The 56,626-nt window shown below is 39.3% G+C and carries 68 protein-coding genes and 2 tRNA genes (1 of these 70 cut by a window edge); 13 read left to right on the top strand and 57 right to left on the bottom strand.

Features of this window, described 5'->3' with window-relative positions; all coding sequences use genetic code 11:
- Positions 1-295, bottom strand: the beginning of a protein-coding gene (locus B4Z47_RS21360; RefSeq protein WP_115048521.1) for a hypothetical protein. The gene continues 605 nt to the left of window position 1, outside the view; 295 of the gene's 900 nt are visible here — the first part of the coding sequence; it begins with the start codon at positions 293-295; the stop codon falls past the left edge of the window.
- Positions 296-334: 39 nt separating this feature from the next.
- Here B4Z47_RS21360 and B4Z47_RS21355 point away from each other — a divergent pair, with 39 nt between their 5' ends.
- Positions 335-1,228, top strand: a complete 894-nt coding sequence (locus B4Z47_RS21355) for a DUF4377 domain-containing protein (protein ID WP_115048519.1) — start codon at positions 335-337, stop codon at positions 1,226-1,228.
- Positions 1,229-1,481: 253 nt separating this feature from the next.
- A complete protein-coding gene (locus B4Z47_RS21350) occupies positions 1,482-2,435 on the top strand; it encodes a glycoside hydrolase family 43 protein (RefSeq protein WP_115048517.1) in 954 nt (317 codons plus the stop codon).
- A gap of 82 nt (positions 2,436-2,517) precedes the next feature.
- Here the strand turns inward: B4Z47_RS21350 and B4Z47_RS21345 are convergent, their stop codons facing one another.
- Entirely contained in the window at positions 2,518-4,737 is a 2,220-nt protein-coding gene (locus B4Z47_RS21345; RefSeq protein WP_115048515.1) for an NADP-dependent isocitrate dehydrogenase, read from the bottom strand.
- A 273-nt stretch (positions 4,738-5,010) separates the two neighbouring features.
- On the opposite strand from B4Z47_RS21345, the gene B4Z47_RS21340 reads away from it, so the two are divergent.
- The 4 genes from B4Z47_RS21340 (at position 5,011) to B4Z47_RS21325 (ending at position 9,042) form a co-directional block, all read left to right on the top strand.
- Positions 5,011-5,850: an aldo/keto reductase gene (locus B4Z47_RS21340; protein WP_115048514.1), complete on the top strand. Its 840-nt coding sequence runs from the start codon at positions 5,011-5,013 to the stop codon at positions 5,848-5,850.
- A gap of 175 nt (positions 5,851-6,025) precedes the next feature.
- A complete protein-coding gene (locus B4Z47_RS21335; protein ID WP_115048512.1) occupies positions 6,026-6,874 on the top strand; it encodes a helix-turn-helix domain-containing protein in 849 nt (282 codons plus the stop codon).
- Positions 6,875-6,958: 84 nt separating this feature from the next.
- Positions 6,959-8,299, top strand: a complete 1,341-nt coding sequence (locus B4Z47_RS21330) for a TolC family protein (RefSeq protein ID WP_112374681.1) — start codon at positions 6,959-6,961, stop codon at positions 8,297-8,299.
- A gap of 107 nt (positions 8,300-8,406) precedes the next feature.
- Complete coding sequence (locus B4Z47_RS21325) at positions 8,407-9,042, top strand: HdeD family acid-resistance protein (RefSeq protein ID WP_286727895.1); 636 nt, start codon at positions 8,407-8,409, stop codon at positions 9,040-9,042.
- A gap of 51 nt (positions 9,043-9,093) precedes the next feature.
- Here B4Z47_RS21325 and B4Z47_RS21320 read toward each other — a convergent pair whose 3' ends face one another.
- A complete protein-coding gene (locus B4Z47_RS21320; protein WP_115048508.1) occupies positions 9,094-9,735 on the bottom strand; it encodes a peptidylprolyl isomerase in 642 nt (213 codons plus the stop codon).
- Between the two features lie 219 nt (positions 9,736-9,954).
- Here B4Z47_RS21320 and mgrA point away from each other — a divergent pair, with 219 nt between their 5' ends.
- The gene (gene mgrA, locus B4Z47_RS21315; RefSeq protein WP_115048506.1) at positions 9,955-10,986 is read left to right on the top strand and encodes an L-glyceraldehyde 3-phosphate reductase; all 1,032 of its coding nucleotides are present in this window, start codon (positions 9,955-9,957) and stop codon (positions 10,984-10,986) included.
- A 101-nt stretch (positions 10,987-11,087) separates the two neighbouring features.
- On the opposite strand, the gene B4Z47_RS21310 is transcribed toward mgrA, so the two are convergent.
- The 6 genes from B4Z47_RS21310 to B4Z47_RS21285 all read right to left on the bottom strand — a co-directional run bounded on the left by B4Z47_RS21310 (position 11,088) and on the right by B4Z47_RS21285 (position 14,555).
- Positions 11,088-11,615 carry a DUF1697 domain-containing protein gene (locus B4Z47_RS21310; RefSeq protein WP_115048504.1) on the bottom strand — a complete coding sequence of 176 codons (528 nt, stop codon included), beginning with the start codon at positions 11,613-11,615 and terminating at the stop codon, positions 11,088-11,090.
- Between the two features lie 9 nt (positions 11,616-11,624).
- Entirely contained in the window at positions 11,625-11,927 is a 303-nt protein-coding gene (locus tag B4Z47_RS21305) for an MGMT family protein (protein WP_115048502.1), read from the bottom strand.
- 134 nt (positions 11,928-12,061) lie between these two features.
- On the bottom strand, positions 12,062-12,607 hold the full coding sequence (locus tag B4Z47_RS21300) for a hypothetical protein (protein WP_115048500.1): 546 nt from the start codon (positions 12,605-12,607) through the stop codon (positions 12,062-12,064).
- A 772-nt stretch (positions 12,608-13,379) separates the two neighbouring features.
- On the bottom strand, positions 13,380-13,715 hold the full coding sequence (locus B4Z47_RS21295) for a hypothetical protein (protein ID WP_115048498.1): 336 nt from the start codon (positions 13,713-13,715) through the stop codon (positions 13,380-13,382).
- Positions 13,716-13,893: 178 nt separating this feature from the next.
- Positions 13,894-13,981, bottom strand: a tRNA-Ser gene (locus B4Z47_RS21290).
- 55 nt (positions 13,982-14,036) lie between these two features.
- Entirely contained in the window at positions 14,037-14,555 is a 519-nt protein-coding gene (locus B4Z47_RS21285) for a YceI family protein (RefSeq protein ID WP_115048496.1), read from the bottom strand.
- A 185-nt stretch (positions 14,556-14,740) separates the two neighbouring features.
- On the opposite strand from B4Z47_RS21285, the gene B4Z47_RS21280 reads away from it, so the two are divergent.
- Together B4Z47_RS21280 and B4Z47_RS21275 are read left to right on the top strand one after the other, a co-directional pair.
- A tRNA-Arg gene (locus B4Z47_RS21280) sits at positions 14,741-14,817 on the top strand.
- A 144-nt stretch (positions 14,818-14,961) separates the two neighbouring features.
- Complete coding sequence (locus B4Z47_RS21275) at positions 14,962-16,161, top strand: tyrosine-type recombinase/integrase (protein ID WP_286727894.1); 1,200 nt, start codon at positions 14,962-14,964, stop codon at positions 16,159-16,161.
- 98 nt (positions 16,162-16,259) lie between these two features.
- On the opposite strand, the gene B4Z47_RS21270 is transcribed toward B4Z47_RS21275, so the two are convergent.
- The 48 genes from B4Z47_RS21270 to B4Z47_RS21040 all read right to left on the bottom strand — a co-directional run bounded on the left by B4Z47_RS21270 (position 16,260) and on the right by B4Z47_RS21040 (position 54,676).
- Positions 16,260-16,676, bottom strand: coding sequence for a hypothetical protein (locus tag B4Z47_RS21270; RefSeq protein WP_286727893.1), 417 nt, complete (start codon positions 16,674-16,676; stop codon positions 16,260-16,262).
- 2 nt (positions 16,677-16,678) lie between these two features.
- Positions 16,679-20,110, bottom strand: coding sequence for a phage tail tape measure protein (locus B4Z47_RS21265; protein WP_286727892.1), 3,432 nt, complete (start codon positions 20,108-20,110; stop codon positions 16,679-16,681).
- 82 nt (positions 20,111-20,192) lie between these two features.
- On the bottom strand, positions 20,193-22,256 hold the full coding sequence (locus tag B4Z47_RS21260) for a hypothetical protein (protein ID WP_286727891.1): 2,064 nt from the start codon (positions 22,254-22,256) through the stop codon (positions 20,193-20,195).
- A 1-nt stretch (position 22,257) separates the two neighbouring features.
- A complete protein-coding gene (locus B4Z47_RS21255) occupies positions 22,258-22,746 on the bottom strand; it encodes an N-acetylmuramoyl-L-alanine amidase (RefSeq protein WP_286727890.1) in 489 nt (162 codons plus the stop codon).
- Between the two features lie 2 nt (positions 22,747-22,748).
- Positions 22,749-25,049, bottom strand: coding sequence for an SGNH/GDSL hydrolase family protein (locus B4Z47_RS21250; protein WP_286727889.1), 2,301 nt, complete (start codon positions 25,047-25,049; stop codon positions 22,749-22,751).
- Positions 25,050-25,051: 2 nt separating this feature from the next.
- The gene (locus B4Z47_RS21245) at positions 25,052-25,420 is read right to left on the bottom strand and encodes a hypothetical protein (protein ID WP_286727888.1); all 369 of its coding nucleotides are present in this window, start codon (positions 25,418-25,420) and stop codon (positions 25,052-25,054) included.
- 15 nt (positions 25,421-25,435) lie between these two features.
- Positions 25,436-27,013 (bottom strand): hypothetical protein, encoded by a 1,578-nt coding sequence (locus tag B4Z47_RS21240; protein WP_286727887.1) that lies wholly within the window; start codon positions 27,011-27,013, stop codon positions 25,436-25,438.
- Positions 27,014-27,072: 59 nt separating this feature from the next.
- Entirely contained in the window at positions 27,073-27,564 is a 492-nt protein-coding gene (locus B4Z47_RS21235) for a hypothetical protein (RefSeq protein WP_286727886.1), read from the bottom strand.
- A 90-nt stretch (positions 27,565-27,654) separates the two neighbouring features.
- On the bottom strand, positions 27,655-28,125 hold the full coding sequence (locus B4Z47_RS21230; RefSeq protein ID WP_286727885.1) for a hypothetical protein: 471 nt from the start codon (positions 28,123-28,125) through the stop codon (positions 27,655-27,657).
- Positions 28,122-28,952, bottom strand: coding sequence for a hypothetical protein (locus tag B4Z47_RS21225; protein WP_286727884.1), 831 nt, complete (start codon positions 28,950-28,952; stop codon positions 28,122-28,124). Before B4Z47_RS21225 ends, B4Z47_RS21230 begins: the two co-directional genes overlap by 4 nt.
- Positions 28,924-29,454, bottom strand: coding sequence for a hypothetical protein (locus B4Z47_RS21220; RefSeq protein ID WP_286727883.1), 531 nt, complete (start codon positions 29,452-29,454; stop codon positions 28,924-28,926). Before B4Z47_RS21220 ends, B4Z47_RS21225 begins: the two co-directional genes overlap by 29 nt.
- Positions 29,444-30,166: a hypothetical protein gene (locus tag B4Z47_RS21215; protein WP_286727882.1), complete on the bottom strand. Its 723-nt coding sequence runs from the start codon at positions 30,164-30,166 to the stop codon at positions 29,444-29,446. Before B4Z47_RS21215 ends, B4Z47_RS21220 begins: the two co-directional genes overlap by 11 nt.
- A gap of 132 nt (positions 30,167-30,298) precedes the next feature.
- Positions 30,299-30,820, bottom strand: coding sequence for a hypothetical protein (locus B4Z47_RS21210; protein WP_286727881.1), 522 nt, complete (start codon positions 30,818-30,820; stop codon positions 30,299-30,301).
- A gap of 150 nt (positions 30,821-30,970) precedes the next feature.
- The gene (locus B4Z47_RS21205) at positions 30,971-31,432 is read right to left on the bottom strand and encodes a lysozyme (protein WP_286727880.1); all 462 of its coding nucleotides are present in this window, start codon (positions 31,430-31,432) and stop codon (positions 30,971-30,973) included.
- Entirely contained in the window at positions 31,389-31,799 is a 411-nt protein-coding gene (locus B4Z47_RS21200; RefSeq protein ID WP_286727879.1) for a hypothetical protein, read from the bottom strand. The genes B4Z47_RS21205 and B4Z47_RS21200 overlap by 44 nt, the downstream gene beginning before the upstream one ends.
- Before the next feature lies 1 nt (position 31,800).
- Positions 31,801-32,844 (bottom strand): DUF6712 family protein, encoded by a 1,044-nt coding sequence (locus B4Z47_RS21195; RefSeq protein WP_286727878.1) that lies wholly within the window; start codon positions 32,842-32,844, stop codon positions 31,801-31,803.
- A gap of 12 nt (positions 32,845-32,856) precedes the next feature.
- Complete coding sequence (locus B4Z47_RS21190) at positions 32,857-34,221, bottom strand: hypothetical protein (RefSeq protein ID WP_286727877.1); 1,365 nt, start codon at positions 34,219-34,221, stop codon at positions 32,857-32,859.
- Positions 34,218-34,493: a hypothetical protein gene (locus tag B4Z47_RS21185; RefSeq protein WP_286727876.1), complete on the bottom strand. Its 276-nt coding sequence runs from the start codon at positions 34,491-34,493 to the stop codon at positions 34,218-34,220. The genes B4Z47_RS21190 and B4Z47_RS21185 overlap by 4 nt, the downstream gene beginning before the upstream one ends.
- A gap of 283 nt (positions 34,494-34,776) precedes the next feature.
- The gene (locus tag B4Z47_RS21180) at positions 34,777-35,610 is read right to left on the bottom strand and encodes a DNA adenine methylase (protein ID WP_286727875.1); all 834 of its coding nucleotides are present in this window, start codon (positions 35,608-35,610) and stop codon (positions 34,777-34,779) included.
- Between the two features lie 150 nt (positions 35,611-35,760).
- Positions 35,761-37,275, bottom strand: a complete 1,515-nt coding sequence (locus B4Z47_RS21175; RefSeq protein WP_286727874.1) for a hypothetical protein — start codon at positions 37,273-37,275, stop codon at positions 35,761-35,763.
- Positions 37,268-37,852 carry a hypothetical protein gene (locus tag B4Z47_RS21170; protein ID WP_286727873.1) on the bottom strand — a complete coding sequence of 195 codons (585 nt, stop codon included), beginning with the start codon at positions 37,850-37,852 and terminating at the stop codon, positions 37,268-37,270. Before B4Z47_RS21170 ends, B4Z47_RS21175 begins: the two co-directional genes overlap by 8 nt.
- A complete protein-coding gene (locus B4Z47_RS21165; RefSeq protein WP_286727872.1) occupies positions 37,845-38,552 on the bottom strand; it encodes a hypothetical protein in 708 nt (235 codons plus the stop codon). Before B4Z47_RS21165 ends, B4Z47_RS21170 begins: the two co-directional genes overlap by 8 nt.
- A 28-nt stretch (positions 38,553-38,580) precedes the next feature.
- Positions 38,581-38,829 (bottom strand): hypothetical protein, encoded by a 249-nt coding sequence (locus tag B4Z47_RS21160; RefSeq protein WP_286727871.1) that lies wholly within the window; start codon positions 38,827-38,829, stop codon positions 38,581-38,583.
- 69 nt (positions 38,830-38,898) lie between these two features.
- A complete protein-coding gene (locus tag B4Z47_RS21155; RefSeq protein ID WP_286727870.1) occupies positions 38,899-39,465 on the bottom strand; it encodes a hypothetical protein in 567 nt (188 codons plus the stop codon).
- Between the two features lie 3 nt (positions 39,466-39,468).
- Positions 39,469-39,957 (bottom strand): hypothetical protein, encoded by a 489-nt coding sequence (locus B4Z47_RS21150; RefSeq protein WP_286727869.1) that lies wholly within the window; start codon positions 39,955-39,957, stop codon positions 39,469-39,471.
- Positions 39,958-40,041: 84 nt separating this feature from the next.
- Positions 40,042-41,010: a hypothetical protein gene (locus B4Z47_RS21145; RefSeq protein WP_286727868.1), complete on the bottom strand. Its 969-nt coding sequence runs from the start codon at positions 41,008-41,010 to the stop codon at positions 40,042-40,044.
- 34 nt (positions 41,011-41,044) lie between these two features.
- The gene (locus tag B4Z47_RS21140; RefSeq protein WP_286727867.1) at positions 41,045-42,328 is read right to left on the bottom strand and encodes a S49 family peptidase; all 1,284 of its coding nucleotides are present in this window, start codon (positions 42,326-42,328) and stop codon (positions 41,045-41,047) included.
- Between the two features lie 60 nt (positions 42,329-42,388).
- Positions 42,389-42,865 (bottom strand): hypothetical protein, encoded by a 477-nt coding sequence (locus tag B4Z47_RS21135; RefSeq protein WP_286727866.1) that lies wholly within the window; start codon positions 42,863-42,865, stop codon positions 42,389-42,391.
- Positions 42,866-42,972: 107 nt separating this feature from the next.
- Positions 42,973-43,299, bottom strand: a complete 327-nt coding sequence (locus B4Z47_RS21130; RefSeq protein WP_286727865.1) for a hypothetical protein — start codon at positions 43,297-43,299, stop codon at positions 42,973-42,975.
- 594 nt (positions 43,300-43,893) lie between these two features.
- Positions 43,894-44,469 (bottom strand): hypothetical protein, encoded by a 576-nt coding sequence (locus B4Z47_RS21125; protein WP_286727864.1) that lies wholly within the window; start codon positions 44,467-44,469, stop codon positions 43,894-43,896.
- A 5-nt stretch (positions 44,470-44,474) separates the two neighbouring features.
- Positions 44,475-44,870 carry a hypothetical protein gene (locus tag B4Z47_RS21120; RefSeq protein ID WP_286727863.1) on the bottom strand — a complete coding sequence of 132 codons (396 nt, stop codon included), beginning with the start codon at positions 44,868-44,870 and terminating at the stop codon, positions 44,475-44,477.
- On the bottom strand, positions 44,867-45,364 hold the full coding sequence (locus tag B4Z47_RS21115) for an RNA polymerase sigma factor (protein WP_286727862.1): 498 nt from the start codon (positions 45,362-45,364) through the stop codon (positions 44,867-44,869). The genes B4Z47_RS21120 and B4Z47_RS21115 overlap by 4 nt, the downstream gene beginning before the upstream one ends.
- Positions 45,357-45,536, bottom strand: a complete 180-nt coding sequence (locus B4Z47_RS24770; protein ID WP_376782387.1) for a hypothetical protein — start codon at positions 45,534-45,536, stop codon at positions 45,357-45,359. The genes B4Z47_RS21115 and B4Z47_RS24770 overlap by 8 nt, the downstream gene beginning before the upstream one ends.
- Before the next feature lie 10 nt (positions 45,537-45,546).
- A complete protein-coding gene (locus B4Z47_RS21110; protein WP_286727861.1) occupies positions 45,547-45,762 on the bottom strand; it encodes a hypothetical protein in 216 nt (71 codons plus the stop codon).
- A gap of 7 nt (positions 45,763-45,769) precedes the next feature.
- Positions 45,770-49,336, bottom strand: coding sequence for a DNA primase (gene dnaG / locus B4Z47_RS21105; RefSeq protein ID WP_286727860.1), 3,567 nt, complete (start codon positions 49,334-49,336; stop codon positions 45,770-45,772).
- 73 nt (positions 49,337-49,409) lie between these two features.
- Entirely contained in the window at positions 49,410-49,598 is a 189-nt protein-coding gene (locus B4Z47_RS21100; RefSeq protein WP_286727859.1) for a hypothetical protein, read from the bottom strand.
- Between the two features lie 4 nt (positions 49,599-49,602).
- Entirely contained in the window at positions 49,603-50,481 is an 879-nt protein-coding gene (locus tag B4Z47_RS21095; RefSeq protein WP_286727858.1) for a hypothetical protein, read from the bottom strand.
- Between the two features lie 15 nt (positions 50,482-50,496).
- Positions 50,497-50,925, bottom strand: a complete 429-nt coding sequence (locus B4Z47_RS21090) for a hypothetical protein (RefSeq protein ID WP_286727857.1) — start codon at positions 50,923-50,925, stop codon at positions 50,497-50,499.
- A complete protein-coding gene (locus B4Z47_RS21085; protein WP_286727856.1) occupies positions 50,925-51,149 on the bottom strand; it encodes a hypothetical protein in 225 nt (74 codons plus the stop codon). The genes B4Z47_RS21090 and B4Z47_RS21085 overlap by 1 nt, the downstream gene beginning before the upstream one ends.
- Before the next feature lie 11 nt (positions 51,150-51,160).
- Positions 51,161-51,538, bottom strand: coding sequence for a hypothetical protein (locus tag B4Z47_RS21080; RefSeq protein WP_286727855.1), 378 nt, complete (start codon positions 51,536-51,538; stop codon positions 51,161-51,163).
- 104 nt (positions 51,539-51,642) lie between these two features.
- Entirely contained in the window at positions 51,643-51,990 is a 348-nt protein-coding gene (locus B4Z47_RS21075) for a hypothetical protein (RefSeq protein WP_286727854.1), read from the bottom strand.
- A gap of 2 nt (positions 51,991-51,992) precedes the next feature.
- On the bottom strand, positions 51,993-52,334 hold the full coding sequence (locus tag B4Z47_RS21070) for a hypothetical protein (RefSeq protein ID WP_286709551.1): 342 nt from the start codon (positions 52,332-52,334) through the stop codon (positions 51,993-51,995).
- Entirely contained in the window at positions 52,331-52,663 is a 333-nt protein-coding gene (locus tag B4Z47_RS21065; RefSeq protein ID WP_286727853.1) for a hypothetical protein, read from the bottom strand. Before B4Z47_RS21065 ends, B4Z47_RS21070 begins: the two co-directional genes overlap by 4 nt.
- A 106-nt stretch (positions 52,664-52,769) precedes the next feature.
- On the bottom strand, positions 52,770-53,051 hold the full coding sequence (locus B4Z47_RS21060) for a hypothetical protein (protein WP_286727852.1): 282 nt from the start codon (positions 53,049-53,051) through the stop codon (positions 52,770-52,772).
- Between the two features lie 11 nt (positions 53,052-53,062).
- A complete protein-coding gene (locus B4Z47_RS21055; protein WP_286727851.1) occupies positions 53,063-53,479 on the bottom strand; it encodes a hypothetical protein in 417 nt (138 codons plus the stop codon).
- Positions 53,480-53,497: 18 nt separating this feature from the next.
- A complete protein-coding gene (locus B4Z47_RS21050) occupies positions 53,498-53,824 on the bottom strand; it encodes a hypothetical protein (protein WP_286727850.1) in 327 nt (108 codons plus the stop codon).
- A gap of 6 nt (positions 53,825-53,830) precedes the next feature.
- Positions 53,831-54,412 carry a response regulator transcription factor gene (locus B4Z47_RS21045; protein ID WP_286727849.1) on the bottom strand — a complete coding sequence of 194 codons (582 nt, stop codon included), beginning with the start codon at positions 54,410-54,412 and terminating at the stop codon, positions 53,831-53,833.
- An 18-nt stretch (positions 54,413-54,430) separates the two neighbouring features.
- On the bottom strand, positions 54,431-54,676 hold the full coding sequence (locus B4Z47_RS21040) for a hypothetical protein (protein ID WP_286727848.1): 246 nt from the start codon (positions 54,674-54,676) through the stop codon (positions 54,431-54,433).
- 139 nt (positions 54,677-54,815) lie between these two features.
- Here B4Z47_RS21040 and B4Z47_RS21035 point away from each other — a divergent pair, with 139 nt between their 5' ends.
- The 4 genes from B4Z47_RS21035 to B4Z47_RS21020 are packed head-to-tail and all read left to right on the top strand — an operon-like array spanning position 54,816 to position 56,412.
- Positions 54,816-55,238: a hypothetical protein gene (locus B4Z47_RS21035; protein ID WP_286727847.1), complete on the top strand. Its 423-nt coding sequence runs from the start codon at positions 54,816-54,818 to the stop codon at positions 55,236-55,238.
- A gap of 2 nt (positions 55,239-55,240) precedes the next feature.
- Positions 55,241-55,651 carry a hypothetical protein gene (locus tag B4Z47_RS21030; RefSeq protein ID WP_286727846.1) on the top strand — a complete coding sequence of 137 codons (411 nt, stop codon included), beginning with the start codon at positions 55,241-55,243 and terminating at the stop codon, positions 55,649-55,651.
- Between the two features lie 10 nt (positions 55,652-55,661).
- Complete coding sequence (locus B4Z47_RS21025; protein WP_286727845.1) at positions 55,662-56,237, top strand: hypothetical protein; 576 nt, start codon at positions 55,662-55,664, stop codon at positions 56,235-56,237.
- A gap of 1 nt (position 56,238) precedes the next feature.
- Positions 56,239-56,412 (top strand): hypothetical protein, encoded by a 174-nt coding sequence (locus B4Z47_RS21020; protein WP_286727844.1) that lies wholly within the window; start codon positions 56,239-56,241, stop codon positions 56,410-56,412.
- Positions 56,413-56,626: the final 214 nt, after the last annotated feature.

The raw sequence follows: 56,626 nt of genomic DNA, 5'->3' as shown, positions 1-56,626 counted from the left end.
GATCGATATCCTCACAGTCGACGACAGAGACTCCTTCAAGTGAAAATTTTTTCAGTAGTTTGGCCTGACGATCAATTAAATAAATAGTTGCACCGTCACCACTATCATTGTGTACCCAAAAATTACCCTCCTGATATGCCGGTGTAATACCCGACACTTCCTTCAATTGTGGATCAGTCAGTTCCCCAAGAGCAATTTGCGTTTTAAAATAATCCTTCCTATTTTGGCTGTACACCTGCAAACTTAACAGAGAAAATGTAAACAGCAGGCACAGATTCAATCGTGCAATATTCATGTTTAAAGATACGTTTTTATTGATATTTACTTTCTAATTATGAAGAAGCCTTCCACATACAGTTCATTACTCCTTTTTTTAACACTCTTATTCCCCTGTCACAGCCTACTCGCGCAGAATTCTTCATTTCGTGTAAAAGTAAAATCCGGTCTTCGCCAAACACCACCTTATCTTGTCAAGTACTACAACAGTAAAGATTGGGAGAAATTCAATACCGAGATACGCCAATTTGATTATGATCCCAAATTTGAATATGACATCAAGATCCTCAAACGTCAAAACGGTTCACGTCCAACATACAGCTTAGCCAAAACGATCACAAAATCATTATCGGAAGAGACGGCTGTGGACACATGGGAAGTTGGAGAAAACTACGTAAATGCTCAGAACCTTGGTAAATTGAAGTGTCTGCAGATAAAATCTGATAAAAAAAATAAATGGGAATACCTCGCTGCAACCATTCAAGGTTTCGATTACCAAGAGGGCTACCGTTACCGCATTCGGGTAAAACAAACGAAACAAAAAGATACAGACACCATCAGATACAGCTTAATTGAAGTTGTCTCAAAAGAACGTACAAATGAACTGCCCAGTGTGGCCGCATTTCTGGCTCGTTTTAAATGGAATTTACTTCAGTTAAATGGAAAGGATGTCACCGACAGCAAAGCAAGCATCGGGTTCGATGCCCGAAATGGCACGATTACCGGAACAACGGGATGCAACAATTTTTGGGGAAATTTCACTATTAAAGGGGACAAAATCAGCTTTATACACCTAGCAAGCACCATGCGTGCCTGCAATGGCCAAAATATCGAAAATGACTTTTTCCAAATTTTTGAACAAAAACAAATTCAATTTGACATAGCCGAACAAACCTTAAATTTATACAACGACAGAAAACTAGTCATGATTTTTGGGTTAGAGCGGGAATAAAAAACACCCAAAGTCTGGGAGACTTTGGGTATCTTAGCCATATTATTAACCTATTTTATGAAAAGTATTTATGCCATTTGGAAATGACATAAACAAATATGTGAAATAAATCGGAAACAATCGAAAGCACAATATTATTTTAACAAAATTTTAACATTTCAAAAAATAATGAGATAAATGAGCATAAAAATGATTCATTTTGACTCATCCCGATCCATATTTATCCTGTATCTTACAGGTTTAAACCGATACAATGATTAAAACATTTTTAACATCAACAGCCTTACTTTTAACCGCGACACTTTTTGCCCAGAAGAACCCTGTCATCAAGGGAAACTATGCCGATCCTGAAGGTATTATCTATGGCAATAAATACTGGATATTCCCGACCTATTCGGCACCTTATGAAGAGCAGATATTCTTCGACGCGTTTTCATCTTCCGACTTGGCCAACTGGACAAAACACAGCCGCATCTTGGAAAACAGCAATGTCAAATGGGCGAAAAAAGCTATGTGGGCACCAGCGGTATTGGAAAACAAAGGCAAATATTACCTATTTTTCGGAGCCAATGATGTACATCAAGGCGAGATCGGAGGCATCGGGGTGGCTGTGGCCGACAAGCCAGAAGGTCCCTATAGCGACCTATTGGGCAAACCCTTAATCAACGATATTATCAATGGCGCTCAACCGATAGATCAGTTTGTTTTTAAAGATAAAGACGGAACTTTCTATATGTATTACGGCGGTTGGAAGCATTGCAATATGGTGAAGCTCAAGCCAGATTTCACCGGCTTGCTCCCTTTTGATGATGGTAGCTTTTACAAAGAAATCACCCCTAAAGATTACGTTGAAGGACCATTTATGTTTATAAAAGATGGAAAATATTACTTCATGTGGTCGGAAGGCGGTTGGACAGGCCCCGACTACAAAGTCGCTTATGCCATCGCCGATTCGCCATTTGGGCCTTTTGAGCGCATCGGGACAATATTAGAACGAGATCCCGAAGTCGCTGTTGGCGCCGGACATCATTCAGTCATCAAAGTACCCAACAAAGACAAGTATTTTATCGTCTACCACCGTAGACCGCTTGGCAAAGATGGGGCCAATGAGCGCGTCACCTGTATCGAGGAAATGAAATTTGACAAAAATGGACATATCATACCTGTTAAGATGACCTTTACAGGTGTCAAGTATCCATTAAAATAGCAAAAATACTCGTTTTTGCAAACAACAAAAGAAGCCCAGATCAATCGAAATGGGCTTCTTTTTTTATGAAAACAATTACCGCTTAAATGCTAGAAATTGCATTATTTAATGTTTCAGAAGGACGCATTGCCTTAGCAGCCAATTCATCATTCGGGAAATAGTAACCGCCGATGTTTTGTGCATGCCCCTGTGCAGCGATCAGTTCTTCATTGATTTTCGCTTCATTATCTGTCAACACCGTTGCAACAGTTGCAAATTTCTCTGCCAATTCAGCATCTTTTGTCTGTGCCGCCAAAGCCTGAGTCCAGTATAGTGTCAAATAGAAATGTGATCCGCGATTATCAATCTGACCAACTCGACGTGCCGGAGATTTATCGTTCGCTAAGAATTTTTCTGTTGCTTCATCCAAGGTCTCCGCCAATACAAGCGCTTTTGGATTATTCTGTGTTTGAGACAAGTGTTCCAAAGAAGCACCAAGCGCCAAAAATTCACCCAATGAATCCCAACGCAAGTAACCCTCTTGAAGGAATTGTTCTACGTGTTTCGGAGCCGAACCACCAGCACCTGTTTCAAATAAACCACCACCATTCATCAATGGAACAATAGACAACATTTTAGCTGATGTACCCACTTCTAAGATCGGGAATAAATCCGTCAAATAATCACGCAACACGTTACCAGTTACTGAAATGGTATCCTCGCCCTTACGAATACGTTCCAAAGAGAATTTCGTCGCATCAATCGGAGATAAAATACGAATATCCAAACCAGTTGTATCAAAGTTTGGCAGGTATTTTTCTACTTTTTTGATGATTTCTCTATCATGTGCACGGTTTTCATCTAACCAGAATATAGCTGGAGTTTCAGATAAACGAGCACGATTCACAGCCAATTTCACCCAGTCTTGAATTGGTGCATCTTTCGTTTGACACATACGGAAGATATCACCTGTCTCCACTTTTTGCTCCATGAAAACATTTCCTTCAGCATCCACCACGCGAATAACGCCGTTTCCTGCAGCTTGAAAAGTTTTATCATGAGATCCGTATTCCTCAGCTTTTTGCGCCATCAAACCTACGTTTGGCACAGAACCCATTGTTTTAGGATCTAAGGCACCATGCTCCTTACAGTCTTCAATTGTAGCTTCGTAAACGCCAGCGTAACAACGATCAGGAACCATCGCAATAGTATCTTCTTCTTGACCGTCTTTATTCCACATTTTACCACCAATACGGATCATTGCTGGCATAGAAGCGTCAATAATAACATCAGAAGGCACGTGGAAATTTGTAATGCCTTTATCCGAATTTACCATCGCTAAAGCAGGGCCGTTTGCGATAGCAGCGTCGATAGCAGCTTTCACTTCAGCCTCTTTTGCATGGCCCGCGATTTTAGCATAAACCTCACCTAAGCCGTTATTTTTATTGATACCCAGCTCTTTGAATAAATCGCCATATTGCGCAAAAACATCTGCAAAATAAGTTTCAACAACAGCACCAAAGATAATCGGATCAGAAACTTTCATCATTGTTGCCTTTAAATGTGCAGACAACAATACCCCTGCCGCTTTCGCTTCAGCGATAGCATCTGCTACAAAAGCTTTCAATGCTGTTAAACTCAACGTTGAAGAATCAATAACTTCACCCTCTTTCAATGGCGAAAGTCCTTTTAATTCTGTTACTGCACCTTGCTCATCAACAAACTCAATTTTAAATTGGCCTTCATTTTCTACGGTTACAGACTGCTCTGAGCCATAGAAATCACCTGAAGTCATTGACGCAACCTTTGTTTTAGAATCTTTCGCCCAAGCACCCATTTTATGTGGGTTTGCTTTTGCATAGTTCTTCACCGCTTTAGGCGCACGGCGATCTGAGTTTCCTTCACGTAATACAGGATTTACCGCAGAACCCAATACTTTGGCATATTTCGCTTTAGCTGACTTTTCCTCTTCTGTTGTCGCTTCATCAGGATAGTTTGGAACAGCGTAGCCTGCTTGCTGTAATTCAGCGATAGCACCTTTTAACTGCGGAATCGAGGCGGAGATATTCGGTAATTTAATGATGTTTGCTTCAGGAGTTGTTGCCAACTGACCCAACTCAGCCAATGCATCAGCAATTTTTTGATCTTCTTTTAAAAATTCTGGAAAGCTAGCAAGAATACGGCCTGCTAAAGAGATATCTCTCAATTCAACATCGATATCAGCTGTAGCTGTAATCGCTTGAACGATAGGCAAAAACGAATAAGTCGCTAATAAAGGAGCTTCATCTGTTTTTGTCCAAACAATTTTTGATTTGTTTGACATAGTAATCTATTAGAAATATGTTTAATTTTTAATGCTATGTGAAATCATTGAAAAATCTGAATTTCTCAAAAATTCGCCTAAAGATAAGAATAAATGCCATAATTAACGAGGAATTGCACCCCTTTTGACAATAAAATTGTGAAAATAAATATATTTTGGCAATACAGAATAAGTCGCCCCTCCTCTACCCAAAAGTATTTCCTCTTGACATTTCAGTGACCAGATACTACAGGCGAAATCCTATTTTAGCTCAACATAAAAACACGACTTACAATGAAAACATTCAAATTGAACAATGGAATTGAAATTCCGGCAATTGGATTTGGAACCTGGCAAATTCCTGAGGGCGACGAAGCTTATCAGGCAGTTAAAGAAGCACTTGCCGCTGGATATACACATATTGATACTGCGGCCATATATGGCAACGAAAAGAGTGTTGGAAAAGCGATAAAAGACAGTGGTATCGATCGTAATTCGCTGTTTATTACAACAAAACTCTGGAATACCGAGCGTGGATACGATAAGACTATTGCTGCATTCGAAAAATCGCTCAGCGATCTACAATTGGATTACCTCGATCTTTACCTGATTCATTGGCCTGCCAACGAAACGCAATTTGCAAACTGGTCTGACATCAACGCCGATACCTGGCGGGCTTTTGAGCAGCTGTACAAAGAGGGGAAAGTTAGAGCGATCGGCGTGAGTAATTTCCCCAAAGACTACCTCGCCAAATTATTGGAGTCAGCGACAATCATCCCTGCAGTGAACCAAATTGAATTTCATCCGGGTTACCTTCAGCAAGATACTGTGGCACTCTGCCAATCCAATGACATCCTTGTTCAGGCTTGGTCACCCCTGGGTTCGGGCAGAATATTACAGGATGAAACACTCGTTGCTTTGGCTAAGGAAAAGAATACTAGTGTTGGACAACTCTGTATCAAATTTGCTTTATCTCAGGGTATCTTGCCGCTGCCAAAATCAACCAATCCCGATAATATTAAAAGAAATTTAGTGATCGACGATTTTGAGCTGACAGCAAGCGATATCAAAACTATACTCGATTTACCTGAAATGGGGTTTTCCGGATCGGACCCTAAAAAAGTCGCTTTTTAAAGGTGATAATATAGGATTGATGGAGTCGCTCTTGGGCTGCTCCTCCAATCTTATATTGTTGAGCTTCCAGTACCAAAGAAACTGATTGTCCCTTTTTCCTAAACAGGATATAACAATTTTTTGCTATTATAGCGGTAAAGTTGCCTACACTATTCCTTACTTTTTTATTGAAAAAATGAATGAAATAGAACTTATAGATCAATCGGAACTTCCTGCGAAGGGAGAAGACTACTACTATCACCCCTTATGGACGACTTGTATACTGCTGTATAGAGGCTCTATCCAGGTCAATAGCAATGGTACGCTTACCGATCTCCAAGCTGGCAGTATCCTCTTTATCGGATACAATAAGTACTACAGCTTTACAACAATTAGTACCGATGCTATATTTAAAATCCTTCATTATGACCGGAATTTTTCCAACCGAATACGCTTGTCGATCAGTCGATATGATGCGTATCGGTTAATCAATGCCAATCGTTCCACACCTTTTACTCCCGCCCCCAACGATTTTGAAGCTATCTGGACATTGTTATGCACTTTGCATAGCAATCGTAAAAAACCGATCGACCCGAAGAAGGATTTTCTCCAAAAAGCCAACATCAATATTTTTATGGCTATTATCTACCTTTTGGCCGATGTGATCTATACTGCTGGTGAAAGCTCCGGAAAGACACGCAACAAGAGAAAGGAAGAAATTACCGTACATTTTTTACAGCTTATAGCTGATCACTACAAAGCGCAGCGCGATCTCGCATTCTACGCCGACCGCCTCCATATTTCAATCAAATACCTGTCGATCAGCGTCAAGGAGATTACACAAGAATCGCCCTCGGAAATTATCAGTAACTGGCTAGTCACAGAAGCTAGAGCGCAGCTCACCATTTCTACCAAAACAATCAACCAGATCTCACAAGAGTTTAATTTTTCAGATCAATATGCTTTTAGTAAGTTTTTCAAAAAACATGTCGGCATAACACCTAAGCTATTTCGTGAACAACAGGTAAATCTTGTTACCAATTGAACATCATAAAGCAGTAATCAAACATTTCTTGTCACCCCAGGGCATGCTAACTTTGTAGCACATATATAAACAAAGTTAAATACCATGAATACAAAGTCAAGAGCCCGAAAAATAGGTTTTTACTTGACGTTATGCTTCTTTACATTCTTTTGCAATCAAACATACGGTCAAGACAGCATAAACAGCCGAAAAATATCAATTGAAAAACTGTTCGAACTTGCTATCCATAACCACCCAAATCTTATTGTTTCGGCGTCGGCCGTAAGTATCGCCCAACAAAAAACGGAAGTTGCAAAATTAAGAAGGCTTCCCGAAATCAGTGCTTCAGCATCGGCTTTTTACCTCGGCAACGCTGCGTTGATCGACAAAGACCTTTCGGGGTCGGAAAAAGTCCCTTTACCCCATTTCGGTAACAACTATGCATTGGAAGCGAAAGAACTTATCTGGAAGGGCGGTGTCGTAAAAAATAGCATCAAAGCATCCTCGCTGGGCGAAGAACTGGCTGAATTGGACCATAAGAATGAAGAACAGAACATTAAAATTTTGGTTTTAGGCTATTACCTTGATCTATTTAAACTGAAAAATCAAGAAGCTGTCTACAATCAAAATATTGAGCTTGCGCACAAGAGACTGGACCTGACGGAAAAATTATATAAACAGGGCATGATCACCAAAAATGATGTTATCCGCAACCAATTGCAAATATCCGAGTTGGAGTTAGCCAAAGAGGTGATTCAGAATAATCGGAAAATCCTGAATGACGAGCTTATAGTCGCATTAGGGCTACCGGAGGGCACAGTAATTGAGCCGGATGACAAACTATTAAACAGCAGCTTTCAGCTGGCAGACCTCGCGAGCTTAAAACAAGACGCTTACGTTTCCAGTCCCGGTCTACAGCTTGCGGCCAAGGAAACCGAACTTTTACTGACAGAAAAGGCTATTACAAAATCAGAGCGATCCCCTGCCCTCAGCCTATTCGCGGGAAACAGTCTTGTGAAACCTATCACCAATGTGATGCCGGTGATCGACAAGTATATGAATACCTGGAATACCGGTATCTCCCTGAATTATACGATTTCTTCCATCTACACGACAGGAAAAAAGCTTAAACTAAATGATCTACAAATTGAAAAGAACGAAAAATACACAAGTGCTCTGAAACAAAAAACCAGCGTCGCTGTTAATACTGCATACATTAAATACAATGAGGCCTACTCACAACGCAAGACGCTGGAGTACAATAAAGCTCTTGCAGATGAGAACTATCGTATTATTGAGAAAAAGTACTTGAACCAATTGGCGTTGATCGTCGATATCATGGATGCTTCAAACTCAAAACTTGAAGCGGAATTGAAATACACAAATGCTGAAATCAATATTGTGTATGCATATTACAAACTTTTAAAAGAGACTGGAAAGATCTAGTACATTTTCCCTTTGCCTAATTTAATCAGTTTTATATATGTAAGGCCTCATTAAGTAATTAATGGGGCTTTTTTATCGACAATACTGCATCATCTTAACTCATTATTATGGCAAATTCATTTTTTAAAACAATCAGATCATCCATCAAGCACTGGTATATTCCATTGATTATCGGCATTCTATTAATTCTTTTGGGGTTCTATACCATTTCCACACCTGTTGCCGCATTTCTCACATTAGCGATTCTATTTTCATGGTCATTTATTATTTCCGGTATTTTGGAAATTATCTTTGCCGTGCAGAACAAAGATGAAGTGGACGGTTGGGGTTGGTACCTCACCGGAGGGATTCTTTATACCCTATTCGGCATATTACTGATTGCCAACCCGTTGCTTTCAGCCAACACGTTGGCGTTTATTGTAGGCTTTTATGCGCTCTTTAAATCCTTTCAGTTGCTATCCTTTTCTTTTGACCTCAAAAATTACGGCAGTAAATCTTGGGGCTGGAATTTATTATTTGCCATTTTAGGCATTATTTTCAGCTTTATCTTACTTTGGAATCCACTATTTGCCGGTTTCTCACTGGTGATCTGGACAGGAATGGCTATTAGTACGGTTGGTTTCGCAGCCTGTGTCTTTGCATTTCAGCTGAAAAGTCTCAAAGACATCCCTAGCAAGCTGCCAGACGGGTGGAAAGAGCGTTATCAGAAGCTTAAAGAAGAATTTGATCAACACCGCAAATAGAAAAAGGGCTTAATTGCCCTTTTTTTATCAATATTGCTCCGACTGTTAAGTTTATTTACTTATTTCGACAATCTTAAAAGGCACATTATGAAGTGGAAAATCTTGTTTATCCGTCTTTACCCGACTGATTTTCATGATCACCTCTAATCCCTCATAAATCTCGCCAAAAACGGTAAAATCGTGATCAAGTCTTGGCTGTCCGCCACGAGCCAAGTACTCCTGACGTTGTGCTGCAGTATATTTTATCCCTTTCTTCAATTCCAGACTATCCAGTTCTGCTGCCGTGATTTTCTTTCCGACCACGAAATAGATCTGATTCAAAAAAGATGCTTTTGCGGGGTTTCCATCCCGTCCTGCACCCAAGGCACCTATTTTATGATACGCCCGGTCATCGAACTCTGCCGCCAATCGCGGTTTTCTATGAAGAGGATCTGCCGCCTCACGTTTTTCAATATCGATATCATGCTCTCCGCCCTGCACAACAAAATTTTCGATAATGCGATTAAACAATGCTCCTTGATAGACCGTATCCCGAATAGATCGCAACATCAAATCGCGATGATTGGGGGTATAATCATAAAGTACAACTTTAAAATCGCCAAAATCAGTCTTGAAAAGTAAATGTTTTGATTGGGCATAACAATTCCCCAATACAATAAAAACAAAGCTTAGGATGGTTAGAATTTTCCTCATCGTATGAATTAATCGTTTTCTTAGATTTCATATAAAAATACATTAAATTTCGATTTTTGAGAGACATTGAGCGGCAGTTTTCCAAATGCTCTCGAAGAATATCTGTACAGGATACTTTCAAAACTTTTCCTGCACTAAAAAATTACAGCCATCGTATGGAATTAAAACTTGCAAATAAGCGTAAATTTATCTTAGTTTGGATTAAAACTATTCAAGACTATGCAGTATACAGCAAATCCAGACCGATATCAAGATATGATCTATAATCGTTGTGGTCAATCCGGTCTTCTATTGCCTGCCATCTCATTGGGAATGTGGCATAATTTCGGTGACGACACAGCCCATCAAACGAAAGTTGATATTTGCACAACAGCGTTTGACCTGGGAATTACCCATTTCGATCTCGCAAACAATTATGGTCCGCCTGCTGGAAGTGCCGAAAAGGCCTTCGGACAAATATTAAAAGAACAATTTTGCGGATTACGCGATGAGATGATTATTTCATCAAAAGCGGGATATCATATGTGGGACGGGCCTTACGGAGAATGGGGAAGCCGTAAATATGTGATATCAAGCTGTGAGCAATCACTTAAACGCCTGGGTATCGATTACGTCGATATTTTCTATTCACATCGTTTCGACCCCAATACCCCCTTGGAGGAGACCATGCTGGCGCTAGATCAGCTTGTCCGTAGCGGAAAAGCGCTTTATGTCGGTATTTCATCCTATAATTCGCAACGCACAAAAGAAGCCCATGCAATCCTGAAATCATTGGGCACACCTTTTATTATTCATCAGCCTAGCTATTCTATGCTAAACAGATGGGTAGAAACCGATGGTTTGCTCGATACCTTGGATGACATAGGCATTGGTTCTATCGTCTTTTCCCCTTTGGCACAGGGCATGCTCACCGATAAATATTTACAGCATATCCCCGAGAATAGCCGTGCGGCGCAATCCAAATCACTTCAGACAAAATTTCTGAATGAAGAAAATCAAAAGAACATCCAGGCCTTACATGCAATTGCACAGCGTAGAGGGCAATCACTGGCACAAATGGCTATAGCATGGGTTTTACGCCAGAAGCAAGTTACATCGGCGCTAATTGGCGCCTCAAGACCACAACAGGTCATTGATTGCGTGGGTGCGCTGAAGAATCTGACGTTTAGCCCGGAAGAAATTCACGAAATTGATCTTTATGCAAAAGACGGCCATATTAACATCTGGGCTAAATCGGCTGAGATTGATTAAGATCAATGCCATAAAAGTTTTCATCCAAGTAACTACTTCACGCATGGCTGAATTCCATAAACTAAAAATGAGCCTGGATAATACCGGGCTCATTCCGTTAATTAACCCATTTTTTTCAATATCTTTTCAAAGGTGTTGATATTCCGGCTTGTCATCTTATCTTTCAGATTCTTTTTCCCCAACACCTTTCCGAAGCTGGAATCCAAGGTATTGCCCTTGGGTACGCACCAATAAAAGACCGTATCCACAATTTCTCCCTTCTCTCCCGGCACATGTGTCGAATTGCTGAATTCATCCATCAATATTGTTTCGACACCTGTTGTCCCTACAAAAGCATAGACATGGAAGTCTGTATGTATTTCAAAAGGAATATTTGCCTGCAGCAATTCCACTTCTTCCTGTGATCGGATGAACAAAAAAGCTTCATAAGAAAAATATTCCGACATGGACTCCTCTAGTAACTGCTTAAGCGAGGCGGGAGCTTTGTCCGACGAAAAAACAATATTTCCGGAAGCCAGTACCGAAGTAACGTCCGTTACACCGGCGTCCTTAAAAACCTGACAGACATCTGACATCTTCATATTGGTTCCCTTCACATTGACGCCGCGTAGAAAAGCACAGTATTTCATAGTATTACATTAATCGATTATTTCGTCCATCGGATCCCAAAACAGCTTTCTAAAGTCCTTGATCCGTAAATTATTGACAACAAGCCCCTCGGCTTCAAGCCGTTCTTGAAATTCAGGCACTGCAAGCGTGCCGCCACTGGATACAACACGGTGGGCGGGTACATCGCTGGGACATCCTCCCATCGCTTTCCCGACGTGCCTTGAGTGGTTAGGAAAACCTAAAGCTTTTGCTATGGCTCCATAAGTCGTTACTCGACCTTTGGGAATCAGCTTTGCAACCTCATATACTTGTTGTTTGAATTGCTCATCCATGTTAATTTATATTTTATTTGCGCTGTTTAGCATGTCAAAAAATCTTCTTTCCTATTTCCGCGGCGAAAAATGAAGAGCAACCTAAGTTACGAAAAGCTCTTGTAAGCAATACAGTCTTTAATTGATTCACTTGTCTAATTTTCGTTTCCATATGATTTTGGGGGAAACGATTCCTCCAATTGTCTATATACGCGATTCCAGCTAGGGCTATCGTAAGCATTCAGTTTTACATATTGCCCTTTTTTTGTTGCAATGCTTATTTTTATATCTATTCCGTCGTATGGCTGACGCGACTCCTCCTCTTTAGCGGCAATAAATTTCTCCAAATCAATTTTATCCAATAGGAAGTTCCATTTGTCTTCCGTATTGCCATATGATTTTAGGGTACTCTGGGCTGTATCAATTGCAGAAAACAGACAATAAACACTATCTCTTGTTATCTTAATCGTATAACCTTTTGAAGGTGTTGCTGTAAATCCGCCAACCGTAGAAAATGACACTGCTGTAATCTCAGTTTTAGTATTTTCTACCTTCACCCGATGTGAGTTATGGGTACAGCTTTCTCCTAAGAATAGCTGTCCAACCAAAAGTGAGAACTTTAGGATCAATTTTCCGCCCATATCTTGTTCCTTTAGACGCTGGTAAATAATCAAACGAAAAAAAGCGTTGTCTGTTGTCAACAGACAACGTCTTTTGCTGCTTTCCTAATTTACAAAAGTTATTCAGATTTCGTGACCCCAATCTCTGTATTCGTTACATATCAAACCGATCAGTTGCCTTGGATCAGCTCGAAAACTGTTCCTCGTAACACCATACTCACTCGTGACTGGAAATTTTATTCCCTAACAAAAAGTTGTTCATTCTGTTTCCTATCAAAACACATTGATACAGGGCAAAAAAACAAGTGTTTTTCTATAACTATAGGTTAATATTCACTTTCCTTTTAGTGCCTTTTCGAAGGAAAAAAACGGAATCTTCACAGCCCCAGTAGGGATAAAGCACATGCTAAGCACAGATAAAGCACTGTTCATGTATAAAGCAAAATGCGCTTTAAAAGTACTACAAGCATGCGTGAAGGCTTCACAAAGCGACCAAAAATGAGGGCAAGTAGAGCTAGATTTAGTTAATTAATAACTATTTAAATTCATTCGATGAATATACGTAAATGCTCGTTGTTTTATCATTTAATCACTTGAAAATAAAATAGAAATAGGTGTTAATATAAATAATAGGAGTCCACGATTTTGTTTATTATGGTTGTTTTTCATGAATAGATTAAATAAAAAAAGAACTAGTAAGGTGCTTGCTATTCTTTCTGATTTTTCAGAAAAAATTTGAGCGGAGCTAACATGCTATAACTCTGCCCGCTTTTCATATTTTACAATTATGTATATTAAAAAGAACATTTCCTACCCATTACAGCATTAAGAAAGGAAAACCATTATTCAACAGTTATGTTCTATGACTATTAATCTTTGTTCTAAATGAATCTAAAAAGAAATTCAGTTCCTTAGCATCCTCTTTGGTGCCAATAGCCCTTTCTTCCTTTTGATTCCATCTAGTAACATCCCAATGTCTTTTTTTTGAGCATTCTTTTAAAATTCCATCTACCGTAATTCGAACATAGACAATGCGCATAGTTCGGCTTTTTCTCTTGAGCTCTTTAGAAAGAAGTTTAGCCCATAACTTTGTTCTAACATAATCAATCACTTTAAGGGTTATAAATTTCGAACCTAAGCTTAAACTAATCAAGACGTTAAAATATTTTACAAACTGAATATCAACCACTTATAGATCATTTTGTGGCACCTTCAAAAAAATCCCAAAAGTGCCACATATGTGCCACAAACTTTTGGAGTATTTTTGAAGATTTTGCGAATCGTCCTAAACAAAAAAATCCTGCAAATCAATGACTTGCAGGACTTCTACATTTTTTAGTGCTTTTTAAAAACTTTAAAGTTGCACCTGGCGGAGAGTGAGGGATTCGAACCCCCGAACCTGTGACAGTTAACGGTTTTCAAGACCGCCGCATTCGACCACTCTGCCAACTCTCCGCGACAAAAGTACGAATTTTCACTATCCTACCAAATTTTATTTTATATATTATGCTTATTGAGCTTTTATAAACTGAATATCAGCACTAAATTTTACATCGTCGCTCACCATTACCCCTCCTGTTTCCAATGCAGCATTCCAATTAAGGCCAAATTCTGAACGTTTGATTTTGCCCTCTACAATAAAACCAGCTTTGGTATTTCCCCAAGGGTCTTTTTGGATACCTGCAAATTCTAAATCAAAAACGACCGGTCTAGTGACATCACGAATAGTCAAATTTCCCTTAATTTGTTCATTTTCTAAACTCGTTGCCTCAAAAGTAATGGTGGGATATTTTTCCACATCAAAAAAGTCTGGACTTTTTAGATGTCCATCCCGTTGTTCATTACGCGTATTGATGGACGCAGTGTCAATAACAACTTTCGCTAGGGCATTTTTAAAATCTTCGCCTTCGGCATCAACATCTATTTTAAAACCGTCAAAGTTTCCTTTAACGTTCGTAATCATCATGTGTTTTACTTTGAATTCTATCTCGCTATGTGCAGCGTCTAGTTCCCATTTTCCTTGTGCCATAATTTTATGTTTTTTCTATTTGTTTAACAACACAAAGGTAACAGCAGTTTTATTCATTTTGTTTGACCTAGATCAATAAAATAATCTTGTTGAAAAGCAATCAGTTATTGAAAAACCACAAAAAAAAGTTGGCGATATTTTGGAAATATAACACAAATGTCTACTTTTGCATTACCGAAAGCGACGCGCCAATAGCTCAGCTGGATAGAGCATCGGTTTTCTAAACCGACGGTCTCAGGTTCGAATCCTGATTGGCGTACCAAAAGTGTTAAAAATCGGCCTTAATGATATCATTAAGGCCGATTTTTCATTTTACTAGTTTTCTAACTAGTCATGTCGAGGCCCGTGTTAACGATTTAAAGGCATTTTCTGCCAAACCCAAAAACAAATTTAAAACGCGTTTAACATGAGAACCACCAACCAAAAAGTTAAAATTTCTATTAGACAGAGAACCCAAGGTAAAAATCCAGCAAGAGGATCTGTCCACATACACGTATCTATCGACGGTGTTACCGACATGATCCCACTTAAGATTTCGTGGCCAGTGGACAAGTTTGACAATGGAGTACTCCTCCCCCGTGACGGTTTTGAAGATGACACTCTTTGCACACAAAACAATTTCCGGATACAAAATGAGCGATCGCGTGTCGATGCACTTGTTTTTAGATACTATGCACTTGACCGAGCCATTACCCACGAGCTGATCAGACGCGAAGTGTCACTCAAGATATCCAAGGATGATATCGTTGCATTTATAAAAGGTGAAGGCCGGCAATTGCTGCGCGAGCATCTGATCGAGCACGGAACCTATAAGCATTACGTGACTGTGATCGCCCGGACAGAGAAATACTTTAAAGAGACCGGATCTTACTGGAAATTTAATACGATCGATGATCATGAGCTCCGGATTCACCAGCGGTGGCTTTTGGACAATTTCACGCACAATACAACCGCTGGCCACATGCGCGTGATCAAGAAGTTTCTGACTATGGCCGTATCAAAAGGACTCATTCCGGAAAGTCCTGCAGATAAATTGAAAACTTTGAAATATCAGGATGGAATCCGTGAAGTATTGACAAAAGACGAGATCAATAAATTGTATAATTTCTATATCGAGGATGGTATGGAACTACTGACAGAACTGGAGCACACAGCACTGCGCCGTTATCTTGTTGCCTGCTTTACTGGACTGAGGAAATCAGATATCGAACAGCTTGATCCCCGGCTTCATATCCGGAATAACAATATACTTCGGTTGAGTATGTTCAAAACACGCAAATATGGGAAAGTGATCGAGTTTACCTTACCAAAAATTGCTGTAGAGCTGATCGGGAAAAAGCGAGGGATCATATTTCCAACGATTGAATCCTATTCACTGGGTAAAGCTTTACGTAGAGCTCTTGTCAAAGCAGGGATTGACAAATACATGAAGTTCCACTCCAGCCGGGATACTTTTGCCACCACATTCATTTTATTAGGCGGTAATCCTGTCGATCTCATGGAAATCTTAGGACACTCCGATCTAAAAACAACTATGATCTATGTAAAGATGGCCAGCGATTCAAAAAGTAAAACAATGCAGTTCTTTGACGAATTGGTTAAATAACTGCAAAAATGTTCCAACTGTTCCAATTGCCCTTTTCAATAGTGAAAAGGGCTTTTTTATGGCAATTGCCTTTTTGGAACACTTGGAACAGACTTTAATTATTGAAGCTGCAGCGCTTTCATTGCTCCATCCCACTTCTCCTCGAGCAACTGATCAGCAAGTTTTGGCACCGCGCGATCCAGTTGAGGATTTAACCATTCTTTTGCTTTTCGTTTCCCGGTACCCAGCTTGCCCAATGATTTTGGGTTGGTGCTTTTTTTCTGTCCGGACTTTGTTGTCCAGGTCGAACCTTTTGATCCGGCCACACCTTTTCCGGCACCTTTGTGCAAAAATGCCAGGTAACGATGAAATTTGAATGTTATTGTTTCAATCTGACCATAATCTTGTTTGTACCGTATTTTGATCGAGTTTTCACCTTCTCCTGTTTGCTGAGTACTTGTCACCATGGCTGCATAGGTTCCTTTGATCGACGTTATTGTTTCGCCTCCCCAGGCTTTTATTCGATTATTCCACATAGTTATGAATTTACAGTGTTTTCAATTTTAACTTTTGTATCCCGCGCATTTTCAAATTCAGAATAGAGCATAATCACTTTTTTATCAGCCACGGACTTCATCGCCTCATAAAGCAGATCCATCTTATGTTCCAGGACTGAAGTATCAGAATTATTCTGAACAATCACTGGAGACTGAGCTGTAAGATTTCCAACTTGATTTATTCTGCCTGCCTCCATCATATCGACGAAATTAGCAATCCGCGGATCACGCAATTGTTCCGAAGAAACCACGTATTCCGGCATATGGTTTTCGCCTGCAGTAAATTGGTTCCCCAATGAATTTGTAAATAAAGTCGGCTCATTTACCCAGCCCTCAGCTTTCTTTCCAGGAGTAAAACCACCATGGAAAAATTGCGGAGGTTTGGTAGCTGCGATAACAGCAATTTGTGCAGCTCCGGCAGCAGCTGCTGCAGCTGCAAGAAATATATTTGGCAATGCCTTTGTTACCGCCAAAGCCGTATTGATCCCGGCCTGAAGCAATGAAGCGTTTTTATCAGCTTTCCACGCTTTCAGTTTTTCAGCACGAGCTTGCTTATCATACTTATCGTTTATAGCCTTTTTTTGAGCTTCCGATAGGTTTTTATTAGACAATTCCTTTTCACGCTGCTTTTCTATATTGGATAGAGCTGCATCGAGTTCAGCCTGCCTGTTATTTGCTCCGATCTGGAACAGTGCGCCTGAAAGATCCTCTGCAGCTTGGATGGCAGCGTCCTTAATCTTCTTCGCGCGCTCCTTATCTGCCTTACCATTTTCCTCATCCTTTTTTTGCTGGTATTTGGCATCAAGCGCAGCCATTGCTTGCTTGAAGAGCTCCGTTTCTTGAATCTCAAGCGAGTACTTTTCTTTAAGTTTTTCTAGCTCGAGATCGTGCTGAGCTTCAATATCGGCAATTCTTCGTTGGTGCTCATCCTTAACAAAACCAGTGGTACCAGTTTCGAGAACTTTGATCTCTTTTTCTACGCGTTCGCGCTCCCTAACTTTAGATTGAGCAATCTCACTTTCCCAAGCCTCCTGAATTTGTGCTTTTTGGGCTTCATTGGTACCAGCATCTTTTAGCAGCTTTTGATAATGCTCATTGATCCGGATCTGCTCCCGATCTAGCTCTGTAAGCATCTTTTGCCCCATATCGGAGCGGATTTTGGTTATAGCTTCAGAGATTTCTTTCTCCTGCTTTTCGCGCAATTGAGCGATTGCAGATTCTCTGTCCGCCTGAAGGAAAAGAACACGGCCCTCAGCTTCCAAACGCTCTTGCTCACTTGCGCCTTTTTTATCGCGGAACCCTTCCCAGGCTTCAATGAGCTTATTATACTTAGCCTCCTCTAAAGCTATTTCCTTATCGTTTTCAGCCAGCTGATCCTGGTAACGTTGTGCATTGAAAAGTTTCTCTTCGTCTACAAGTTTTTCATAAAGCTTTTGTGCTGCCTCACGGTCCTTTTCCTCCTGGCTTTTCTTAGGCTTTTTGTCCGGAGCGACTATTAAGGCATCTCCCTTGTTAACTTCTGGTTTTTTGCCAACGTTACTATTAGCTTTTTTTGCAGCTTCACTAATACCATCAAAATAGTCGATGACACTTTTCATTTGTGGAGTGAGTTCTTGATGATAAACATCTCGAAGAGAAATAGCAGCTTTGTAGGCCTGCCCCATCATCCTAAGATTTTCATCATTCCCTGTCTTTATATCCCCTTTGGCCATCTTATTATCAAACCAGGTGTTATTAGGATTATTTGCGTCTTTTAATCCCTGATTAGCTTTTTCTTGAGCTTGTTTCGCAAGTTTGATATAAGTATCAAATTGAGTTTTCTGATCACTTATATTATCTCTATTCTGTAGCTCGAATAGCTCTCTCTGAGCTTTTGTAAAAGCACGAACTTTACCTGTATTGATGTCCATGGCTCGACCGTACTCGCCCCATTCAGTTACAGCCGTAGGAATAAGCACTGCCAATTGGTCAATAACTTTACGCAGTTCTTCCTGTTCAGTCTTCGTTAAAGTAGTTTTTCCTTTAAGTTCCTCGTACCGCGTTACTAATGGAGACGTTGATTTTTCGAGACTTATAACGCCTTCTTCCTGCTTATGCAGAGCATTATTCATGTCCTCAATTCCATCCCGAGAAACTAGCAGCCAATCGGTAAGAAGGATCAATCCCTCTGTAGCTGCAGTAAGCCACTCTCTCATTTTAGAATTTTCCCAAATCGTGGCCCAACGGTTAGACAGCTTTTCAATAGTGCCGGCTAGATTGTTATTAACGGTATCAAATTCAGCTGTAATTGAAGTACCATCCTGGAAACTTTGATTTGCTTCATCCTGACGCTGTCTCAACAAGTCAATATTATTAGCTAAAGATCCGATAGCTGCACGCCCTTCAGCTCCAGTAATATCCAGGGCTTTCATGTTCTTGGCAAGCTCAGCAATCCCTCCACCGGTATTTTTTGATGCATCTAAGACACGCATCATCGCTTCATTTGCGTCATCTCGCAAAAGGTTTGCAAACGCTTGAACTTCCATCCCAGCAATCTTTGCATATTTAGGCACATCACTTCCAAGCCCTGTAATAAATTGGCCAATGGCTGTGGATGAGACTTGTGTCTTTTGCCCAAGCTCATCCATTACGGATGCCATTCCAAGGACATTCGGCAGCGATATTTTTGCAGCTGGAGCTATCCCTGCTAATCGCGCCGAAAATTCAATAAGATTCTTTTCATTGGCCGTCCCACTTGCTCCAAGATCATTGATTGCAGAACCTACTTTTAATAGTCCGGATTCGATACCGAATTCATCTTTAACCTTGAAAATATCGAGCAGTTTACCGAGTTCGTTTACTGCTTCTTCAGTCCCTCCGAGATCCTCTCCCAAGGCGACCCCGATTTTGTCTGCAGCACGTACAAAACCTTCAACGTCTTCGACTGTAGAATATCCCAATTTACCGGCTACTTGAGCTAGTCCAAGCAATTCTTCTTTGGCGGTCCTTGTATCAATTTTTTGAAGAGATCTATTTACGGCTTCTACCTGAACTTCAGTCAGTCCAGTGGTTTTCATAACGCCGGCAAACGAATCGGAAAGTTTACTATTTTGAGAAATAATATTCTTCGCAACATCGATGAATGATCCGCCAATTGTAGCTCCGATAGCTAATTTGGCAAGCTCCGCGAGTTCCCCCTTCAGATTGAAGAAACTTTCACGGGTACCCTCAGCTTCGTCGCGGAGGCTCTTCAAACGATCCTTGACCTGATCGAGGATCTTGCTCTTCTCAGCGAATTCTTCCGATCCCCGGGGCAATAATGCCAATTCATTGCGCAACTTTGTTGCCGAAGCTTTGAGCTGCTTTAAGGTGTCATCAGCCGCATTTGCATTGAGGTATATATTTACCCCTCTATTTTCATTATTCGAAGCCATGCAACGAAATTCCTTCCGGAATTTTTGCATGAAACGACAACGGCCCCTGGAAGGAGCCGTCGATTAGTGATATAAAAATACGTTAATAAGGAACACGTTGGCCATCAAGCTGAACAATCCAATGTCCCATGATTTCAAATTTATCATGCAACAAAGACGAATCGCTCACCAAATAATACATCAGAGCATCCCTTCCGTTGTATCTCCACCAATACCGATCTACATTTGCAGCCAGAACAGTTACATTCTCGGAAACCACATAGTCAGCATATGGCCCCTCCTCGCGAATGGATTGATCATCAAAGTTGACAATTCTCCTGTCTACATGCACATTTAGATTATTTACAGAGAGAGCCGGAATAGACGTTTGACTGTCCTGGTACAACTCCAAAATAAGATCGGCATAACTTCGGTAACTATTACCGTTAGGTTTAATTTTCAAAAGAACCTTAGCATAAAGTTTACCTTCCGGATCAATAGTCTCAGGAGAATTGATCACCACCCTAAATCCAGAAGCGATCGCGTTCAGATCATAGTGCGGATAACAAATAACCTTCGCATCGATGCGCTCTGAATTATTCGCTGGCTCAAAAGTAACCTTGTCAATAAGCGCCTCTACTTTCGCCTTATTTTCATCTACGATGAGGAGTTTTTGTAATGGGTTGATCCGCATAAACTGGACCACATCAAATTTTGCCGATATCTCCACCTGCTCAGATATGCAATAATAAGCATACCAGGCTAGCGAAAACCTATTGATCACCCCTTTATCTCCGCCAAGCGCCAACGAATTATCAAAGGTTCTATTCAGATTGCCAATATCATCAGCTGTAGCTTCAGCAATCCATACAGGGCCTCCAAAACCGACTGATCCTTTATAAGAAAGAAGCCTGAAAGCAAAAGAATTCTTGCCATACGTATTATCAGCATTGTATGCCGGCATATTTGACAGAGCTACTCCATAGCAGTTTCCCATCTGTGTCTTTCGGGGCAATCTCACCCCTTCGATATTCCAAAGCTTTTCGGCCCACATAAAAGGCCGGCCTATAGCCATTTCAACTTCTTTAAAAGTGTCTGTGTATCCGACGATCACTGAACCTTCGTATGGCAGCACCTTGTACATTTCATCAGCATCATCTACTTTAGTGAGCAATTTATATGCACTTATTGATTGTCGTTTTATGCGTAGCGAATCCTTAATCTGCATGCCGGAGACATCCAAGCGATCCACATCAGACAGTATTTTGGTGGCTTTTTCAAAATATGCCTTATTCGTCTGCGAATCGAAGTAAATTAATACCCGATGATCATTGCGCAGCGCTTTAAAAAAATCCGCAATGGACAGCTTCGGTAAATGCTGGGCAGGATTGATCGTTCCATTGGCCAATATATCATCGCCAGTCCTGGTGCCTGTATTGTCAATGATCAACGATTTAATAAAACTATCGTTGAGATACGATCCCTCAGCCTGAAAACCCAGAAAACTACAGACCTCCTTAATTACCCACGTCAGATAGAAAAAAGCTCCATAAAGTCGCATACCTCTAATCGTGTAACCTTCAGAGAAATCATTGACTATAGACTCGTCATAGTTAACACCATCAGATCCATCTGTTTTCAAAACTCCATCGGCCATTGGATTTAAATATGTTGGCATACAGAATGGATAGACACCTATAGAACTATTTATGGCAACTATTTTGTCATTGATGCCTGCTCCAGGTCCGTCAATCCGGATCGATTTATGCGATACAAATTTAGAGTTAATCGTCGTCGTGAATACTTCAGCAATTGTCTTATCCCTCATCAGATCCGCTACAAGTGAATTATCCACAATAAGATACCCGTCGTAATTGCCTTTTGCGGAGATATCGTACTCTAGCCTCGCACGCTTCCAGGACATTCCCAGGAGCGAAATATTTACATCAATCGCTTTTCGGCCAAGCCGGTTCTCAAGGAACCGGCCATAACCTAAAGCCTTATCATTTTTCTCCGTCGGCGGAAAAGTCACGGGGTACGTATAGGATCCCTTCAGCACGGTCTCCTCATTAAAGGTCGTCGCAACAAATTCAACCGTCAATTTACTGTCCGGCGAAACATCCAGCGCAATGCCATCATCCGTGATTATTGCAAAAGGTAACGTCATGCTATTTGATTAGCGGTTTAAACTTTGCCCAGGGAAATTGTGGCCCCGGATCAGGCTTTCTTCCTGGAGCGATATCGGAGTGGCCAATGATCTCTCTGATCGGATAATTCGCGATAATCGCTTTGCAAGCTTCAATTGCAGCATTGATCTGAACATCGGTGTATTGCTGTGTACCGGTGTTCTGCATCTCAATCCCGATACTATAGGAATTTAATCCGGATAAACCTCTCCATTTACTCACTCCAGCATGCCAGGCTTTTAGATTGAACGGCACCAGCTGGGTAACAACACCTTCCCGGCTAATGTGCAAGTGTGCCGATACTTGACTTACCGGATCAGTCATCCAGTTGATCGCACTTGTGGCATTCGGAGCTGCATCGTAATGCATCACGATATAAATTGGAGTGATTACGCTCCCTTTGTTAGGGGTGGGACGGAACCCTACTGGAGTTCCGTCGTTTTTGTAAAGTAAGTTGTTTTTTACTTGCATGATTAAAGCACTGAATTAATATTTTTTGCTATTTTCTCACCTCCCAGCGAGTTAGGGTGAACTGTATCTGTAGGTATAAAATATGAACTAGCCTCGTAAACATTCCAAGTATTATGAAGTAAATCAATAAATTGAACACCGAACATTTCGCATACTGTTTTAAACTTATTATGTCTAGATACTAAGTTCGCATTGCTTATTCTATCTAAAGCAGATTGAGGATCATTGTAATTAAAAGCATTGAGTAGGTCAGAGCAAAAAACAATTTTTGCGGTTGGATTTTGTTGACCTAATTTTTTGAATATTCCTTTAACGGAAGATATTACCGTAGGAGCATTTGCATCACTACTTGACAATTCAGCTCCTGTATATATTGGATCAGTGACCTCACCAACAAGTGCAGGTGTTAATGTGTCATTAGTAGGATTGAATACAAATATTAAGTCAGGCTTATATTGCGCGACCCAGTCAGCTCTTGTATAAATAGATGAACCTTGTTTACCGTTAGCTTGGCTTGGTTCTACATCATAACTCCAAGGTGTTGAATTGGTGTAAACAGCTCGAAACCAGGAACCACCCAAGCCTAAAGGTTGCTTAGTTACAATTCCTCTTGTTTCGGATAAATCGTATACTGTACCAAGTAGCTCGGATAACAATGGCTGCCACTGATTTTGGTAAACAATTGAGTGCCCTAGAGTACACATTTTTAAACCTTTGTATGGACTTTTAAGAATTTTCTTATCTGAAAATGGAACGTAACCTACTGAATTATTAAGTACATTTATATAGTCAGATGTTGCGAAATTTTGAATTTCCTTAAACATACCCAATGCTGATATCTCGATTTCAATACTTGCTGGTGTGGCTGTAGTAACGTTTATTAAAGAAATGATCCATTGATAATCCGCTCCCTGTAAATTTCCTCTGAAATCACCAGCAAATTTATATTCGAAACTTTGCCAATCACTTGTTAAGTTGTTTATTAAAATATCTGAAACAGTCCCTTTTTTAAACGCCAGCCTGCAATTAGAGCCCTTAGCTCTTCCTTTAATCACAAATACAAATCTGTCGTTTATAAAATTCTGTAAGTTAGCTGCTTTGAAATTATATCCTACTCTAAGCGCATTGAAGGGCAAATCACCTGTTGGGCTCCAGGCTGCCTGAATTTTATATAAGCTATCCTCTACTTTAAAAGATGATGAAGTTGCACTGTTAGCTTCTTGCATTCTAACAAAATCGTTACTCAAAATTTCATCTTTCAATCTATTAGCTAGGTAAGTTACTTTTGTAAAGTTAGATTTAACAAATTGGGAAACTGATTCAGCGCTAGTTACATCATTCTCTTTTTTATCTACCTGTGGAATATTATACTCGATATCCTTAACTACATTGCTCGGCGCTACATATATATTGTCAGGCGGTGTTATTTCTACCTTTGATGAAGCAGCATTATCTGTACTGGTATTTAAAGTGATGAAACCGTCATCCAATATTGTCAGTGTGTACACAGTAATTGGTACTGGAGAATTTTGTGGTGTAAAAGTCCCAAAATAGCTTTTAAAAGTATCAGAAGTATCGAAAAACAAAGCATAAGGAATAGTTCCAGCTGTAGCTGATAAGCCAACTGATACCTTTATAACCATCCCCTTTTTTACAGGAATTTTTTGAGACCGCTTTGCCCATGGCACATTGGCAGTCCCTCCTGTTAATGTCCAATAGCCATCAGACCACTTTAAGGCGACAAATCCAGCTTCCCAGCTTCCAGTCTTATTCTGAATTATTTCAGAAACTCGGCCATCTATATTCACAGCTTGCCAGTCTGTTAAATTCGTCAATGAACTTGTATTTGTGTCTTTTTTACTAACATACGTAGTTCCATTTGAATCCCGGACTTGAGTATCTTTTTTATACCCAGCTAAACCTGAATCAGGATCAATGAATGATGCACTCCAAAGAGGTAGGATACCCTGCCCATCTTTACCTTTCGGCTTAGGAACACTACTACCTAAACTCCACAACCCTGTTTCATAACTCCACCAATTAACATTATCTGCATCCTTAGGGGCTTCCCACGCTGGCCCTGTTGCATTTTTATACCAGCCGATTGCATTTGTACGCTTACGATTTGAATTAGTTGGTAAAGGATTCGGGATAGGTAACAGTACTGCCGTAGCTTCTGTTGCTCCACCTGCAATGGGTTTTAATTCTAATGAAGCATCGATAGTCGCATTCTTTACTTGCTGAGCCATATCCGCGACCACCTTGGTACCAGCGAATACAGTAACTTTATATGATTTTGCCATTATTATTTAGTTACAATTCCGGTTAATATTAATTTTCCTTTGACAAATGTTGTGCGGTCGGAACCATCGATCACCAGTATATCGTAGAAATAGACATCTCGCTTCAAATCGATCGTATTCACGCCAAAGTTCATGGTTAATTTATTGGGTTCGATAGTCAGTCCACCATTCGCAACAGTAAGTTCGAGAGCGATATCATCCTGATTCAAATCACTTTTAAATTGCACTTTTATTTCCTTTCCAATAAGAGAAAAAGGCACGATATCTCCTGTATCTTCTTCGACCACTTCCCAACCCCAAAATTGATATTCCTCAGTTGTCCCCCGGACGACTGTGATATCAAACTCATTTAAATCAATATTATAATCCATAGCATTATTTAATTATCAAAAAAATAGCTCCTGGGAGTGTTGGCTGCTAATCTCAAATGAGAATGCAAAGAGACCGTTGCCATCTTGAAACTCATCAATAGATGATGATGCAATATTGACTGGCCACCATTGTGCGCCGATCAATGTTAGTTTCCAACGGCTTAAAATGAAATCTCGGAATAATAGGATATCAGAATAAGACTTATAACCCGTATTGATTTTCTCTTTGTTCTCGAGCATAATATCCAGGTCTATATTTTCACCAACTTTTAGATCAAAGATTCCGGATTGAGAAATGACTGCACTGCTCTTTTCAATTTCATATGAAATTGCTTTCTTACCTGAAGTAAAAAGGCTTTCGGGCGATCCCATTGAGTTCAGATAAATAAAAAGACGTTTATATTGATGCAAAGTATCATCAATGTAAAACTTCATTGTATTAGAGATTTTTACACCATCACTTTCAAGCCAAACTCCATAGGAAACGATTTTTAGTTCCGGGTAATGGCTATTAGCATCGATCTGATCAAGCCCAACTGGGATGATTACCTTCTCATATTTCTTTACTTCAGGAATAGAATGAGCTGTAAATATAAACGGTGCTCCATCATTATATACAAGCTCGACTTCTACCTTAACATTGTCCTGAACTTCCTCAAGATTTATCCATGACAACCAACTCGGTTGATCCGGTACAACTGTTTTTTCTTCAGCAGAAGATAAAAATCGAACAACATCACCATCTATAATAGATACTTGTAAACTCAAATTTTGCAAGTTTTTAGGTAAGCCACCATAAGCCACAAAGAAGTGGCTGGTAACAACTGAAGTCCTCGGGGCCTGTGGTTCTCCGAAAAGCTCCGTAGCTCTCACAAAAAACTGTTTTACAGTTTTTCCTTTTGATACAGTGAGTTCATCAAAAGAAGGAATGTCCGGTCCGTCACCAACACACAATGATGACAACGGTTTGGAAAAGTCCCAGGATGCATTTCCATTCGCATCCGGAACAAGAGCTGCTGAGACTAAAACTTTCTTAATATTTTCCTCAACTGCGATAAGCTCAACAAAAATTTTAAGATTTGGCGTGTATGATTTGGATACCGGAATCTGTATATTCTCAATAGAAATAGCCAAATCGGTTGTTACGTCTTTAATCTGCACATCTAATGAACTGTCATTTTCTACAGAGGAGAACTTTATCTTTTGTCCTTCCACAGTTGCCGTAAAAATCGAATCAAGATTAAAGGTGTTGATAATGGCATTTTTAACCCTTACCAACCAATCCTGTTTCGTCTCAACCGGTCCTATTCGATGTGGAATTTTAAACCTATCTCCAGGATTACCATATTCACAAGAAAACTGTAGTTCTGTTTGCTTTACAATCAATGTGAAAGACCAATCAAGATAATAGTAATAAGTTCTTTCAGGAGTATGAAGTTCGCTATCTACTATATTGTCAACTTGACTAAAATCCAATGTAAAAATTAATGGACGCCCTGCATCAAGAACCAACTTGTCGGTGTGGAATTCGAATTCAACTGGATTTCGTGACCAGGATATTTCGTTTGGTTGCTTAACGATTGAAATTGCCATGTCACAAAGATGCTTTTACAAAGAAATCTGGAAACGACAATTAATTGGAACAAAATATCTTATTTTGAGATAGCTTTAATCCAGGGTATATCGCTATTCTCAATCATTTCTATAATGATATCTATTTCCGGCGTACCAAACCACTGAGCAGTGAGTTTGACCCGAAGATTATGCTCCCAGCCAGAGCCATTCTTATAGCTTATCCATCCAAGATCGGTATTATTTACCATCAAGCTGTAAGCATGGTTCTTTCCAATATAGTCAAGATTTGATATGCGTATAAGCTGTCTTTTCCCATCATAATAACACAATGCCAAGAAATTCTTTTCATATTTATAGATCAACTCATCGATTATAGTATTGGCTAAGTCTTCCTTTAAAACGCCTTCAATAAAATCCCACTTCCCATATGACTGCCGTATTGTATATTTCTGCCCGTTTTTTCCATAAACATAATAGTCACAGGTTATTTTTCTACATTCAGATTGATCTTCAATCTCATATCTGATCGACAATGCTGTCCCCTGATAAACTATATTTAACAACTCCATTTATCAAAAATACTAATAATATTAGCTTTATATAATAAAAAAGCCGGTGATATCTCATCAGCGGCTCAACATTCAACAAAAAAAACGAAATTAAAGCTTTATACTGTCCCTTATACCCAATTCAGCATAATAACCATAATGATTCTCACCAATCGGGCCGATAGAGTCGCCATTCCAAATTTGCGGATCAAACATGAAAGGTTCCTGTCCTGGCACTGGAGGAGCTGACCTCAACCGATTAAAGTAAAAATAAAGCCGATCCAAAACGCGCTCTGCTTTATCAGTAATCTCTGTTTTGCGTTGGCGATTGTCCAATGGGACATATTGCACACATACTACCAGTCCTTCCTTCAGCCAGATGTTTCCATTGGCATTATTCTTTTTCGGGCTTTTTGCATAAGGAGGAACAAGCAAAACCATACGATCACTGATATCCTGCAAAATTGCTGCAGCTTCGTCTGCACTGCAATCAAAAATCGCTGGAGTTTCTTCAGTGTGCAGAAGATCGGGATCCGCGATCGCAAATGCTGTAATAAGCTCCATATACCTAGTTAGCGTCATTTTCTATTCTTCTTAATTTCCTTGAATTTAATCTGTCCGCGTTCCAAGCTCATGAGTGTTGTATGCACAAACTCATTTTCCAATGATTCGGCTGTACGCCCTTTTTCCCCTAAGAGATCATCAAAAGTACCTAGCCATCCGTATCGAGGCACTTTTTGTTTAGGCGTATCAATTTTTTGATTCTTCTTTTTTGGGAAAACAAGTGGGTAACTATCGAAAGCTTTCCATCTGGAAGCTAAATAGTATAAATAGATACCATCTTTAATAGAGAGATCGAGATCCTTAAGTTCTCTAGCCCTGAATTCGGTCAGATTAGAATTGAACTTTTCTCGCAGATCACCACAATATTCAATATTTCCCATCTCATGTGCAGCCCCCTTCCCTTCAGGTCGATATAACACAGCAATCAGCTTATCCAATATTTCCGGATTCTTATATTCCCAGTACTGCATGAAATATGTTTCGGCCATAACAAATTCACCAAATCTCATATTTCCCAATAAAGGCTCTGGGGCAATATAACGCAGGTCATTGTGCCTAAATTCGGGAAGAATGTTTGTAGAGATATCCACCTTATTAAATACCCATTCTACCAATTTAAAAGCTTGCTGAAGATGTGGGAGATCAAACCGATCAATTCCATCTTTTGCACTAAATGCTAACAAATACAATACTCTAACCAGTTTGTCGCTGATAGTCATACGAGGCAGTTCCTTGAGATATAATTGAGCAAGATTTGGATAAATATTCATAGGGACTTCATCCCAGCTCTGAGGTACATCGGCAACCCACTCCTGATCAGCGCCGGTTATTTTTAGTTTTTCCATTTTTATTGTTTAATTTTTCAGTTTCTTCAGGTACAGGATTACATAAATACTCCCTTTCCCATTCTTTTTGACTTTTTTCTTGTGATAGAGATTCAAGCCATGTTGGATCGAGGCTGGGATTGTAATTCAAAAAAAGCCGGCGTTTGATTTCAGGAATTTCTTTAGCAACTTCTAACCACCCGAATGCCCATACAGATTGAGCTTTAAAAGCGTCAGATATATGAGACTGAATATATTCGGTCATTGTTGATTTATTAATAATGTTCTTCCCAGGAGCAATAACAACCTTTTCAGGGAAAAAGCCTCCTGCTTTCAGCTTATCATTTAAAATCAGCCTTCCAAATATTAAATCGATACCAGGATTGGCCGGATCAAATGACACTACGATCCGCATTTCATAGCAACGAAGTTCCCTTGCTTTCTTTACATATCTCAAAAGGTCATGCAATCGGACCGCTATAGGTACATTTTCCCTAAAGACCTCAACAAACTTATAACCCATTATCAACTCCTTTCGCAGCTAAAATAGCCATCTGTTTAACCCAAAAAATAGTCATAAATTCACAATACTTTACGCCTTTCTCCTTCAACCAATCTGAATAAGTTTTCCCAACACCACGTTCCAGGGTTAACTCAGCAATCATCTTGTCGATATCATATTGCGTTTTAGCTTCGCATCCTATTTTCTGAATAAAAAAATCAGAAAAAGCTCTTCCTACATTTTCTCCAAATTTTCCACGCTCGTCAAGTATTTTTGCACGCGTGATGGTATCCGCCAGCACTGGACCACACATGGCCATTGCCTTAGAAAATTTTATAACAGTCTCCGCAGCCAATGAAGCTGAACCTCCCAACAATGAAATTGATCTAACACTCTTTTCGGAAGATTCAGATATTTGTTTTTTTAATAGCCCCATATTTGCCCAGAGATATGAAGGTGTGGCTGCCAATTCTGCTAAACTCAATGAATTTATTAGGGAGTCATGGTACTTAGCATGCTCATATGCTTGCCTATCTCTTTCGAAAAAGAAGGAATAATCCTCTTCCCAATCACTTGATGTCCTATAAGCAAAAAACTCCTCGATGGAACACTTTACACCATCTTCTAAAAGTATTTTGCCATCCCGAATAGTCATCCATTCGTGATCTTGAAAGTAGTCATGGCTGATTTTATAGCCATCCTTCATAAACTGTAAAGCTTCCTTCTTATTCATAACTAAGCTCAAATCCTTTTCTTAAGTAATACTCTTTTGACAAATGCGCCGGAACAATGTTAATTTTGGAGGCATCCAATTCAATGAACTTCTCATATACCGGACAAAAACTAAAAAACAAAAAATAGTATCTCATGCTCTAGTTTTAAATAAGCTCATAAACTTTTTCCAAATTGCCGGCCATCCTACATTAGAAAACACTAGGATAAAAACGATGATCACGATCACCACACCGACTACAAACCACCAGGAAAACCATTTATCTACTTTTGCCCCAGAATCAACTCGCACCTGGGTATTGAAATTTGTAGAATCCTGGACATGGCCAACATTAGTAGCTGAAGTTTTTTGATAAGATGATCCAGCTGCAGACGAATCTTTGGTAACACCATTATACAACAATACTCCCTTTTGGCCGATTGCTTTGATACTTCCATCTTTATTTATGTTGAACTCATCAAAACCTCTAGCTTCAAGTGCTACTGATCCCGAGCTATTTTTAACGATGTAATTTCCCTGCAGTGTGGAAGCATTCCTAATACGCCAGGAGCTATCCCTGCCAGCAGAAAAAAGGGTGCTCTCCGTTTTCTTACGAAAAAGATTGCACCCTGTCAGGGATAGTAATAGAAGAATGAAGTAAAAAAGCCTTATCATAACTAAATCAAAAGAGGGTGGCCAACCAAAAACCACCCTCACGCATTTATACCCGGAACCATTTAATTTAACTTTAAGAACCAGGAGCGAAATTTGTTCTTAACCTCACTCCCGGATCAGATTTGCAATAAATCACCAACAATAACAAACCTATATTGTAAGAAACAATTCGCGCTCCCTTAAGCGTCTACGTTTCAAATGTCCTAATTCTCTATTACATCTCATGCGACACTTTTCAGCTGGAATCTCAAGTATTGCTTCAGCTGCATTGAAATAATCACCATCATTCAATAGACTCAGCAATTTAGACCTATTGAATGCCAAACCACGAATACTATAAACTATTGACACTAAAGTATCAAACTGATTTTGTGTCAACCTAACATCCACGTGAGTATTAACAATTCTGGACGGAGATATAAGCGAATATTGGAGTAGATTATACGCTTCCGCCTCATCTTTAATTCGGTCGCCTTGACACACCTTTTGGCCATCCGGCCATCGTACCGTACCATAACCGAGCGTCCAAACTCCAAAATTGTCCGGATACGCATTTAGCCTAAGCTCCTCAAACCCCTTGACGAGTCTCAGCGCGTTTTGCGATATCTTCATACATGGCTAATTTTTGTTCATACTTCAATTTTGTAGTCTCCAAATTCTTGATCGATAATTGACAAGCTGCAAGTTCTGCAGACAGCGAATTAGTCAAGCTATTGGCTTTATTTAAAAGCGCGACATACTCTTGCTCTCGCTTCAGAGCAGTTTCGATCTGATCCTGAAGAAATCCGATCTGCGTACGTTGATCTTTGATCATTTCCCCATAAGTTGTACGCACCTGTTCATCAACAGTGGCATTAGTCTGCTCGATCACAGCGTTTGTCTGCTTTTTACTCGTCCAGTAGGTTACGATTGTCGATAAAACTCCGGAGCTAATTACAGCCATTACCAGCTGTATAAGTGAGAATTGCTCGTTTTCCATATTACATTCCAAAAATTCCGCTTTCAGGTTTATTAATTACTCTATAACTCATTTCCGTTTCAACACCCTTTGCATCCGGAAAATCCACTTCATTCGCGTCGATGTAATTTCTCGCTTCATCTAAATATTTATTACCATCATTCGTGAGCTGCTCGATCATCTTTTCGCGCTCACTGTCTCCGCCTTTTTTACGGGCATCTTTCAAGGTCACATAATAGGTATAAAGATTGATCTGAACGCCAAGATCAGTCACCTCTATTGCACGCTCGACGATACCTTTGGCCACGGTCAGCAATACGATTCCTGGTATTAGAAAGCGCTCCATTAAAATCTTTTCTTTAGTTGCGTATCCGGACAATTGCTTTTCTTTCAATTTCAAGAATAGCGGTTCGCTGATCTTTGGCCGGACATCATTCCATTCTACACGCTTCATGATGTATCGAAGCGTTAGGTAAGTCATCCGATTGGCGTTGATTTGATAATTTTCAGAAAAGACCTCAGCAGTTTCAACAAAAAATTTCTTCTGTTCAAAGTATGCGTCGCTTTGTGCCCAAATTGGGAAATCAGACAGGTTTTTTTCCAGATACAGGAGTAGCTCATTAAGGGCATTAAAACCATTGCTTGCAAATTGATACTTCAAATTATCTATCTGCCACTGGAAAGCAGTCTTTTTTGTATCATTTGTAGAAATAGTTACGCCACTATCTCCAATACTCACCTGAACCTGGTCTATCCCATTCATGAAAGTAATGTTGGCGATGGCATCCTGAACGATTTCCATCACTGGCCAATACTTTGCATCCATTAGCTGGTATTGAGTGCCGGAATCCTTTATTTTCTTTTTTTCGGCTTCAGTCTTACTTTCCAGAGCAACTAATGCTTCCGCATATTTCTGAGTTAACTCATTATAGAAATCATTACCGAGTAAGGGCTGAATCTGGGAACGCTCTGTCCGGCTGATATCAGGACGAATTTTGGATAGCTCAAACGTACCATTTAACGTTATCTTTTGCTTGATCTCATTGATATCTGAAAATAGTCTCATGATATTACCTCTTTAACTAACAATTTTACTTCCCTTACCTGTATCCGTAGTAGTCAACACTTTATCCAGCGTCAAAAGCGTCATATCAGGATTCCAACCGTTATAATCCCGGACAAAATCAAACATCTGATAAATAATAGCACGATCAGCGGCATTTATCGCATTCATCACCAACCAAGACTCCCGGATATCAGAGCCACCTTGGTTGGCACCACCGTATGATCCCCCCGGCATACCAAGTCCAAAAATCGCCGGATTAACTAACATTGAAAATAGAATTTCGGCATTGGCTGCTGCGCCATCAGGTAAATAAGCGTCAGACTTCAACTTATCATCTATCGCTACGATTTCGATACCAGGAATACTTGTACCATTCAATTTGTTTATATCGAAAAATGAAACAAATGTTTTCATGGCATTTTCGGTACCAGTAAGATATTTATCCATTTCATCGTACTGATCATTGACTGCCTTAGTCCTTTCCGCCTCACCCATTGATGCCCATTTAGGATATTTAGTCAGCCAGTAAGACATCGAAATCTTTACGTGATATTTAATTGCTGCTTGATTTCTAAAGATGGCCCGTTTATAAGAAGGGATCGAGTTGGATATCTCCAGCCAGCCATTCGAGCGAACACCGTCCCAATGAGCCAGGGAATAGTAATCAAACTCCGGATCAGGATAATAGGTAGGAAAAACATAATTGTGACCATTTTCAACATGCCTGATACGATCAACCTCCGAAAACCAGTCTCTCGAATCGATCACATCAAACTCGTCAAAGTCATCTGCAGGTGAAGGAAAGTTTGCCGATCGCATGGCCTTTTCTATTCGGCCACTTTTTTCATTGTAGGGACGATATCGAAACTTTCGGGCCTTATCATGACCGATCCGGACGATTTTCGACCGGTCCTCATTCAGCATCAACAACGGAAAAGAGTTTGCCAATGCATTATAATCCTGGATAATGGCCAATCTGGTAACATCAAAATTGGAACGCTTGAAGAAATCGCGCACCTCCTGATCTTTTACCAGGTCATATTTCATCTGGTTGTTATCGTCTAATTCTCTCGGAATAGCCGGGACAACCATTTGACCAAACAATTTTAGATTCAATAACCTCAGCGCGCTCATGGCTACACCACTTTTGCGAGCCATAGACCACATTTCGTCAGGGAACTTATCACTTTTCCCCCATGGCACCCAATCACGTCCTCCCGAATATTCATTTTTATTAGGAAGGACTGTAGAAAAATTCGCAATGCTTGATTCCCCGGATTTTCCAGCTGACGCATTTGTTAGGACAACAGAGCTTCCTTCTCTGAAAGAATATAGCGGAAAACCATCTCTGGAAAATTGTGTATGTCTAGTACTCATTTGAAAACGCGTTTGCCATTTATTTCGAAAACTAACTGGATGTGAAAAGCTGTCTTGATACCTGAATCCAGGTTAACAATACCACGCATTTCATTTTCTCGTACCGAATATGGCAAACCACAAATCTGCCCTTTTTCAATTGTCTGCCACTGTCCTCCAGTTCTGCGCTTGCGATCGCATTTCAAAAAAGTTATTGATAGCGTTTCGTCTGAAGACTGATATCGGCAACGGTCCAGTATTTTGAGCATTTCAGTGTAAGAAATCTTATCCATGCTCAAAAATCTATTTAATAAGTCCATTAGAAACGACAAGAACATATTTCAGCTGATTTTCAACCTGTTACCATTAATGTTTCAAAAAACTTCACCAAAAACACAACAATAACCTAGAAATCAACAGTTTAAAAATTTTAATTTTTCCAAAAACTGTAAAAAGTGTCTACTCGAAGCCCGCCGTGCCCTGTTCTAAAACGGCAATTGCCGTTTACACCCCCACGGAATATGATTTTGGTTCCTGGAGAATAGTGCAAAAAAAAAGCCGCTTAAAGCGGCTCTTCTATCGTTTAACAAGCATGATGTCGGTAAACTTTGCGTTATAGCTAGGATTATTTGAATGAGAAATAGCCATAGCGTGTTCGAAAGGATTAGCTCCTGGAACTTTCTTAGCTATCCATTCACATAACTCTACAACATTAGACTTGTTGGAAGTAAAATAGAAATATTGCTCTACTTCAAGTACATCCAGCACATCTAAGTAGTCAGATAACTTCCAGTGAGAGGATTTGTAACTTGAAACGTCAGTGGATAAGTAAGGCGGATCAACGAGAAATATAACATTAGAGTGATCACGATAGAGTTCAAATAGCGCTTTGTAATCCATCGATACCCTTTGAACTCCATCTAAATATCCCGAAGCGCTATAGGGGGTTTCTCTGAGTGTATTATAAAATACCTGCCTTGTTAACTCATCGTAGCTCATGGCATAATTCATCGCAAAGAGCAGATTAGATGATAAAGTGATATAATCAACATACCCTAAATGCTTCTCCTCTGAATAAACCCTATCCAATATCGCCTGCCTTCTTTCAAATGGTATTGCCTTATCTTTAGGAAGGTCAAACACTAGATCGCGGATATCCCGAATGAGCTTATTGGTCTTAGGAATCCACTCAAGTCTTTTGGAGAAATTATCATAATCATTGTATATGACCTGTGCATCCGGACAATGTTGTTTAACTGTATGGCTTAATAGCCCACTCCCACCAAACAAATCCACATAAGTGGCCCTTGGATCAAAGCTCTCCAGCTCTATTTTAAATTTTGTGAGGAATCTTCTTTTTTGTCCCATAAACGGCAGCGGCGACGAATTGTAATTTTTACTTGCTTTCATATATATTTTATTAAATTTGTGCTCTCACAATCAAAAACTTTATTGCATAACTCTAACATCGCGTCAGGTTATACCCCTCGACACGTCGGTGTGTTATGCACTGTATGGTTTTTGATTGTGAGAATTTCGAAGGCAAGTCGAGGGGCTTCTTTAACTTGAAGACCTAGATGGCAGCCATAATCCCTGGCTGCTCTCAATAAGATGTGAATATTTAAAGTACCCGATCATATCCATGGCATCTCCTTGGTGCGTGGTGTATCGTTGATCGACGTGCGCCTTGCGCTCGTCCGTCTTGACTTTCTCCGGACCAAACTTTCCTTCCTTAGCTGCTGAGTTATTGATCGACTCGATAAGATACTTACACTTTGTACGGTTCCATTTGAAGATAGGCAGCAATGGATGATCATTACGCATTGCAATAGACCAGAACTTATACTTATCCGAATGTTCAGGTGCTGCACCATAATATTGCTGATCCACATCCCACCCATTCTTGATCAGAACTTCAACAACGATATCGGCATACGTTTTAGGTGAACGACCATCCTTACCGATCGCCGTCTGATCATACCAATATGACACACGCTTAGTGGGATGAGGCTGATAATAATCGCACCACCGTTGTACAAGTACCTCAAGCATTTCTCCAGCTTCTTCAGGAGTAATAGAGGAAAGGAAGTTACATTCATTCAGGAAAGTTTCCTGAGCAGTAACTATACAGCAGAACTTACCATAATCTAGGGCAATATCCAACGGTGTGCTCGGTATGATATCGGTTACCTCTCGGCAATCAAGTTTCTCAAATTTGGTCCGATCATAACCAACGTCTTCATCCACTAAACCCCTTAAATAATCATTATCGAAGGAATCATAACATAATAACCGCTCATTGAATGCCGGATAGAATCCTCCACCAACAGCCCTTGGCCGGATGTTCTCTATCTCTATATCGTATTCATATTTGGACATGATACGACGTTGCATCTTAAAATAATTATCTGGGAGGTTCTCTGCGTTGATCCGAGTAGGCGCACGTAAATAAAATACCTCATCCGGATTAGTTAGAGCAGCCTGCTCATAGGTATAGATATGTTTACCCTCTTGAGTTCTGGGAATAGAACTAACATACACTTGAGACAGCCACCGCTTCTTATGTTCAAAATGAGATTTCCCTCCACGTAGAGTTGCATAAGTTTCCGCTTGGAATTTTAACGGATCAAGCTCACAGTATTCATCTGCTAATCCGGAGCACGTATTGATACCCCTGGAAGAAACATCTTGAGATAGCATCACCCACACTGCTCCAGTCCACCAGGCGATAGTCTTACCCCAATCCAAAGGTGGTTCATAAGGTAGGTTGTATTTCTTCCAGATCGGCTTTTGTCCGATCGTGAAGTGTATCCCATTCTTATAGCCCAAAGTCTCCAGAGAAAGAATAGTAGACGGCAATGTCCTGGTCAAAATTTGCTGATAGGTCCGGCCCTGAAGGAAATTTGTTGATCGGGGCATATCGCATGCTGTTTCTGACATTTCATCTGCTAGAACTGTTGACTTCCCCACAGCCCTGGCTCCCTCCAGTACTTTAATTTTTTGTGGAGCAGTCCGGATCAGGATCTGTGCAAGATTGCGACGTACCTGAAGTTTCGGTTTCGAAATCTCAACCATTACTATTTTCCTCCCCAATCACCTGAGCCTCTTCAGACATACTATTTAGGATATCACCCAGATCAATGACACCTCCGGCGTGTATTTTCTGCAATGCACGCTGAGCTGTCTGATCAAGTGAAATGATAACTTGATGCTGCTCGATCTGATCAGCGATCAATGCTCCTGCTTCATCGTTGACTCCAGCAGCTCGCAGCTCTTTAGCAATTTCCTTTAAGGCCATAGCATTATTTTGTTTTTTGGCCATAATCCGGGCATCGAGAAGAGTTTCAATAACAATGTGATTAATGACATCGGCCTTCATACGGCCAACCGATCCAAAAATCTCTAGGGCATCATTAATATATCGCCGAGCAGTTGAATTGGAAATCGGATTATCACGAAGACTTCCTAACTTTTTGAGAACAGTTATTGTTTCGGTCATTGAGCTGTAATTCCGGAATAATGTATAAGCATCCACATACCACTCAAGCAATTTGGTTTGCTTAGCAGTGAGATCGGACTCCTTTGAATCGGGATCTTTAAGATAGCTTAGGATATCATCCTTGTTGGAATCTATTGAAATTGGTTTAGCCATTTAGCACCTCCAATCTCTTTTTAACGAGGTCCAGTTTAATTTGATTGACCTGATACCGAGAAAGCACCTTTGCTTTTTTTGGCCCATCAGACAGAGTTTCTAGCTTCTTTTTATCTTTAGATATGTTGGGCGGAATATTCTTGAGGTGAGAGAGCAATTTGTCCAATGGTAATTCATTGATTTCCTCTTTGATATACCTTACATGTTCCACCAAAATTTTACCTGACTCCTTATATTCGTCAATAACAGCCCAGCAGGCGTTTACCTGCTCATGATCATTAAGCAATGTCTCAGCCATTTCCAATCGTTTGTCCGGATCATCCGTAAAACCTATTTCAATAAATAACTGCTGTGCACGTCGATAATGCATGTTTTTCCTCCGGACTACTTCTTTGATCTTTTCGGGAAATAAGAAATAATCTTCATTCAAAGCAGCTTTAGCAGGGATGTCAAAAGATTCCAATGGCGCAATGACCGATTTCTCTACTGTATCAGAGGTGATCTTGACATGGGATGGGCGATCATCCTGAGAGAGCTTCTTCAGCTCCTCAAGTAAACGATTAAAATGAAGCGGTGATGATCCGCTTCGGAAAAAAGAAATCAGAACTTTGCTCGAGGCAAATTTTTCGAATAACACGCGGCCTTCCTCATAGCTGCGATGCGAGTTTTCTAAATACCTTTGAATAACGGAAATTGCCATAAATCAAAGGTATTTGAGCCAATTTTAGCTAAAACGACACTTTCGGCTTATAGATATAAACTATTACGTTTGAATCATTTAAGAAAGCTGGTATTTGCAAATAATCAAGAGCTTCAATAACATCTAAACTTTCCCAATTACCTTCCTTTTTCCAATATACATTTACTTGCTCCTCAATCTCATCGCGCTCCATCAAAATATTTTCCCCATCAGTCCGAACCGGCACAAAAAACTTCTCCTCCAGGATATTGATGATTTTAACAATCTTTTCATTCATACTACATGTATTTTACAAAAAAGGCTCTTCAACAAGAGCCTTTTTATTTTACGAATTCAACTTATACAATTACGGACCGACCGGCTCCAACAAAATTGGCGGTTCATAAATAGCAGGAGGAATCGGAGATTTAGAAATATAGGTCTGCACCAAAGCATTTGGATCCTCGATCAACTTACCTGTTGCACCTTCAGCTGTCTCAAGTTGAGCCGGAAATTGTTTCGTTCCCAGAACCTTTGCGGTACCATTCTGCTCAATGGCGATAAATACCATCCTACGATTGGCAGTTGACGCAACAAATCCTGAGATTGTAGCATCATTTTTCGGATAAGATACTTCCATTGAATTTTGGAAAGATTTCCCGTCACGAGCTCCGATCAGCGAATACTTCAGTTCTCCAGTTTCCAAAGTAACGTATAGCCTTTTGAAAGACTTACCTGTCTTAAATTTAAAATCATCGGCAGCCTTTACCGTAACCAAATCGTCAAAATCTGTAGCAGTTTCGGTAACTATTTTAGAGAGCGCAGCGGGCCACGATTCTATATCTTCAGTAAATGCGTAATAGACCTCACCGGCTACGCCACCAGGATTGAAAACACCCTGTTGAAAAACAATATCTTTTGCATTTAATGGCATAAATTAGTCCTCCTTTACTTCTTTTAAGAATCCAACACCAAGTTTCAGCAAGCGCCCTACTAACTCGGAATCTTCTAAAAGATTCTCGGTCGTGAATTCCTTTCCTTCAAAAAAGAACGTTTTCCCATGAATAGAATAGGTTTTACCCTTATGATCCAAAGTTTGAAACCCATCTTTAGCAGCTTTTTGAACCTTTTCAAGAGATTTTGACATCGTGGTCATCAGCTCCATAGCTTCGTCACGTTCAGTTGTTAGGGCATCGACTGAGTCACTAAGTGACTTGTTATCAACTTTCAAATTACTATTCTCGGTATTTGTAATAGCAAGATCGTTCTCAAGACTAGAATTCTTGGAAGTCAAATCTTCATTTTTAGACTTCAGCGCATCACGCTCTTTTGTTAGAGCAGCAATTTCTTTGTCCTTTCCAGCGATAATCTTTGCTGTCGCCGGATCCAACTCTTGTTGAGTTGATTTATTATCATTTTCAGCCATTGCTTTAAATCTTTTAATTTTTAAAAATTTGATTGTGGGACCTGCCCACAACCAAAACAACTATTTACTTAACTATGAAAAAGCCTATGCTACTAAGTCCTGGTCATTGTGGTACACATAAGGCAAGTACCAGAATCCTAATCCGATCCACCAGTCAGAAAGCAACTTCACGTCACGATCTACCTTTTGAACATCAAATCTACCTTGGTTATCACCAGCCTTCATTGGATTTGCCTTATTGAATTTTGGAGTAGTGTAGATCATATCACTACCATCCATAGCCGGATACCCCTTGATAGTAATCTGAGGATGATCGATCAAAGTTGAAAGATTTGGTTTTTGCTCGTAATTCATATTGTACTTTTTACGAACTCCTTCGCGATATGTCTGTTCAACCTGTAAACTAACAGAAACTTCATCCAATTCGACACGGATTAAGGCAGGAATACTTTTAACAAAGTTTTCAATATAGGTTACTAATGCAACTGGGTCGGAAGGCAGAGCACCCAATACAATCTGTTTTGTTTTCCCGGCAGCAAACCCATCACGGATCTTTTTCCGGACACCATTTAAAGATGCACCAGCTGCTGAGGCTGTTCCATCGACGATCGCACCTTTAACACCTTTAAAGGATTCCAAAAGCTCTAAATCAGCATAGTACTGCTTAATAATAAGCTGTTCTGAAATATAACGTACAATAGGCCAATCCTTACGTTCAAGCTTATTCTCAGCCAAAAAGCCGAGCCAAGATGGCATAATCTCATCTGGAGAGATCAATTCATCGATCTTAACATGGTCGAGCTCGATTTTCTCTAACTCAAATTTGACCTCATTACCCGCAATCGGCGTAAACTTACGCTGAAATGCCTGCAAGACACGTTTGATCGATGCTGTTGCTTTATAAACAACAGTACTGTCCGTAGGCAATAAAGGAAATGATTGCGTAAAAACAGATCTTTGCATCAAAACCGTTTGAAGGTTCTGCATCCCTTGCCCACCATCTACATAATAGCTGCCGAATTCGGCTACTACTTCATCAATATTAATTCTCATTATACACGGTTAAATTTTAAACACTTAATTTTTACTAACCAAAAAATCCGCGATCAGCGATCTGATTGTGAGCAGCGACAACAGTCTCTTCCTTCTCTTCTATTTCTGGTTTCTCGGTTGACTCCTTTGCAGATTTAGACTTTGTTGCAGGATCATTTTTAGCACGATTGGCAATAACGCCTTCTAAAGTTTTGATACGCGCCTGATTCGCCTGTATTGTTGCTTCCTGATTAGCAATAGTTGTATTAGCTGTAGCTAAAGAGGCGTTGGCCGTCTCCAGTTCCGTAGTCACGCGTGCGCCTTCATCGATCACAGATTGCTCAACGATCGTAAAGTCCGTAATACCAGCTGCTGTTAGATCAGCGTTAGCCAAATCCAAAGCAGCTTGAGCTCCTTCAGCTTCAACAGAAGCCAATGCAGCCACATTGTTAAATTTGTTCATATTAAAATTTTTAGTTTTCTTGCTAGAAGTAAGTGATCGGAGATGCGCAAGTGCATCATCCATTGTTCCTATACCGTCAATGATACCCATTTCAAGGGCTTCATCAGCGAAATACATTTTGCCAGTAGCCCAGTTGTCATTTTTTAGTCTATCTCCACGACCCAGTCTTACAGCGTCTAAGAGTTCACCCGTAACCAGGGAAATGCGATCCTCCAATTCAGCAAGCGCATTTTTGTCGCCAGCTTTTGCCAGTTCATAGACTGTATTTTTATCCTTAGACTGCTTCGCTTTAATAACAATCCGCTTAACACCCTCTCTTTGTTCACGTTCAGTAGCATCAAGTAAAGTAGAATAGCCGCCAAAACTGCCGATTTCACATAATTTGGAAGATGCAAAAACAGCGTCTGCAGCAGCAGCGATAAAGCCACCTCCACTTGCTGCCATACCTCCATTGACATAACTTAGACTCGGTTTCCCAGAGGCCATAATTGCCTGCATAAACTCAAGCACACCATCAGCTTGTCCCCCTGGAGAATCGATCAGGAAAAAATGAGAAGTAATATTTGTCGCATTTTCGGCTTCATTAAATGCGCTATGGAGCTCATGCGTTCCATCACCACAAAAACCATAATGCATAATTGGCCCCCTCAGATCATAGAGTGCCGTCGACCCCTTACTTGCTTTGGACCAGCCATCACGATAATTGTGTCTCGCTAAGCTTGGATCAAGAATGAGATTATTTGGAGTTTGAGAATTGAATGTGACTGACTCACCATTCAAGAGCATTTGGATCAAACTCCAGTTAGCGTCGATCCAGGATTCATCCAGAAGCCACGATGATCTAAGAATTGAAGAAATTACATTGAAACCATTCATTAAAAAAGCCGATCAATTTGTTAAGCACAAAGATTGATCGGCTTTTTTGCTTGGAAACGACTATAAATTGATAATATAAGGGTATATAGGTGCACTTTCAAGACATTTTCCCTCGAAAGAATAGGAGTATCTTTTCTCCTTTGATAAAAAGCTGTACGTAAAAAAGAGATCCCCATCGAGTCCGGCAATTCGTTGCTTACCTAAGAGATCAACAAATACAATAACATAGCGTATAGTAAAATTACCCATACTTTTAAAGAGCTCGAGAACTTCCGAAGAGTCACCTGGATAAGCGCCATCTATACTCGTATCGAAATACCCTCCATTGTCTGAAGTCTGATATTTTTCACCAAATTCAAGCGAATCAGAAGACGCATAACCTAGGTACCAATAGTTCGAATCCTTAAATATTACCTGCTGCTGTGCCATACCATTACTCACTCGAGGAAGTTTGGATATTTCATGTTTTGGTACAAAATAGAAAGATCCTAACCCACCAGGATTTAAGATCGGACGATTTGGAAAATTCTTTATCATAGTTCAAAGGTTAAAATTTAATAGACAGAGGAAACGACAATAAAAAAGTGTCAAATTTTGCGACACTTTTGTACCCTACTTTTTTGTCATTTAAAAGTCACAACCAATTAGGCAATCGATTTTTTGAAGAAATTACCCAAGATTTCGTTTTGGCGATCACGATATCGCTCATAGTCCTTTTCTAAGGTACGTATCCCAATGATATCTTCATGAAGATTACACTTGCGCATAAAGTCTATTATGCATTGTCTGATCTGGGAGCGATTGTAAGTAACATGGAAATCCATGTAAGTATGAAATTCGTCCAGGAACATAAATCTTACCATGTTGTTAAAATCAATTAGCGTTTTGTTGGGTACACAATAGCCACTGTTTTTAAATGCTCGCTCCGTAATCTGAACCGTGATGGAATGATCATACTTCGTGATATCCATTCTCTGATTATTGATCGGCAAGTTTTTCTTTTTGCATAATGAGTTTAGTAGGAAAATTCCAAAGATGTTTTTTTTGGTCAAAATGAAAGGATCAACATCAAACTTTGAAGCTAGATAATACTTATTTACCTCGGTTACTAAAATTGGTATTTCAACGATCATGCATAAAAATATCTTGTTTTGCTTTCAGATCACATCAAAACCGTTAAAAGTGTTCCAATGTTCCAATGTGTTCCTACTGTTCCAATCTGTTCCAATAGGTTTTTTTAATAAAATATAGCTTTAAATATATTTGAATAAACTTTTGGAACAATTGGAACGATTGGAACACTTTTTAATGCATTTGAACCGTTTGTTATTTTTTTGTTTATTAACTAACAAAATCTGCCCTCTCAGCTGAGAATCGCAGGTTGGGGAAAATGACCGGAAATAATCATAAAATTGGAACAGTTGGAAAATAATGAGAAATTAGGTCTTTAATGGCCTTTTTCAATTGGAACGATTGGAACAGCAGCTTTACATTATGTCATATACTTCCCAATTTCTCCATTATTCGCAAACAAAAAAGCCAATCAGGACGATTGGCTTCTTACACTAAAGTACATTGAGTTTCTTTTCAATGTTGTAATCGGAATCTATTTCATAACATTCATCTCCTGAATTGATGACTAAGGGTAGATTGAAATCCATATAATTACATATATGAAAAAGTCCTTGTTTTACATGTGTAAAACTAAACTTCACACCTCTCAGTTCTTTATCAACCATTTCTTTCTCCTTAACAGTACTAAAATAGACTGAGATAAGTTCCAACATTTTCTCTTTAGCGATAGATACATCGCCCTGAATTATGTCTACTATGCCACTATAGGAGACATCCATATCAATGCCACAATAATAGTTGACATTCTGGTCAAAATTAAGCCTATCGATTTCAGCAGCTATAAAAGCAGCTGCTTCAGATAACCTTTCCACTTCTCCCATATTCACCAACTTGTTCAAAACTTCTTCCGGCCAACTCGATGGCCAAAGATTAGCATCCCCAGTAAGCAATGTTATTGCTACTTTCAATAGGCTACCATCGCCATACTGGAGATCATCTATTGGTCTATGATCACTATAGAAATGACCTTCCCTTTTTTCTTTAATTAAATCAATACCTTTTTTCATAGTTTCTATCTCGAGAAGTTTGTACGATCTTCATGTGGAATGTATGGGATCATCCTTTTTCTGACCATATTCGAAGCTAAATCCTTCTCCTTAGCCGGATCAAAAGGAAATTGAATGTATTCTTTTAATCTGGCGGTTTCACCAGTCAATTCTCTATAGGTCTTGAGGCTATCTTCATCAATAACCGAACGATCAATTATTTTAGATAATAGATTGAGAGACTCGTCCAATGTATTTATGGATTTCTTTAAAACAGCTTTTTCTTTTTCGTAAAAGAAATCATCAAAAGCTTTTTCTAACGAGATCAACAGACTCCCATTTATTTCACCAGTTTTAGCTATATGTTCTAGGTTGCTAGGAACAATATGTATTGCTTTAATGTACTCTATTTTTGTTTTCATAATTTATTATGGTCTGAAATATATCTTGGATCAACTTTTCCATATCCAAGCAATTTTGTTTTAATTCTTATTCTAATATATCGCATCGATCCAACAGCAGTTCCTTCAGGGATATTCAACATATCGGCAATCTCACGAAATTTGTAACCGGCCATATTAAGCCGGAAAATATCCCGATGTAAAGGATTTGCTGCATCTACGATCTGATCTAGCTCAGCTAAATACATCTTAGTGAGCGCATCGTTATGGCTTATTGGTTCTCCATCCAATAGCAGCTGCATATTTTTCTTTCGCTTTCTGATCAAGTCTACAAGCTTTTGCTTAAGGACATATTTAAAATAGCCATCGGTAAGATCATTTGTACGATCGCGTGATCGCCATATTGATATAATAGCTTCTTGAATAATGTCATTGGCATCATCGATATCTTTTGTAAGGTTTATTGCATAGCCAAGAAAGCGTTTTGGAGCTTTCGCTAAATATTGTTCAATCATTATTTTCTTTGGTTGTAAATTGTCTACTTTTCATATGGGCAGTGATCAATAAACTGATACTGCTCTCACTAACATTATATTTTTTCGCTAACTCTTTAAGCATATATTCGCCAGTATAGAAAAGTTCTATAATTTCTTTCTTCTGCTTTTTTAAGAGTTTACGGGAAACCATTTTAATTTTATTATCTAATCTTCATTTGGACGTTAAATCCTGCTTTTATTAATTGGCCAACATAGTACCTTGGACCAACTGGGATCTCCTTAAAAGATTGATAAGGATAAACGTCAATTTCCCTGAGTCCTGGATCAATCGTAAAACCTGCTTCTCTAACCATTCGGTACAAATAATTAAGCCTTGATTGTTTTAAACCACCTTTTTTTAAGCCATCCTTTTTCATCGTCCTCTTAATTAAATAATTCCACCTGATCCTGTACTGGTACAGATGGGCCTTCAGTAAATTCAATATTTTCGACTAGCATGGTACCTCTACGTTTGTCTCCAGCTGTATATTCAGTATATAGTCCTTCAACTTTGATTGGCGTCCCTGCAGTCAACCGACGAACCTCATCCAATTTTCGTGAGAAACAAGAGACTTGGATAATTTTTTCTACCATAAAACCTTCTTTCTCATATGATTCATCAATTTCCATTATCCATGATACTTTAGTTTCTCCAAGCGTCTCAACGATAGCTGCGTCTTTATATCTTACTGCTCCATTGATAACACGCTGAACTCCTAAAGGAGCCACCTCGCGTTCTAGGTTCAGATTCATCATGTCATAATCAAAGACAAAGGCACTAGATGGAGTGGAGGATCCATTCTTCTTTTTGAAAACTGTAGATTTTATCGTACCTATATACGATTCCTGTTCCCTCATGAAATTTGTAATTGTTTCGCTATTTAGACCTGTTTTTCCAGTCTGTTGACGAGTAGCGTTCATATACAATGGATGGATATTTGTCATCCTTATATAGAGAAGCTTCTTAGGCTCTTCAAAAGTCTTTACACGCGTATTTTTACCATCTTCCCCAACGTCGGCCCGTGATATAATTAAAGGTACCGAGTCCCTAACGTCAATCTTGAAATCCCAACCATCCGTGATCATATCCTGTTCAAGTAAAAATTCTAAGGTTTTCCAAAAAGTAGCCAAAGAATCAGATTCAGTAATCCGCTGAGACAATGAAATAATGGATCGCTTAACATGATTAAAGAATTCATCGTAAGAAAATGGGAAGTCAATCATCCCATCGAGCAACTTGCGAAAAGTCAACATCGTACAAAAGTTTTGTTGAATCCGGCTTTTAACGCGAACACCTATTGTTTCGAAGGCCTGCGATAATTTTTTAAACTCTTGAGCATAAAACTCAGCATATTTGCTTTCCACCAATGAACGATACTGAAGAAGCTCAACTAAAATTCCACTTAATCCCTTTTTCTCCCATGCTTTCAACCGGTTAAAATTATCAATCTGTGCTTGCGTTCTGTTCGTCGCTGATATTTGCTCTGGAATAGACCTAGATAAAACAGAAGCATCATCCTTCGTTGATAAGAATTGACCAATAAGAATTAGCGTGCAGTAAATCTCCTGAACCTCGGTTTTCTTTTTCTTAGTCATTGAACCCTTCTCCCTGCCTTCACCGTCAAATCCAGCTTTGATTCCGCCAAACCATTCTGGTTTGATCGTATTCTCGTCAAATTCATTGAATCCAACAGGACAGTTGCGGAAGCGTTCCATTCTCGAGAAGAATGCAAAGTCGGTACCGTGATTCAAATTGAAGAAAGGCATTTCCTTAAAAAAAAGATTACATATTGATTCGGCAAAAACTGATTTACCTGAACCAACGGAACCATAAACATAAAAGTGAGGACATGAAGAATTAAGAGCGTAAACGATATCACGAAAAATGGAGACAAAAACAAACATTAACCCAGTCCATGCATTTAGGCCATAAGCACCGACAAACATCTCTGCCCACTCTGAAAATGTAAATGGTGCCGGTGACCAGGAAAGATAACGATCATTTTTATAAATGTCATCTTCAGCCCGGACCTCATTAGCCAAGGAACTGGCTGCCATCGATAAGTAATTGGTTCCATTAACATCAGTAAAACCATATTCATTAAATGTGTGAAGAGAATCATTATGATAAACCCGGTTATAAAATGACCAAAACCCTTCAGGTTGCCACCCCAGTGTTTTCAGCTCAAAGCATTTCGGGTACTCCCTCAATAAAACTGATTTAAGCTTATTCAATTGAGATTTTGCAAAGCCATCCATCAGAAAGTATACACCCTCATTCATTAATATCGATTCAAACTGATCGACGGACGTAAAAGCTTTGGAGGGTAGTTCTAAAACTGTTTTTGATATACCATTATCGACTTCAGTCAAACGCCTATTGGCATTTTCATCTTTCGAATAAACGTGGATCAAAGGTTTGATAATAAAATTTGTCAGCTGTTTTGCTCCTTTGTCTCCCATATGGAAATAAATACCAGTATGCTGAATGCCGTCTTTTTTAGAGTCAAAACCTAGTGTATAGAATTTTTCCTTATTTATCCATGACGGTAATATAGACTCTTGATCCTGTTTCCTTTCCTCTTGTATCACTCTCTCTTCGATCAAACTCTCAACACGTTTTGTCAAGGTTCCGAGCTTCATTTTCTTCGCTTTAGAAATTCGCTCTATATAGCTCTCACGTAAATAGTCCGATTGCTCAAGGGAAATCGTCATTGCGATATCGGCCAATGCCTGATCCTTCAAATGGATATCGTCCTTCGCATGATCCAAAAGATACATCGCTTTCCACATCACACCATCTTGAGTATGGTTTTCCAACCACTCGTCAATAGGATTTTTACGGCCTTCCAATCCTTTTACAGGCATTTCACCATCTTTCGGAAGCAGCTCACTACCTAATACTTTACACAGCGTATCCGGATCGTCCTCTTTATCCGGACGCGCAACATTTACACGAAGGCCGGCTGATATAAGGATATCGATTGACTTTAAAGTAGCCTTATGCCCTGCATCGTCACCATCAAAAAATATAGTTACGTTTTGACAATGCCTTGCTAGCTTTTGTGCATGGCTCTCCGTAAGAGCCGTACCACAAGTGGCCACCGTGTTACGAATACCCATTTGGTGCATCATGATCACATCGATGTTTCCTTCGACCAGTACTGCAAACCTTTTCTTCCGTATCTCCTGTTTTGCAAACCAAAGGCCGAATAAAACCTCTTCCTTTCTGTATAGTAAAGAGGTTTTGGAATTTATATATTTTGGAGTCTCCTTCTTACCATCATCGTTTTTTCTGCCGGAAAAAGCAATTATTTCACCCCGATCATTATGGATTGGGAAAATGATCTTGTTGATAAAGGTGTCATAAACGTTTCCATTGTCGTTCTTTTTTACCAAACCAAGTTCTTCAGCAATCGCATATTGGCCGTTGTTTAGCACATGTGGAGTGATCGATTTCATGGCATCTGGTGAATATCCGATCTGCCACTCCACAATTGTATCCATGGAAAGCCTTCTATGCTCCAAAAGATATGTTGTCGACCAGTGGTTGATCGGCAAACCAAGAATATTATTAACCCACGACTTCTGAACAAATCTGTTAAGGTCAACCATCGTCGCACGTTTTTCCTTAACCTCCTTATCCTCTTCATTGGCAAGCGTCTCCTCTACCGTCATTGAATATTTGGCAGCGAGCTTATGTATCGCATCCGGAAACTCCAGCCGGCCATTCTCCATCAAGAAAGTAACCACATTCCCTCCTGCACCACAGCCAAAGCATTTGTACATTTGTTTAGAAGGACTAACCACAAAAGAGGGTGTGTTTTCATCGTGAAATGGACAACATCCCTGGAAGTTAGATCCTTTCTTCTTCAATGTTACTACTTCGCCAATTACATCTTCTATTCTAGTGGCATCTAATATTTTATCTATACTTTCTTGAGTTATCATGGATTTTTAATTGAATTATAATTGCAAGTATTTTAATGAGGAAAATGATCATGTTATTTGATGATGATGACTTTTAAATTTCTTCAAGCCAGTACATATATCGCTCTGTTAAAACTTCAAGTACCTTTTCATTCACTTTAGTAAATGTACTGGCACCAGCTGTTGGCGATATAAAACAAGTGATGTATTCTGCACCTAGCTCTGGTAAACGATCCTCGACCGATACCTGTCTAAAAACTTTTATGCTGGGCCTATCATTCATAGCTTTAGTTTTCTGCTTTAATTGCTTCAGTTTTATTCTCAATGGTGATTTTAGTAGCTCCAGCTCTTTGGGACATTAATTGTTTTCCAAGATCGGTTAACCCTTTCGATTCATAGATTTTCATTGCTGTCGAAACGTCAATAGCTTGCCGTGTTTGTTCATCGAGGTCGAATGAAAGTGTAATGAAATTTAGATGGACACCCAGCTGCTCCAGTACTTTATTACTTTCGGCAAGTAGATGATTTTCGATTTCCGATTGGTCGAGCTCGACGATATCCTCATCGAAAAATATACGTTTGGCGACATCCTTGATCCTTTTATCGATCACCATATTCTCAGCCATTTCGAACGATTTGCCAATTGCTTCCTCGTTATCAGCATCGACATTGGCCTTACCTAAAAATTTCGCTTGTTTGATAAATGCGAGCGCATCGATAATTGAATAATCATAGTCGATATGTACATTGGCGCGGACCTTATCCTTTAGATTTGAAATGAAAGTCGCTTCTCCTTGCATTGGGAAATTTGGAACCACAACTTTCATATAGCACATATTCAAACCGCCTTTCGGTACAGCTTCTCCGGCATTGATTTTTTTCCAAGTCATTCCGCAATCCTCAGAGACAACGACCTGTTGATTGGATTTGGCATAATTACAAGATTGCGAAGTGATCACTGATCCAATGATCAATAGCGTCCAGATTCTCTTTGTTGCGACAAATGCACCGGTAACTAATATAATGTAGGCCATCAAAATAAATCCGAAAGTAAATGGATCATTTATAGCGTAGTTTCCTACAATCATTTTGTAAATCCCGTAGGTTCCGCCTACAACGCCTATGATGATCATGAGCATAAAACAAGTTTTTAAGAAATTTCTCATAATTATTTAGTTAATTTATTTGTTTAGATTTTTACTTTTAATAAGCTTTCCGTCAAGCAATTCAATAAACTGCTCTTTAAAATATTCATAAGGTTGACCGGTGATCGTTGCTACTGCCCGGAAAATCTTCTTCTTCTTACTGTTACTTAATGTGATCGTTGATGTCCGATTGAGCAGGGCTTCCATTTTTTGGATATCCAGCTTTTGTCCCAAACATTTCCGTTCAAGTCCGTCAATCTTCTTCTTCAGATCACGGATCACCTGGGCTTTGTTCTCCTCTATCTGGACATAATTTCCAAACTCGTGAACCATTGCAATACTCAATAACTTGGTTGCATGTTCGAAGCCTTTGGCATATTCCTCATTAAAATCCTTTGGAATATCAGTCGAACTGATATGCTTGATCTTTCTGTAGATCCTCGAAAGTGTAGCTTTGATATCCACTATTGCCCCCTCCTTTCAAGTTCTGCGTCGATAGCCATTGTAAGCATATCGCGAAGCATTGTAATTTCTTGAATATTTGTATCTGCAAACACCTCATGATCCCAGTCATTCATCGAAGTATGCATCTGTAATTGACCTAGATTATTTAAAATCCTTATTTGAAATACTCCATAGCCATCGGTGCTTTGGAATATGTGCTGGTATTCGTTTGTTATAATTTCCATTTAAGTTGTAATTATCCTTTTTTTACCGATAGTTTATACCTCCTGTCTCTTATCTTCTGGAGCATTTCCTCCGTAGCATATTTTTCTAAGTTTTTCCCTCCGACCGAGCACCTGACACCATTATCCTCAGAATATAGTATGTACACATATTTACGTTTTACTAACCTACCTGACTTAGTCATAAATTTTTCTAAACAAATCACGTTAGCTCCTGGCTTCTGAGCTCCCTCACATAATACTTCAATGCTGCTCAAATAACCTTTTGATCCATTAATTTGAATGGAAAATTTATTCCCGGTTTCACGATAACAGTAACTGCATACCTGGGCCATCCAGCGTAATTGTTCGAAGTATTGTAAATCGAACTTCATTAATAGATATTCTTCCATTTACTTCCTCTTTTTTCTTTTGTAAGTACTATTTTGTTGCCCGTCAAACCATAGCATAAAGCATAAGGCAATTACAGTTGTTAAAAAAATTAAAAAATGCATAGTTATTCCTCCGTCATTTTAAAGTCCAAACAATATTCTGCGAACTCGTACTTTTCAAACTCCTTCAGCTGCATTCCATAAGTTTTACCGAATGGCACAAAGCCCTCATGATCATTGAAACTTTGGATAATCCCTTTTAATGAATAGTTTGCTGAGGAGGATATTTGGAAAATGCGCAGCGCATACTTTTTGACAATTTCAGAAATGATATCGGCTTCTTTATCCCAATCCCAATCAAAGAAGGTCAATGCTTCCATAGCTATTTCTTTAGTAAAAATTTGGGTATCTACCTCAATAATGCAACTGGCATCACCGCACTGGTAGTCAAATTCGTAAATTCTTTTAGCCATGATTAACTTTCAAAATATGTGAGACCTGGACGCCATTGGCTATAGCCAACAGAACATTTTGGGTATTTTTTGCGCAGGCGTCTAAACTCTGCAGTTTGCTCGTCGAATGTATTATGAGAAACTTTTACCCTCGCCAACAGAGCCATTTCAGGGTAGTTATGACATTCAATTACTTGTTTTGCCTCGTCTTCGATCGTATAGCGGTATCGGTTCTTTTCGAAGCTATCTGGGTACTTATTTTGACTTTCAGTTACCCAAGCAGACAAAATTGACATGGAGCTATTTACTACTTGTATAAAGCTCTCAAGCTTTCCATCTCTTTCTACTAAACACCACTTCTTCATATCACCTCCTCAAAATAATCCAACTTAAAACCTTCTTCCTGATAGTGGCAGTAATGAGCAAGCGAGCAATTGTTTTGAAACTTATCAGAAAGACGTTTCTTTTCTTGCTCGATCTGGAGCTCGTCCAAATGACGGACATCAACCCGGGCCAAAATATTGTACCGAACATATACCTCAATAAAAGATACCTGAACCATTTCCGGGTACTTCTCTTCTAAACGCTTTGCTTTCGCACGATTTAAACCCATGTCGTAAGCCATTTTTAATCCTTCGAAATATCCGATGGACAGATCACCATTTAGCGACCAATTAATAATTCTTGTTTCCATTCTATTCTTCTATTACTATATTTTACTTTAATCCTTGACCTGATCAGGACACCGAAAACTAAGGGCGAATCAAAGAACGTTTCAGGTCGTCTTGCCCGTGCTAATTCTATTTTAGATCATTAAGGTTAATCTCCTGGATTGCAAATGGACGTGTCCATCGACTTCTTTTCATTCCTTCAGTCTTGAGCAAGAGCTCAAAGGCGGGATGCTTATAACTTGATTTACCTGTAGTTCTCATCTCCTCACAGTTTACGATTTGAGCTGAACTTAATCTGATATCAAGCACATCATATTCTTTTAAAGGAAGATCAACTTTGCCGGAAAACAATCCTCCTGAAAATGATTGTTTCGTACCTACCAGCTCTTTATACTTTTCTGGAATTATCATTATTTATAATTTTAAAATTGTTTCAAATACCATCTGCACCAGTTGAAAAGGCAGACAATGACAGTTACATAATGCTCATAAAAGCGCGATTTAGGACTAGGTGCGATTTCTATGATATCCGATTCCAACATAAGCACTTTTTTCACCAATGTTTTGAGGGAATCCTTTTCGTAATAGGTTCGCAGCACAAAATCAATTTTTCTCAAAGCAATATCTTGTCGTGCAGTCATGTGAACAGAAAGCGCATACTGCCGCTGCTTCATAAACTTTGCGAGAACATCTTTGATAAAAACTCTTTGACGTATCGACCAAATGTTGACAGCCTGCTGATTTGAGTAAAATTTAACAACCTCGTCCTTTCTATGGCATAGCGCAGGATATTTTAATATCACCTCGCCGCGTGACCTGTCAATTGTTGCGTTAATCATGGCTATTTAGGTTAATGGTTAGACAAAGGTTACAGCTGGAGCCGGTGAAACGAATGCTGTGAATTTTCCGATCACACATCCCGGATGAAATTTTTGAAGATTGTCCAGAGCTCTTTTCTTTCTGCCTCTAGAAATACCCGTGATATCAATACGAGCAACAACGGTTTCATTTTTCCAACATGTCACAATAGACAGCGTTTCCTCTTTAGGACTAACTTTTAAGCCTTGCTGAGTAGAATTCTTAACCAGCTCATGCATTTCATTGAGACATTTTGAAAAGTCTTTGTGCGATTGGCCATAAACTATGCTCCATGCACAGTTACCGTTTGAAAGTTCTATTTTCATTGGTTTTTAGATTAAGTTCTTGTCTTTAGCAAATAGGATCATTTCGTATTTTTTGAAGAAATTCCCCTTCTGCTGTATATTGGTTATATGAGAATTTACGGTGTGCTCGGAAATATCCATGATATCCGCGATCTCCTTATTCAATTTGCCCTTTGCTACTAGCTTTAATGTCTCCAGCTCACGCTTTGTCAATTCTCCGTTCTCGACCTTAAGTGTCGTGCAGATCCTACCTTCGTATTTACAGGTACCACGCTTTCCACAGTCAAAATATTCGGCATAACCAATAGTCCCATTTGCATGTATATCGGGCTCCGTGTCGTACTTACCAAATCTGCAAAAGATATAAAGAGCGATCATCTCCTCTTTATCAGTCACATTCCAATCCCGGATATCTAGAATAACTTCCGGATGCGCAGCCATGTCTTCACAAACTATATCGATCGCATCCTGAGGGAAATCTCCCCAGATCCAAACTCTACCAGCGTGCGTACACTTCAGAACCTGATCACGATTCGACCAGAAAAATTCGTATCCATTATCTTCAATACCGGCAGGAAGTTCTTGGTTAATGACTTTTAAAGGGATCATGTGTAAGAAGTTTTACAACTAGGCAGGAAGTATATCTAAAGAATCAATTTTTTGCTCAAGGCTTTTGATTTTCTCGCGATCTTCTTTGATTATATCAATTGCAGCTTCGGCTACTTGATTAACTCTTTTTCCTCCTTTGCCACTCAAAGCTCTGCTCACAGTAGCTAAGCTAACGTCCAGCTTCTCTGCGATTCGATCCATACCATCGGTGGGTAGCGCAGCCTTTAACTTATTTAGATACTTAGTACTTAATTGCGATTTCATATCCTGTTTGATTTTATGAATTTTGACTTCACAAATATGAAATGTTTGCAAATAATATGCAAGTAATATTCATAAATAATGAATTTAATATTCATATCAAATTGATATTCAATGAAATAATTTTTCAGATTTTTGTAGTATGAAGGAACCGATAGGAATAGTTATTAAAGATAGTATTCGCCAGTCAGGTATGACTCAGGAAGACTTTGCCAACGATATGGGCATGACGCTCAGAAACTTAGCTAACCTATTTGGAAAAGAACACATTCCTATGGAACAGTTAGCGAGGGCGTCAAAAATAATGAAGCGGGATTTCATAACTGAATATGTCGAATGGCTGCATGAAAAAACTCCCGAAATCAAAGAGTATGAAAATTTTCTTCATAAAGAATATTTAGATCATGAACAAAGTGGCATTGCCAATAATCAAAGAGAAACTCCTGAGTTAATTTCAATTGCTCTTAATGTTAAAGGTTCAATAGAGAGTGTGAGTGCTAATTTATCTGAGTTGATCTCAGTTGTGAAAAGAGAGGCTGAAACAAGGGGATTTAAATTAACCTAATTATGAGAAAACATTGTTATATACCGTTATTGTTTGTGCTCTTTCTATTAGGATGTAGTAAAGAAAAAAATACGGTTGATGAAGAGAAACTATTTAAAAAAGTCCTAACGTTCACTTCAAACATATCGACAACAAAATATGAAGTAATTAATATTGACTCTAAGCAAAAAATAGCCTCTGGCGATGATATAAAACCAACATCCCAGCAAGCCGAAAAAGACGGATATCGATATGTTTACAATCAAGAAATTAAAGTTAAAGCTGGAGAGAAATTGCGTCTCATCCTTCCTCTCAATGAAAATAGAAAATACATTACTATCCATATTGGGGGAGTATTTTCAGGATTATCATCTATAATACCTGAAAAAATTCAATATCTCGATTTCAAAATGGATGATAAGCTTTATGATTAATCTTCCAATAATGACCCTAAGAATACTTTTATTATTCGGATTATCATATCTAATTTTTATTCTATTCTCTTGTTCTAATGATCATTTAGACATTAATAGAAAGGCTTTTGGTAGCATAGATTTTGGTGTCCGCAAAAGTGAATATTATAAAAAAATTGATACTATACTTCCAAAGTTTAAAGAGCTTGATGAGTATAAAATTGGAAAATTCCGATTTACAGAGATAGAGCCTGAATTTCATGCAGATTCATTGATCAAGCTAACTATACATGGAGTGCATTATGTTGGATACTCAAATTTTAGCGAAGATTATGATGCTATTTTCAAATCCCTCTCCGAGAAATATGGAGAACCTTCTGTAGTATTTAATGATCCAGCAAAACTTACAAGTGATAAACTTGGAAATTTTCTAGCGACAACGTGGTCATCAGGGTTCAAAGAAATTGAATTTAGATTTTGCAAGTATCCTGAAGAGGAGTACAAAATTTTAATGATTATTCAAGACACATTCGCAAAATACGCTATCGAGTCTGAGAGAATTGATAATAATGCAAAGGAGTCAAATAAGATAAAAGACATATTATAATATGAACGAAGAAGAAGATTACGAAGGAAACAAAGTTAGGATTACATTTGAGTTAGCCGCGCCATATTCTACCATTCAAGAAGAGCTTGATGATTACATCAGTGATATTCGGGAATTGGCAGAAGTAAGGGGATTCAAAGTATTGCCGTGCACAAATGGCACTACCGACTTGTAACTTCTTGATTACATGGGCCTGGGTACAGAACTGATTGGCGTACTTAAAAGCTCCTTTGTATGACACAAAGGAGCTTTTTTTATACATCAAATTCAAAATATCCACGATACATACGCAAGCTTGAACCTATCTCCCCTTCTCATTTTTAAATTGCCCCTATTATGGATCAAGCAGACTTCTTGGGGGAATATTAAAAATTTCCTAGTTTAGCATC

Source organism: Sphingobacterium sp. UBA2610 (assembly GCF_002339225.1).
GTDB classification, from domain to species: domain Bacteria; phylum Bacteroidota; class Bacteroidia; order Sphingobacteriales; family Sphingobacteriaceae; genus Sphingobacterium; species Sphingobacterium multivorum.
The sequence above is the reverse complement of the archived record's forward strand: the minus strand, read 5'-3'. Positions and strand labels throughout refer to the sequence as shown.

Coding starts and splice junctions, on each gene's coding strand:
- B4Z47_RS21075 (WP_286727854.1), bottom strand. CDS start 51,990: ATGGCTAAAAGAATTTACGAATTTGACTACCAGTGCGGTGATGCCAGT.
- B4Z47_RS21160 (WP_286727871.1), bottom strand. CDS start 38,829: ATGAATGAAAAGATTGTTAAAATCATCAATATCCTGGAGGAGAAGTTT.
- B4Z47_RS21285 (WP_115048496.1), bottom strand. CDS start 14,555: ATGGCACAAGGAAAATGGGAACTAGACGCTGCACATAGCGAGATAGAA.
- B4Z47_RS21210 (WP_286727881.1), bottom strand. CDS start 30,820: ATGATAAGGCTTTTTTACTTCATTCTTCTATTACTATCCCTGACAGGG.
- B4Z47_RS21070 (WP_286709551.1), bottom strand. CDS start 52,334: ATGAAGAAGTGGTGTTTAGTAGAAAGAGATGGAAAGCTTGAGAGCTTT.
- B4Z47_RS21125 (WP_286727864.1), bottom strand. CDS start 44,469: ATGAAAAAAGGTATTGATTTAATTAAAGAAAAAAGGGAAGGTCATTTC.
- B4Z47_RS21135 (WP_286727866.1), bottom strand. CDS start 42,865: ATGATAAAGAATTTTCCAAATCGTCCGATCTTAAATCCTGGTGGGTTA.
- B4Z47_RS21225 (WP_286727884.1), bottom strand. CDS start 28,952: ATGGAAAAACTAAAAATAACCGGCGCTGATCAGGAGTGGGTTGCCGAT.
- B4Z47_RS21220 (WP_286727883.1), bottom strand. CDS start 29,454: ATGGGTTATAAGTTTGTTGAGGTCTTTAGGGAAAATGTACCTATAGCG.
- B4Z47_RS21115 (WP_286727862.1), bottom strand. CDS start 45,364: ATGATTGAACAATATTTAGCGAAAGCTCCAAAACGCTTTCTTGGCTAT.
- B4Z47_RS21130 (WP_286727865.1), bottom strand. CDS start 43,299: ATGGATATCACGAAGTATGATCATTCCATCACGGTTCAGATTACGGAG.
- B4Z47_RS21330 (WP_112374681.1), top strand. CDS start 6,959: ATGAATACAAAGTCAAGAGCCCGAAAAATAGGTTTTTACTTGACGTTA.
- B4Z47_RS21020 (WP_286727844.1), top strand. CDS start 56,239: ATGAACGAAGAAGAAGATTACGAAGGAAACAAAGTTAGGATTACATTT.
- B4Z47_RS21050 (WP_286727850.1), bottom strand. CDS start 53,824: ATGAAAATAGAACTTTCAAACGGTAACTGTGCATGGAGCATAGTTTAT.
- B4Z47_RS21305 (WP_115048502.1), bottom strand. CDS start 11,927: ATGGATGAGCAATTCAAACAACAAGTATATGAGGTTGCAAAGCTGATT.
- B4Z47_RS21045 (WP_286727849.1), bottom strand. CDS start 54,412: ATGATCCCTTTAAAAGTCATTAACCAAGAACTTCCTGCCGGTATTGAA.
- B4Z47_RS21230 (WP_286727885.1), bottom strand. CDS start 28,125: ATGACGCTAACTAGGTATATGGAGCTTATTACAGCATTTGCGATCGCG.
- B4Z47_RS21180 (WP_286727875.1), bottom strand. CDS start 35,610: ATGAAAGCAAGTAAAAATTACAATTCGTCGCCGCTGCCGTTTATGGGA.
- B4Z47_RS21195 (WP_286727878.1), bottom strand. CDS start 32,844: ATGAGACTATTTTCAGATATCAATGAGATCAAGCAAAAGATAACGTTA.
- B4Z47_RS21270 (WP_286727893.1), bottom strand. CDS start 16,676: ATGTGGAATAATCGAATAAAAGCCTGGGGAGGCGAAACAATAACGTCG.
- B4Z47_RS21150 (WP_286727869.1), bottom strand. CDS start 39,957: ATGGCTGAAAATGATAATAAATCAACTCAACAAGAGTTGGATCCGGCG.
- B4Z47_RS21260 (WP_286727891.1), bottom strand. CDS start 22,256: ATGACGTTACCTTTTGCAATAATCACGGATGATGGCATTGCGCTGGAT.
- B4Z47_RS21205 (WP_286727880.1), bottom strand. CDS start 31,432: ATGAAGATATCGCAAAACGCGCTGAGACTCGTCAAGGGGTTTGAGGAG.
- B4Z47_RS21060 (WP_286727852.1), bottom strand. CDS start 53,051: ATGATAATTCCAGAAAAGTATAAAGAGCTGGTAGGTACGAAACAATCA.
- B4Z47_RS21255 (WP_286727890.1), bottom strand. CDS start 22,746: ATGCAAGTAAAAAACAACTTACTTTACAAAAACGACGGAACTCCAGTA.
- B4Z47_RS21140 (WP_286727867.1), bottom strand. CDS start 42,328: ATGAATGGTTTCAATGTAATTTCTTCAATTCTTAGATCATCGTGGCTT.
- B4Z47_RS21165 (WP_286727872.1), bottom strand. CDS start 38,552: ATGGCAATTTCCGTTATTCAAAGGTATTTAGAAAACTCGCATCGCAGC.
- B4Z47_RS21250 (WP_286727889.1), bottom strand. CDS start 25,049: ATGGCAAAATCATATAAAGTTACTGTATTCGCTGGTACCAAGGTGGTC.
- B4Z47_RS21245 (WP_286727888.1), bottom strand. CDS start 25,420: ATGGATTATAATATTGATTTAAATGAGTTTGATATCACAGTCGTCCGG.
- B4Z47_RS21275 (WP_286727894.1), top strand. CDS start 14,962: ATGAGAACCACCAACCAAAAAGTTAAAATTTCTATTAGACAGAGAACC.
- B4Z47_RS21185 (WP_286727876.1), bottom strand. CDS start 34,493: ATGGATAAGATTTCTTACACTGAAATGCTCAAAATACTGGACCGTTGC.
- B4Z47_RS21335 (WP_115048512.1), top strand. CDS start 6,026: ATGAATGAAATAGAACTTATAGATCAATCGGAACTTCCTGCGAAGGGA.
- mgrA (WP_115048506.1), top strand. CDS start 9,955: ATGCAGTATACAGCAAATCCAGACCGATATCAAGATATGATCTATAAT.
- B4Z47_RS21320 (WP_115048508.1), bottom strand. CDS start 9,735: ATGAGGAAAATTCTAACCATCCTAAGCTTTGTTTTTATTGTATTGGGG.
- B4Z47_RS21325 (WP_286727895.1), top strand. CDS start 8,407: ATGGCAAATTCATTTTTTAAAACAATCAGATCATCCATCAAGCACTGG.
- dnaG (WP_286727860.1), bottom strand. CDS start 49,336: ATGATAACTCAAGAAAGTATAGATAAAATATTAGATGCCACTAGAATA.
- B4Z47_RS21065 (WP_286727853.1), bottom strand. CDS start 52,663: ATGGAAACAAGAATTATTAATTGGTCGCTAAATGGTGATCTGTCCATC.
- B4Z47_RS21120 (WP_286727863.1), bottom strand. CDS start 44,870: ATGAAAACAAAAATAGAGTACATTAAAGCAATACATATTGTTCCTAGC.
- B4Z47_RS21190 (WP_286727877.1), bottom strand. CDS start 34,221: ATGAGTACTAGACATACACAATTTTCCAGAGATGGTTTTCCGCTATAT.
- B4Z47_RS21215 (WP_286727882.1), bottom strand. CDS start 30,166: ATGAATAAGAAGGAAGCTTTACAGTTTATGAAGGATGGCTATAAAATC.
- B4Z47_RS21240 (WP_286727887.1), bottom strand. CDS start 27,013: ATGGCAATTTCAATCGTTAAGCAACCAAACGAAATATCCTGGTCACGA.
- B4Z47_RS21035 (WP_286727847.1), top strand. CDS start 54,816: ATGAAGGAACCGATAGGAATAGTTATTAAAGATAGTATTCGCCAGTCA.
- B4Z47_RS21095 (WP_286727858.1), bottom strand. CDS start 50,481: ATGAGAAATTTCTTAAAAACTTGTTTTATGCTCATGATCATCATAGGC.
- B4Z47_RS21025 (WP_286727845.1), top strand. CDS start 55,662: ATGACCCTAAGAATACTTTTATTATTCGGATTATCATATCTAATTTTT.
- B4Z47_RS21040 (WP_286727848.1), bottom strand. CDS start 54,676: ATGAAATCGCAATTAAGTACTAAGTATCTAAATAAGTTAAAGGCTGCG.
- B4Z47_RS21340 (WP_115048514.1), top strand. CDS start 5,011: ATGAAAACATTCAAATTGAACAATGGAATTGAAATTCCGGCAATTGGA.
- B4Z47_RS21175 (WP_286727874.1), bottom strand. CDS start 37,275: ATGGTTGAGATTTCGAAACCGAAACTTCAGGTACGTCGCAATCTTGCA.
- B4Z47_RS21310 (WP_115048504.1), bottom strand. CDS start 11,615: ATGAAATACTGTGCTTTTCTACGCGGCGTCAATGTGAAGGGAACCAAT.
- B4Z47_RS21080 (WP_286727855.1), bottom strand. CDS start 51,538: ATGGAAGAATATCTATTAATGAAGTTCGATTTACAATACTTCGAACAA.
- B4Z47_RS21170 (WP_286727873.1), bottom strand. CDS start 37,852: ATGGCTAAACCAATTTCAATAGATTCCAACAAGGATGATATCCTAAGC.
- B4Z47_RS21355 (WP_115048519.1), top strand. CDS start 335: ATGAAGAAGCCTTCCACATACAGTTCATTACTCCTTTTTTTAACACTC.
- B4Z47_RS21350 (WP_115048517.1), top strand. CDS start 1,482: ATGATTAAAACATTTTTAACATCAACAGCCTTACTTTTAACCGCGACA.
- B4Z47_RS21155 (WP_286727870.1), bottom strand. CDS start 39,465: ATGCCATTAAATGCAAAAGATATTGTTTTTCAACAGGGTGTTTTCAAT.
- B4Z47_RS21235 (WP_286727886.1), bottom strand. CDS start 27,564: ATGGAGTTGTTAAATATAGTTTATCAGGGGACAGCATTGTCGATCAGA.
- B4Z47_RS21030 (WP_286727846.1), top strand. CDS start 55,241: ATGAGAAAACATTGTTATATACCGTTATTGTTTGTGCTCTTTCTATTA.
- B4Z47_RS21085 (WP_286727856.1), bottom strand. CDS start 51,149: ATGGAAATTATAACAAACGAATACCAGCACATATTCCAAAGCACCGAT.
- B4Z47_RS24770 (WP_376782387.1), bottom strand. CDS start 45,536: ATGGTTTCCCGTAAACTCTTAAAAAAGCAGAAGAAAGAAATTATAGAA.
- B4Z47_RS21200 (WP_286727879.1), bottom strand. CDS start 31,799: ATGGAAAACGAGCAATTCTCACTTATACAGCTGGTAATGGCTGTAATT.
- B4Z47_RS21100 (WP_286727859.1), bottom strand. CDS start 49,598: ATGAATGATAGGCCCAGCATAAAAGTTTTTAGACAGGTATCGGTCGAG.
- B4Z47_RS21265 (WP_286727892.1), bottom strand. CDS start 20,110: ATGGCTTCGAATAATGAAAATAGAGGGGTAAATATATACCTCAATGCA.
- B4Z47_RS21345 (WP_115048515.1), bottom strand. CDS start 4,737: ATGTCAAACAAATCAAAAATTGTTTGGACAAAAACAGATGAAGCTCCT.
- B4Z47_RS21110 (WP_286727861.1), bottom strand. CDS start 45,762: ATGAAAAAGGATGGCTTAAAAAAAGGTGGTTTAAAACAATCAAGGCTT.
- B4Z47_RS21145 (WP_286727868.1), bottom strand. CDS start 41,010: ATGAGAATTAATATTGATGAAGTAGTAGCCGAATTCGGCAGCTATTAT.
- B4Z47_RS21055 (WP_286727851.1), bottom strand. CDS start 53,479: ATGATTAACGCAACAATTGACAGGTCACGCGGCGAGGTGATATTAAAA.